The sequence below is a fragment of the Granulicella sp. L56 genome (genome assembly GCF_009765835.1).
In the GTDB taxonomy this organism is placed as follows: Bacteria; Acidobacteriota; Terriglobia; order Terriglobales; family Acidobacteriaceae; genus Edaphobacter.
This window is the reverse complement of sequence record NZ_LMUS01000001.1, coordinates 1-57,671: the sequence shown is the minus strand read 5'-3', so window position 1 is coordinate 57,671 and position 57,671 is coordinate 1. Positions and strand designations below refer to the sequence as shown.

General features: G+C 56.8%; 50 protein-coding genes and 1 tRNA gene (1 of these 51 running past the window's edge). 17 read left to right on the top strand and 34 right to left on the bottom strand.

Annotated features, from left to right (window positions below; genetic code table 11):
• A protein-coding gene (locus tag GSQ81_RS00255; RefSeq protein ID WP_158908757.1) for a M56 family metallopeptidase crosses the window boundary here: on the top strand, positions 1–253 show its 3' portion. Its footprint begins 1,820 nt before the window's first position; only the last 253 of its 2,073 coding nucleotides appear in the window; its start codon lies off the left edge, out of view; its stop codon occupies positions 251–253.
• 33 nt (positions 254–286) lie between these two features.
• Here the strand turns inward: GSQ81_RS00255 and GSQ81_RS00250 are convergent, their stop codons facing one another.
• Positions 287–1,063, bottom strand: a complete 777-nt coding sequence (locus GSQ81_RS00250; protein ID WP_158908756.1) for a c-type cytochrome — start codon at positions 1,061–1,063, stop codon at positions 287–289.
• Positions 1,064–1,191: 128 nt separating this feature from the next.
• Positions 1,192–2,418: a PQQ-dependent sugar dehydrogenase gene (locus GSQ81_RS00245; protein ID WP_158908755.1), complete on the bottom strand. Its 1,227-nt coding sequence runs from the start codon at positions 2,416–2,418 to the stop codon at positions 1,192–1,194.
• A gap of 528 nt (positions 2,419–2,946) precedes the next feature.
• On the opposite strand from GSQ81_RS00245, the gene GSQ81_RS00240 reads away from it, so the two are divergent.
• Positions 2,947–4,029: an acyltransferase gene (locus GSQ81_RS00240; RefSeq protein WP_254059901.1), complete on the top strand. Its 1,083-nt coding sequence runs from the start codon at positions 2,947–2,949 to the stop codon at positions 4,027–4,029.
• Between the two features lie 73 nt (positions 4,030–4,102).
• On the opposite strand, the gene GSQ81_RS00235 is transcribed toward GSQ81_RS00240, so the two are convergent.
• On the bottom strand, positions 4,103–6,496 hold the full coding sequence (locus GSQ81_RS00235; RefSeq protein ID WP_158908754.1) for a family 78 glycoside hydrolase catalytic domain: 2,394 nt from the start codon (positions 6,494–6,496) through the stop codon (positions 4,103–4,105).
• Positions 6,497–6,862: 366 nt separating this feature from the next.
• On the opposite strand from GSQ81_RS00235, the gene GSQ81_RS00230 reads away from it, so the two are divergent.
• Positions 6,863–7,417, top strand: coding sequence for a hypothetical protein (locus GSQ81_RS00230; RefSeq protein ID WP_158908753.1), 555 nt, complete (start codon positions 6,863–6,865; stop codon positions 7,415–7,417).
• On the opposite strand, the gene GSQ81_RS00225 is transcribed toward GSQ81_RS00230, so the two are convergent.
• From GSQ81_RS00225 to GSQ81_RS00185, 9 genes are all read right to left on the bottom strand, one after another.
• On the bottom strand, positions 7,408–8,031 hold the full coding sequence (locus GSQ81_RS00225; RefSeq protein WP_158908752.1) for a TetR/AcrR family transcriptional regulator: 624 nt from the start codon (positions 8,029–8,031) through the stop codon (positions 7,408–7,410). The two genes, GSQ81_RS00230 and GSQ81_RS00225, sit on opposite strands and share 10 nt — an antisense overlap.
• Before the next feature lie 2 nt (positions 8,032–8,033).
• Complete coding sequence (locus GSQ81_RS00220) at positions 8,034–8,780, bottom strand: ABC transporter permease (protein WP_158908751.1); 747 nt, start codon at positions 8,778–8,780, stop codon at positions 8,034–8,036.
• The gene (locus GSQ81_RS00215) at positions 8,781–9,566 is read right to left on the bottom strand and encodes an ABC transporter ATP-binding protein (RefSeq protein WP_158908750.1); all 786 of its coding nucleotides are present in this window, start codon (positions 9,564–9,566) and stop codon (positions 8,781–8,783) included. It abuts the gene before it with no gap.
• A gap of 343 nt (positions 9,567–9,909) precedes the next feature.
• Complete coding sequence (locus GSQ81_RS00210; protein WP_158908749.1) at positions 9,910–12,753, bottom strand: TonB-dependent receptor; 2,844 nt, start codon at positions 12,751–12,753, stop codon at positions 9,910–9,912.
• 664 nt (positions 12,754–13,417) lie between these two features.
• Complete coding sequence (locus GSQ81_RS00205) at positions 13,418–14,155, bottom strand: class II aldolase/adducin family protein (protein ID WP_158908748.1); 738 nt, start codon at positions 14,153–14,155, stop codon at positions 13,418–13,420.
• 4 nt (positions 14,156–14,159) lie between these two features.
• Positions 14,160–15,164: a radical SAM protein gene (locus GSQ81_RS00200; RefSeq protein WP_158908747.1), complete on the bottom strand. Its 1,005-nt coding sequence runs from the start codon at positions 15,162–15,164 to the stop codon at positions 14,160–14,162.
• A 400-nt stretch (positions 15,165–15,564) separates the two neighbouring features.
• A complete protein-coding gene (gene yiaK, locus GSQ81_RS00195; protein ID WP_158908746.1) occupies positions 15,565–16,572 on the bottom strand; it encodes a 3-dehydro-L-gulonate 2-dehydrogenase in 1,008 nt (335 codons plus the stop codon).
• 25 nt (positions 16,573–16,597) lie between these two features.
• Complete coding sequence (locus GSQ81_RS00190) at positions 16,598–17,374, bottom strand: SDR family NAD(P)-dependent oxidoreductase (RefSeq protein WP_158908745.1); 777 nt, start codon at positions 17,372–17,374, stop codon at positions 16,598–16,600.
• A gap of 12 nt (positions 17,375–17,386) precedes the next feature.
• Entirely contained in the window at positions 17,387–18,145 is a 759-nt protein-coding gene (locus GSQ81_RS00185; RefSeq protein WP_158908744.1) for a hypothetical protein, read from the bottom strand.
• Positions 18,146–18,260: 115 nt separating this feature from the next.
• Between GSQ81_RS00185 and GSQ81_RS00180 the strand changes: the two genes are divergently transcribed.
• Positions 18,261–19,346: a Gfo/Idh/MocA family protein gene (locus GSQ81_RS00180; RefSeq protein WP_254059900.1), complete on the top strand. Its 1,086-nt coding sequence runs from the start codon at positions 18,261–18,263 to the stop codon at positions 19,344–19,346.
• A gap of 49 nt (positions 19,347–19,395) precedes the next feature.
• On the opposite strand, the gene GSQ81_RS00175 is transcribed toward GSQ81_RS00180, so the two are convergent.
• The 8 genes from GSQ81_RS00175 to GSQ81_RS00140 all read right to left on the bottom strand — a co-directional run bounded on the left by GSQ81_RS00175 (position 19,396) and on the right by GSQ81_RS00140 (position 25,901).
• Positions 19,396–19,602, bottom strand: coding sequence for a hypothetical protein (locus tag GSQ81_RS00175; protein WP_254059899.1), 207 nt, complete (start codon positions 19,600–19,602; stop codon positions 19,396–19,398).
• 54 nt (positions 19,603–19,656) lie between these two features.
• A complete protein-coding gene (locus tag GSQ81_RS00170) occupies positions 19,657–20,436 on the bottom strand; it encodes a glucose 1-dehydrogenase (RefSeq protein WP_158908743.1) in 780 nt (259 codons plus the stop codon).
• 89 nt (positions 20,437–20,525) lie between these two features.
• Positions 20,526–21,521 carry a tetratricopeptide repeat protein gene (locus tag GSQ81_RS00165; RefSeq protein WP_158908742.1) on the bottom strand — a complete coding sequence of 332 codons (996 nt, stop codon included), beginning with the start codon at positions 21,519–21,521 and terminating at the stop codon, positions 20,526–20,528.
• Between the two features lie 88 nt (positions 21,522–21,609).
• Positions 21,610–22,377 (bottom strand): OmpA family protein, encoded by a 768-nt coding sequence (locus GSQ81_RS00160; RefSeq protein ID WP_158908741.1) that lies wholly within the window; start codon positions 22,375–22,377, stop codon positions 21,610–21,612.
• An 81-nt stretch (positions 22,378–22,458) separates the two neighbouring features.
• Positions 22,459–23,832, bottom strand: coding sequence for a Tol-Pal system beta propeller repeat protein TolB (tolB, locus tag GSQ81_RS00155; protein WP_158908740.1), 1,374 nt, complete (start codon positions 23,830–23,832; stop codon positions 22,459–22,461).
• A gap of 58 nt (positions 23,833–23,890) precedes the next feature.
• On the bottom strand, positions 23,891–24,712 hold the full coding sequence (locus tag GSQ81_RS00150) for a TonB family protein (RefSeq protein WP_158908739.1): 822 nt from the start codon (positions 24,710–24,712) through the stop codon (positions 23,891–23,893).
• Positions 24,709–25,125 carry a biopolymer transporter ExbD gene (locus tag GSQ81_RS00145; protein ID WP_158908738.1) on the bottom strand — a complete coding sequence of 139 codons (417 nt, stop codon included), beginning with the start codon at positions 25,123–25,125 and terminating at the stop codon, positions 24,709–24,711. Before GSQ81_RS00145 ends, GSQ81_RS00150 begins: the two co-directional genes overlap by 4 nt.
• A gap of 2 nt (positions 25,126–25,127) precedes the next feature.
• Entirely contained in the window at positions 25,128–25,901 is a 774-nt protein-coding gene (locus tag GSQ81_RS00140; RefSeq protein WP_158908737.1) for a MotA/TolQ/ExbB proton channel family protein, read from the bottom strand.
• A 145-nt stretch (positions 25,902–26,046) separates the two neighbouring features.
• On the opposite strand from GSQ81_RS00140, the gene recN reads away from it, so the two are divergent.
• The 8 genes from recN (at position 26,047) to GSQ81_RS00100 (ending at position 35,754) form a co-directional block, all read left to right on the top strand.
• Positions 26,047–27,735 (top strand): DNA repair protein RecN, encoded by a 1,689-nt coding sequence (gene recN, locus GSQ81_RS00135; RefSeq protein ID WP_158908736.1) that lies wholly within the window; start codon positions 26,047–26,049, stop codon positions 27,733–27,735.
• A gap of 377 nt (positions 27,736–28,112) precedes the next feature.
• Positions 28,113–29,123, top strand: coding sequence for a 4-hydroxy-3-methylbut-2-enyl diphosphate reductase (locus tag GSQ81_RS00130; RefSeq protein ID WP_158908735.1), 1,011 nt, complete (start codon positions 28,113–28,115; stop codon positions 29,121–29,123).
• Between the two features lie 32 nt (positions 29,124–29,155).
• Positions 29,156–31,180 carry a squalene--hopene cyclase gene (shc, locus tag GSQ81_RS00125; RefSeq protein ID WP_158908734.1) on the top strand — a complete coding sequence of 675 codons (2,025 nt, stop codon included), beginning with the start codon at positions 29,156–29,158 and terminating at the stop codon, positions 31,178–31,180.
• 34 nt (positions 31,181–31,214) lie between these two features.
• A complete protein-coding gene (hpnH, locus tag GSQ81_RS00120; protein ID WP_158908733.1) occupies positions 31,215–32,345 on the top strand; it encodes an adenosyl-hopene transferase HpnH in 1,131 nt (376 codons plus the stop codon).
• 125 nt (positions 32,346–32,470) lie between these two features.
• On the top strand, positions 32,471–32,917 hold the full coding sequence (locus GSQ81_RS00115) for a hypothetical protein (RefSeq protein WP_158908732.1): 447 nt from the start codon (positions 32,471–32,473) through the stop codon (positions 32,915–32,917).
• A gap of 48 nt (positions 32,918–32,965) precedes the next feature.
• Positions 32,966–33,973 carry a hopanoid-associated sugar epimerase gene (gene hpnA / locus GSQ81_RS00110; RefSeq protein WP_158908731.1) on the top strand — a complete coding sequence of 336 codons (1,008 nt, stop codon included), beginning with the start codon at positions 32,966–32,968 and terminating at the stop codon, positions 33,971–33,973.
• A complete protein-coding gene (locus GSQ81_RS00105; protein ID WP_158908730.1) occupies positions 33,970–34,650 on the top strand; it encodes a phosphorylase in 681 nt (226 codons plus the stop codon). Before hpnA ends, GSQ81_RS00105 begins: the two co-directional genes overlap by 4 nt.
• Positions 34,651–34,701: 51 nt before the next feature.
• Positions 34,702–35,754 (top strand): zinc-dependent dehydrogenase, encoded by a 1,053-nt coding sequence (locus tag GSQ81_RS00100; RefSeq protein ID WP_158909817.1) that lies wholly within the window; start codon positions 34,702–34,704, stop codon positions 35,752–35,754.
• Positions 35,755–35,782: 28 nt separating this feature from the next.
• Here the strand turns inward: GSQ81_RS00100 and GSQ81_RS00095 are convergent, their stop codons facing one another.
• Entirely contained in the window at positions 35,783–37,141 is a 1,359-nt protein-coding gene (locus GSQ81_RS00095; RefSeq protein WP_158908729.1) for an alpha-L-fucosidase, read from the bottom strand.
• 125 nt (positions 37,142–37,266) lie between these two features.
• Positions 37,267–37,590, bottom strand: coding sequence for an L-rhamnose mutarotase (locus GSQ81_RS00090; RefSeq protein ID WP_158908728.1), 324 nt, complete (start codon positions 37,588–37,590; stop codon positions 37,267–37,269).
• Positions 37,591–37,678: 88 nt separating this feature from the next.
• Here GSQ81_RS00090 and GSQ81_RS00085 point away from each other — a divergent pair, with 88 nt between their 5' ends.
• The 3 genes from GSQ81_RS00085 (at position 37,679) to GSQ81_RS00075 (ending at position 40,763) form a co-directional block, all read left to right on the top strand.
• Positions 37,679–38,410: a GntR family transcriptional regulator gene (locus GSQ81_RS00085; RefSeq protein ID WP_158908727.1), complete on the top strand. Its 732-nt coding sequence runs from the start codon at positions 37,679–37,681 to the stop codon at positions 38,408–38,410.
• Positions 38,411–38,490: 80 nt separating this feature from the next.
• The gene (locus GSQ81_RS00080) at positions 38,491–39,750 is read left to right on the top strand and encodes an enolase C-terminal domain-like protein (RefSeq protein WP_158908726.1); all 1,260 of its coding nucleotides are present in this window, start codon (positions 38,491–38,493) and stop codon (positions 39,748–39,750) included.
• Positions 39,747–40,763, top strand: coding sequence for an L-rhamnose/proton symporter RhaT (locus tag GSQ81_RS00075; protein WP_158908725.1), 1,017 nt, complete (start codon positions 39,747–39,749; stop codon positions 40,761–40,763). The genes GSQ81_RS00080 and GSQ81_RS00075 overlap by 4 nt, the downstream gene beginning before the upstream one ends.
• 64 nt (positions 40,764–40,827) lie before the next feature.
• Here the strand turns inward: GSQ81_RS00075 and GSQ81_RS00070 are convergent, their stop codons facing one another.
• Both GSQ81_RS00070 and GSQ81_RS00065 read right to left on the bottom strand, forming a co-directional pair.
• Positions 40,828–41,940 carry a Gfo/Idh/MocA family protein gene (locus GSQ81_RS00070; protein WP_158908724.1) on the bottom strand — a complete coding sequence of 371 codons (1,113 nt, stop codon included), beginning with the start codon at positions 41,938–41,940 and terminating at the stop codon, positions 40,828–40,830.
• Between the two features lie 233 nt (positions 41,941–42,173).
• Positions 42,174–43,481 carry a BON domain-containing protein gene (locus tag GSQ81_RS00065; protein ID WP_158908723.1) on the bottom strand — a complete coding sequence of 436 codons (1,308 nt, stop codon included), beginning with the start codon at positions 43,479–43,481 and terminating at the stop codon, positions 42,174–42,176.
• A 176-nt stretch (positions 43,482–43,657) separates the two neighbouring features.
• On the opposite strand from GSQ81_RS00065, the gene GSQ81_RS00060 reads away from it, so the two are divergent.
• Positions 43,658–43,734, top strand: a tRNA-Met gene (locus GSQ81_RS00060).
• A gap of 443 nt (positions 43,735–44,177) precedes the next feature.
• Here the strand turns inward: GSQ81_RS00060 and ribB are convergent.
• The 9 genes from ribB to GSQ81_RS00015 all read right to left on the bottom strand — a co-directional run bounded on the left by ribB (position 44,178) and on the right by GSQ81_RS00015 (position 53,948).
• Positions 44,178–45,413 (bottom strand): 3,4-dihydroxy-2-butanone-4-phosphate synthase, encoded by a 1,236-nt coding sequence (gene ribB / locus GSQ81_RS00055; RefSeq protein WP_158908722.1) that lies wholly within the window; start codon positions 45,411–45,413, stop codon positions 44,178–44,180.
• Between the two features lie 298 nt (positions 45,414–45,711).
• The gene (locus GSQ81_RS00050) at positions 45,712–46,434 is read right to left on the bottom strand and encodes a hypothetical protein (RefSeq protein ID WP_158908721.1); all 723 of its coding nucleotides are present in this window, start codon (positions 46,432–46,434) and stop codon (positions 45,712–45,714) included.
• Positions 46,431–47,945 (bottom strand): hypothetical protein, encoded by a 1,515-nt coding sequence (locus GSQ81_RS00045; protein WP_254059898.1) that lies wholly within the window; start codon positions 47,943–47,945, stop codon positions 46,431–46,433. The genes GSQ81_RS00050 and GSQ81_RS00045 overlap by 4 nt, the downstream gene beginning before the upstream one ends.
• Positions 47,946–48,024: 79 nt before the next feature.
• Positions 48,025–49,902, bottom strand: coding sequence for a sensor histidine kinase (locus tag GSQ81_RS00040; protein WP_158908720.1), 1,878 nt, complete (start codon positions 49,900–49,902; stop codon positions 48,025–48,027).
• Positions 49,892–50,629 (bottom strand): response regulator transcription factor, encoded by a 738-nt coding sequence (locus GSQ81_RS00035; RefSeq protein WP_254059897.1) that lies wholly within the window; start codon positions 50,627–50,629, stop codon positions 49,892–49,894. The genes GSQ81_RS00040 and GSQ81_RS00035 overlap by 11 nt, the downstream gene beginning before the upstream one ends.
• Before the next feature lie 140 nt (positions 50,630–50,769).
• On the bottom strand, positions 50,770–51,687 hold the full coding sequence (locus tag GSQ81_RS00030; protein ID WP_254060039.1) for a hypothetical protein: 918 nt from the start codon (positions 51,685–51,687) through the stop codon (positions 50,770–50,772).
• 143 nt (positions 51,688–51,830) lie between these two features.
• Positions 51,831–53,054, bottom strand: a complete 1,224-nt coding sequence (locus GSQ81_RS00025) for an O-antigen ligase (protein ID WP_158908719.1) — start codon at positions 53,052–53,054, stop codon at positions 51,831–51,833.
• Between the two features lie 55 nt (positions 53,055–53,109).
• Complete coding sequence (locus tag GSQ81_RS00020) at positions 53,110–53,580, bottom strand: c-type cytochrome (RefSeq protein WP_158908718.1); 471 nt, start codon at positions 53,578–53,580, stop codon at positions 53,110–53,112.
• Between the two features lie 2 nt (positions 53,581–53,582).
• Positions 53,583–53,948 carry a cupredoxin domain-containing protein gene (locus GSQ81_RS00015; protein WP_158908717.1) on the bottom strand — a complete coding sequence of 122 codons (366 nt, stop codon included), beginning with the start codon at positions 53,946–53,948 and terminating at the stop codon, positions 53,583–53,585.
• Between the two features lie 960 nt (positions 53,949–54,908).
• On the opposite strand from GSQ81_RS00015, the gene GSQ81_RS00010 reads away from it, so the two are divergent.
• Complete coding sequence (locus tag GSQ81_RS00010; RefSeq protein ID WP_158908716.1) at positions 54,909–56,645, top strand: ABC transporter ATP-binding protein; 1,737 nt, start codon at positions 54,909–54,911, stop codon at positions 56,643–56,645.
• A gap of 129 nt (positions 56,646–56,774) precedes the next feature.
• Here GSQ81_RS00010 and GSQ81_RS00005 read toward each other — a convergent pair.
• The coding region (locus tag GSQ81_RS00005; RefSeq protein WP_158908715.1) for a hypothetical protein at positions 56,775–57,671 on the bottom strand (897 nt) is incomplete at its 5' end.

The window sequence follows — 57,671 nt, the reverse complement described above, 5'->3', positions numbered from 1 at the left end:
GGCGGATATTGCCGACGCGCTGGGGCAGGGCGTTCTGAACCGACCGGTTGTGGATCAGACAGGACTTACTGGAAGGTATGATCTCCGGCTGGCGTGGACACCGGATGGGCTGGCGACAGCGACGGAAAATAGTAACGACCTACCGGATTTCTTCACTGCGACTCAGGAGCAGTTGGGATTGAAGCTGGTATCGACCAAAGCTCCTGTCGATGTTCTTCTGATCGACCACGTCGAAAGGTCTTCTCCAAATTAGCCGAGAGGCCTTTCGCGAACTAAAGACGCCGCGTTACTTTTGGGCGCCCTCGTTCGTGGATGGAAGGGAACTGAGGTAGCGTACGAGGGTGTCCAGATCGTCTCCGGCGATTCTTCCACCGTAGGGGGGCATGGGGTTGGTGTCGATGATCGTGAACAGGGTGAGGTCCGACTTGGAGTAGGTGGCGGTTTTTCCTGACGTGTCCATGACCTGCACGGTGTGGTCGTCCTGGCTCAGGATGCGGCCTGTCACTGTTTTGCCATCGGCTGTGCTCAGGCGAACGAGGTCGTTGGCGGGGTCGAGGGTTGGCTTTGGAGTGACGATGGCCGCTCGGATCTGGTCGGGCGTGCGGCGCGCTCCTACGCCGTTCAATGATGGTCCGGTGTAGCCACCTTGTCCTTGTATCTGATGGCATGCGAGACATTCGCTCTGGGTAATCAGGCTCTTGGCTTGCTCGATCTCCGAGGAGCTGAGCGGTGTGGCTGCACCCGAGGTAGACGGTGCAGCAGTAGCTTGGGCGGATTTATCGGTTGCAAAATAGGTGGCGAGGTAGAGGTAGGCGTTGTCTATATCCTGCGGGGTGCCGTCCGTACCGCGAGCGGCCATGTCGTCGACACTTTTTCTCCACTCTACCTTGGTCTTTTTAGCAACGGTGACCATGTCGGCGCGATGACAGGCGGTGCAGTTGTGGATGAACTCTGCTTTGCCTTTGCCGTCGGGAAGGTTCTGGCCTAAGGCTGGATTGGAGAGGCAAAGCCCGCACAATAAGGCACACATCGCCCCGAACACTAATTTGTTTTTCTGGTTCATCTTGTCGTCGCTCTTTGAGGTTTACAGAGGGGAGTGGAACGGGTTCTTTGCTGCTGTGACCCTTGACTCTTCTGGAATGAATGTTCCCGGTCCATCGTCTGCCTGAAACGATGGACCGGAGTATTGCTTTATTTCGACTTCGGCGTCAGGTGGAAGAGGCCGCCCGGCTTGGCGTCCTCGATCATCCAGAGTGAGCCATCAGGAGCTTCCTCGATGTCGCGGACTCTGCGGTCCATGTCCCACCGTTCGACTGCGGTTGCTCCGCCTTTGCCGTCGAAGGTGATGCGGGTGAGGGACTTCGATCCCAGACCGCTGGCGAGGGCCGAGCCGTTCCATCCGGGGAAGGTCGAGCCTTTGTAGAACATGAGGTTGCCGGGAGCGATGACGGGCACCCAGTAGATGACGGGCTTGGCCAGCTCAGGATGCGTGTCGGGGCTGGGGACGGGCACGCCGTTGTAGTTGTGTCCGTAGGAGACGAGCGGCCAGCCATAGTTTTTGCCGGGCTCGATGAGGTTCAGCTCATCGCCGCCGCGTGGGCCATGTTCAAGCTCCCACAGGCGGCCGTCGGGTGCGAAGGCCAGTCCATAGGGGGTACGGATTCCGCTGGCCCAGGTCTCGGATGGAGTGAGGTTAGGACCGGGGAAGGTGTAGGTTCTTATGACCGGGGCGGTCTTGGCGGCTTCGGTATCTGATGGCGGATCGATGACGGGCACACTGGCTGCGCCTGTCTTGCCTGCCATGGGATTGCCGGGGGCGGGTTTGCCGTCGAGCGTCAGGCGCAGGATCTTGCCGATGGGCTGGTTGGGGTCCTGGGCTGGCGTCATGCGCTGGCGATCTCCGGAGGAGAGGAAGAGGTATTTGCCGTCGGAAGAGAAGGCGACCGCTCCGCCAAACTGTCCGCCCTCGCCTCGTTCGCCGTCGTGCCAGATAACCTTTAGGTCGTCGAGGCTTGCCGCGCCGTTGTCGATCTTCAGTTTGGCGCGCGCGAGTGCGAGGCTCGAACCACCGTCGCCCGGCTCTGAATAGGTGAGGTAGACGTTGTGGTCTTTCTTGTAGTGAGGGGAGACATAGACGCCCAGCATTCCGCCCTGACCTCTCCAGGTAACGGCGGGCGTGCCGGTAACGGGGGTCTTTGCTCCCTGCTGGGTGACGAGCTGCAAGCCGCCGGTCTTCTCGGTAATCAGCAATCGCCCGTCGGGCAGGAAGGCGATTCGCCAGGGCAGGCTCAACGTCGTTACCTGAACTATGTTGAATGGCTGGGTAGCCTCGGGCTTCTGTTCGCCTGAATTAACCTGTGCGGATGCGCCGCTCGTGGCCATGGCTAAGACAAGCCCCGCGATTGCTAAATGCTTCATCTCGTTCTCCCTTTATCGATAGAGTGATCCGACATCTAAAACCTTTTTACGCCAATGTTGGTCGCCGCAATATTTCGCTCTCTTTTATTAGAGTACCGCGGTTAGCAGATATAAGGATCGACGGCGGCCATGGCCGAATAGTTTCGGAATGGTCTTCGCTGTCGGAGATATGGTTGCAGGGTCGGCGATTTGAGTGCCAGGGAAGAGTTGTGAATCCTCTACTCTCTTTGTTTCGTGTTTCTGCCTAACAGTTGCTCAGGAGCCACGGAATTGTCGCCTTGAACGTGGGGTCCTATCCAAGCGCGCTGACTGGATGCTAAGGTCGTCACGGAGGCCTCCGATCACTGACGATAAACCAGCTTTACGGTAGTAATTAGTCCGCAATAAGCGCATTGGCGATTTACCATCAACTGGCTTCGTCCTGGAGCACGAGTCAGGGTGTGCAACTTGTCTCGTAGCTTCCCGTGACACCGTTTTTCGCGACCGAGACTTTCGCTATGATCTCCACATGACCGAGGACCGCACATCTTGAATATCTCAGCTTCTCCCACCTATAAGCGGCATCAAGGCTTCGACCTCCTTCGAGTCATCGCGATTTACATGGTGATGCAGGTCCATACTGGCGAGTTCGAGTACATAGCGCCCAACGGGACCGTATTGCACACGCCGGGAGCCTGGGCCGTGGGATGGACAAACTCGCTCATGCGGGTCTGCGTGCCGCTTTTCGTCATGATTAGCGGATTTTTTCTCTTCCCCGTCGGGGATGAGCGCAAATTTTTTCGGAAACGCTTTACCCGCGTGTTGATTCCCTTCGTCGTCTGGTGTGTGGTCTACGCCTTCTATTACTACGCGCAAGGAACGGCCTCCCTTCATACCACTTTGCTCAACATCGCGAAGATTCCCGTAAATTACGGCACGGAAGTTGGCCATCTGTGGTTTGTTTACATGCTGATGGCGATCTACCTCATCGCACCTGTGTTCTCGCCGTGGATCGTTTCGGCCAGTCGGAAGAGCATGGAACTCTTCCTGGCGCTGTGGGGCATGACACTGTTGCTGCCCTTCATTCACCTCTTCTTCTCATCGGTATGGGGCGAGTGCTATTGGAATGCAACGCCTACTCTCTACTACTTCTCAGGCTTCATCGGCTATGCCGTACTCGCTGCTTATATCAAGCGATTCTGGATGGCGCCTTCGTTGCGTGTCGATTGGCTCGCCATCGGCATGGTGGTTGCGGGTTATGCCTTCACCGCAGCGGGATTTCTCCACAGACTCGGTTACGAGCACCAAGTACAGAGCCTCGAGTTGACGTGGAACTTCACCACGTTGAACGTTGCGATCATGACAGCGGGACTATTCCTGCTCTTCCGAAACCTTCGTGCAGACCACGAGAGCAGTCTCGTATGGCGGCTTATCGACGATCTTTCGCGTTTGAGCTATGGCATGTATCTGGCGCACATCATCGTACTCAACGCCGTTCACTCCCTCATGGCGCCGTTCCTTGAGAATGCGTTTCTGCGCATACCCGCGATCGCACTTACAACCTTCGTGATTACCTATCTCGGGGTCAAGTTGCTATCGCTGTTGCCGGGAAGCAAATATATCGTCGGATAAAGCCTCCAAGCACCGGATGCGCTCAGCACGACGGGCGTTTAGGGTATGTGTCCACGACAGCAATGGGGATGCTCTATGGCGTTTTGTCTTTGCTGCCGGAGATGATGACGTCGAGAGTTCCTTCGGTGATGGGATAGGAGCGGTCTTGCCAGCGGAAGGTGCCGTCAAGTTCGTGCGGCAGGTGGACGACAGCGTGGAGGCTTCCGTTGATAAGGGTGTATTGCACCTGGATGGGGCCTTTGGGGTGGGGGTAGCTGGCGGTGAGGGTGTGGAGTGGGCCGAGGTGGGGTTCGATGAGGACAGTCTTGAAGCCGAGGCTGGCGGGCTGAATTCCGGCGACGATGTTGAGCAGGTCGAAGTTGGGGTGGGCGCTCCAGGCGTGGGAGTCGGAGCGGGTGGGCTCGGGCTGCTCGGCCCAGGTAGTGAGGCCGAGGGCGATCATGTTGCGCCACGGTTGTAGCAGCTTGATATATTGGTCGCCCATGCCTGCGTGCTGGAGAGCGCGGTTGAGGTAGAAGCGGTAGTAGTACGACGCGGGTGAGATGGTTGAGGCGTTGGCGGGGTCAAGGATGTGGGTCATGATGCCGCGCTGGGCGGCGGCGGGTGCAACGTCGAGCCAGACGGCCATGGCGTTGGTGTGCTGGCTGTAGTGGTTGCCGTGTGGGGTGTCGGTGTAGAGATGGGTTTGTGGGTTCCAGCAGAGGGTTTCGATGGCGCTGACGGATTTGGCTGCGGTCTGGCGGTAGCGCTGGGCGAGGACAGGGTCGCCATAGGCGGATTCAAGCTCGGCGGCTTCGCGGAGGGCTTCGACGAAGTGGAGAGTAATGATGGCGGAATCGCCGTTGGCGTCCTGCGGTGGCTCGCCGCCTTTGAAGTCTTCGGTCCAGTCGATGAAGGACCACCAGGGAAGTTTGCCGATGAGACCGTTGGGGTTCTGGTGCTGGAGGAACCAGGCGAGGACGGTGCGTGTGCCTTCGAGCTGCTGGCGGACGAAGGCGGGGTCGTCGCGGTAGAGGGCGTAGTCATGGACCATGCCGACCCACAGGAGCGAGAAAGGCGGGATGGACTGGAAGAGGGAGGTGGGGTAGCGGCTAAGGGTGATGCCGTCGGGCATGCGCGAGTCGTTGATGGCGGTGATGGCCTGGCGGGCGAGGCGGTCGTCGCCTGCGTTGGAGTAGGAGATGAGGGCCTGCAGGCGAGTGTCGCCGACGTACTGGAGCCGCTCCCAGTAGGGCGTGTCCATGTAGGTGTCGTGGGCGTCGAGGCGGGCGGTGCGCCAGCCGATGTTCCAGATTTTGGTGAGATCGGGATCATCGCTGGTGAATTGGGCGCGATGGACGAAGGGGAAGGCCGAGAAGATAGAGCTGAAGTGGTGAAGTTTGAGCGGCTGGTCGCCGGTGTGGACGTCGATCTGCAGATAGCGCCAGGTGCGCCAGACGAAGGGGGCGAAGGTGCGGTGGGGGGAGCCGTCGGCGGTGTAGTCGTCGTAGATGCCCTGGATGGTTTTGCCGGTGATGTCGTTGCGGTTGCCCTTTTCGCCGTGGGCGTCGTAGAGGGCTTCGGCGTAGGTGAGGCGGATGGTGGCGGCGCTGCCTCCGCTGAGCGACAGCTCGGGATAGCCGGTGGTGAGGACGCCGTTGTCGATGAGGATGCTGGCGGTGGTGTTGGCGGGGATGGTGACGGCGTTGTCGGGGAAGTCTGGCGCGGACGCGATGCCGGTGGTGCGGAGGACTTTGCCGCCGAACTGTAGGGTGTACTCCATCTGCGGGAGGAGGTCGGGGACGAGCTGCCAGTTGCTGTCGGCATCGCGCGCGCCGCGTGAGGCCGCGCCGTCGAGTGGGACGGCGGGTGCCCAGTGGGAAGGATCGGTGATGGGCGCGTCCCATGCGGCGTCGAAGTCTTTCGCGTTGATCACTTCGATGGGTTCAGCGGCATAGTAGTTGCCAGCGATTGGCCTGGTGAGCGGCTCGATGGTCATGCCGTGATCGATCTCGGTCTGCCAGCTTTGGTTGGTGTTGGCTGACTCGGTTTCGGGAGTGGTGCCTTCGAGCAGGAAGGCGGTGCGGTTGGTGAACTGTGCGGCGGATTTGTATTCGCCGTAGTTCCAGACGGTGGCGGCGAGGATATTGCTGCCGGAGTGCAGGAAGGGCGCGAGGTCGATGGTCTCGAAGCGCCAGTGGGCGAGGTCGCCTTTGGCGGGGCCGCGGCCTGCGGTCTCGCCGTTGACGTGGAGGAGGAAGGCGTTGTCGGCGCTGACGCGGACGATGAAGTGCTCGGGCTTGGCGGGGAGGGCGATGGTTCGCTGGAGATGCATGATGCCGGGGGCGAAGGGTGGAAGGCCGGGAGCGGTGATCCAGTGGGCGTGCCAGCTCATCTCGGGAGCGCTGGAGCTTTGGGCCGGGCTGGCGGCGCAGGATGCGATGACGATGAGGATGGTCCCGGCGAGGCGCTGCGCAAGATGAGGCATCTTCTCTCCCTGATTTCAATACCGGTATATTGTGTGAAAAGTCGGCATGGAAGTTATAGCAGGATTTTGAGTGGGGGTTACTGCGGGGTGAGTATTATGGCTTTGTGATTGGAAGAGTTATGTCGCTAGCTCGGGAAGACGCGAACACTTATGATACGTTCTTCGGAAAGCTGCGAAAGAACATGTGACTATGCACTACGGATATCTTCAATCCGAACATGATCGCTCCAGTTGATCTATGCGATTATTTTTCCGTTTCATGTCCTTGAACCAGGGATCGATACATATCGAGCTAAGGCCAGATACATTTCTATGCCCCGAATCAATAGATTCTCGAAAACAGTAGTCTTTTGGATTTATATAGGAATGGCTATCGGAAGTTCTCTGGGGCAGGTTTCCAGCGCTATCCAGATATCTAACGCGTTGCACTTCGATGCAACATGGTGGAATCAGGTGTACAGCGAGGAGCAGCAGGGCTTTATCTACGGTTATTTAGACTGTCGTCCTTCGCCGAAGACAGCTAAAGCATCAATCGTTGATTACCAGAACGCGGTGACTGAAGAGTTGAGAACTGGGAAGAGCGGCGACCGGGATGCAGTCGCCAAAGCGATCCAGCATGCAGCTGCAACACTCAAATCCGGAGATATCCAAGGAGGAGAGAACTACACCGAACCTCACGGCTTTTTAGATGGTGAATGGTGGGGCGACTTCAGCGGCTCACGACCTTTGGATATCGCATTAAACAACAAGGGATATGTGGAGGGATATCTGGTGTGCAGTTCTATTCCTGTCACAGTCTATACGGTTCGCCGATATCAAAGTGCAATCGATCGGCATTACTCGGGTGGACGTCACTCCCATGACAAAATTGCTAACGTCTTGCAGCCCCTTATGAAGCCCCCAACCAACTCTCAAAAATGAGGTTTAGTAGATGGCTTCTGAGCTTTGCGCGATTGCTTTGCGAAGGCGGTGAGGAAGGCGTCGGCTACGTGGACTTCGAGGTCTTTGGGGGCGTTCTGGCCTAGACGTTGCGCGAAGATGTGGCGGTACATCATGGGGCCGAGGAGGAGGGCGATGCCGACTTCGGGATCGATGCCGGTTCTTAGCGCGCCTAGCTTTTCGCCGCGCTTGATGGTGGCGGCGAGGCCGATGCGTGCCGGTTCGAGCACCTTCGCTCGCCACGCTGCGCCGAAGGCTCGGTTGCGTGCGCTGTAGGCCATGAGGTGCGGCCAGATCTTGTCCTTCATGGCTTTGCGGTTGGCTGCGGGCTGGTAGCGTAGCTGGTCGATGAGGTCGGTGCGAAAGTCGCCTGAGTCGAAGATGGGGGGCTTCTCGTCGAGGCCGTGGACGTAGCCGAGGACTTCGAGGCAGAGTGCGTCCTTGTCGGTCCAGTGCTTGTAGATGGTGGCTTTGCTTACGCCGGAGGATTCGGCGATGGCATCCATGCTGGTGGCATCGATGCCATGCTCGGCAAATAATTCAGCGGCTGCTTCTACAACTTTGCGGTGTGCCTGAACGCTTCTGGGTCGTGCCATGACTAGGCTTCGATTTTGGAGAACAGGTAAGCACCGCCGCCGAGGAAGACACAGGCTATCGCTGCTAGGACGGTGATATCGAGCATGGCGCTGAACTGCCATACGTTGACGAGTGCGCCGCGCAAGCCGTCGACGCCGTAGGTCAGCGGATCGATGCGGACGATGATTGCCATTGCGGTCGGCAGGTTGGAGAGAGGATAGAGTGCTCCCGAGAGAAAGAAGATGGGGAGCACAAGGAAGTTCATGACTAGCTGGAAGCCCTGCATGTCTTGCAGGACGGAGCCGATGCCTGTGCCCAGCGCGGCGAAGACGATTGCGATGAGGATGACGAAGAGGAAGGCGAAGGGAATCGCCGTCCATGACTCGGGACGGAAGCCTGCGATGAGGCAGATGACGAGGATCAGCGTGCCCTGAATGATGGCGACGGTCGCGCCGCCGAGGGTGCGGCCGACCATGATCTGGAGGCGCGAGACCGGAGCGACCAGCGTCTCTTTGAGGAAGCCGAACTGGCGGTCCCAGAGCATGGCGATGCCGGAGAAGACGGAGCTGAAGAGTACCGTCATGCCGACGACGCCGGGGGCCATGAACTGCAGATAACTGCCGTGGCCGGCCTGTTTGAAGACCGGGCCGAAGCCGAAGCCGAGTGCCAGCAGGTAAAGGCAGGGCTGGCCCAGCGACACGACGATCTGCACGCGCGAACGCACGTAACGTTTTAATTCACGCAGCCAGAGAATATATATTGCGCCCATCTATCGCCTCCACATCTTCGCCATTTGGCGCAGGCCATCGGCCGAGTTGGCGCCTTCGTCGCGCAGGGATGAGCCGGTGAGCGCGAGGAAGGCCTCTTCGAGAGTTTCGGTGCTGGTCTGCTGTTTTAACTCAGCCGAGGTGCCTACGGCGATGATGCTGCCGTGGTCCATGATGGCGATGCGATGAGCGACGCGGTCGGCCTCGTCCATGTAATGCGTGGTGAGGAAGACGGTGGTCTTCTCGCTCTCGTTGAGGGCCTTGACGTGTGTCCAGAGCTGATTGCGGCTCTGAGGGTCGAGGCCGAGCGTGGGCTCGTCGAGGAAGAGGATGGCCGGCGTGTGCAGGAAGCCGCGGGCGATCTCGAGACGACGCTTCATGCCGCCGGAGAAGGTCTTGACGTAGCTGTCCTTGCGCTCCCACAGTTCGAAGGTCCTGAGCAGACGCTCGATGCGTTCGCCGCGCAGCTTGCGCGGGACGTGGTAGAGGACGCCGTGGAGGTCCATGTTCTCGTAGGCGGTCTGCTCGGCGTCGAGGCTGGGGTCCTGAAAGACGATGCCGAAGCGCTGGCGTGCCTCTTTGGTCTTGACGGTCGGGTCGAGGCCGTCGAGCTCGATGGTGCCGCTGGTGGGGCGCAGCAGCGTGGTCAGCATCTTGATGGTGGTGGTTTTGCCCGCGCCGTTGGGGCCGAGGAAGGCGAAGATCTCGCCCTGGCCTACGTCGAAGGAGATGTTTTTGACGGCGGTGAAGTCGCCGAAGGTCTTTACCAGGTTCTGAACGCGAATCATAGATAACCTCGGTCAGGTACTTAAACAATACTGAACAGTATAGTTCAGTATTGTCAAGAGGGAATTGCTTTCAACTAAAGAAAATGCTGTTGTGGGCGATGGTGGGGAGTGAGTTAGAGGATGCTGTCGTTCTGGAGAGGGTAGGAAGAACAAACAACGGCAAAGGCAAAATACAGGGTCTCTCCACTCCGCTTCGCTCCGGTCGAGATGACGGGGGTTGGGGTGGGTTGTTTTGTGCGAGACGGTGAGAGCATGGGCGCTTCGGGCAAAAGGCAGGGGTTCTTCGCTGCGCTCAGAATGACAGATATTTTTTTGATGATTCGATAACATCCGCTAAATAGCTTTAGAAGTTGAACATGGCCTGGAGGAAGACACTGCGGTTTCCTCCAGTGTTGGAGCCGAAGCCGTCTCCCGCTAGTGATTGGGTTTTTCCGAAGAGCGTGGAGTTCAGGACGCCGTTTGGTGTGCCTCGGTTGACGATGTTGAGAACGTTGAAGGACGTGGCGACGATGGTGAGACTGTATTTTCGGGGAACGCTGGCGTCGAGCTTAGGACCTGCCTGAGCGCCGCCGAGGCCACGTCCGCTGACGCTTCCGCCGCCTCCGCCCCCACCGAAGCCGCTGCCCGTGGTGCCTTTGATCTTCGGGCCGACTCCGAAGGCTTTGCTGATGCGCATGTGAAGCACGAAGTTGGCGGGACCGGTGCCGACGCCATAGGGAACGATGGGCTCGCCTTTACCAATCGGATTGGTGTCGAGGCATCCGTAGGGGGTGGAGACGACGTCGGCTGCTCCGCAGGTTCCGTAGGTGGGACGAGCGTTGAACTGGTTGTTCTCGGTGAGGTCGTTGCCAATGGTGAGGTTGTAGGGCGTTCCCGATTGCGCGAAGAGCAGAGGCGCGAGGATGATACCGTGCGGGGCGGCATAGGTGCCGAGAATGACGAGGCGGTGGTGGATGCCGAAGCTGGCACGGCCATAGTCGAGGCTGGGATTGCTGGCGACCGAGGGAGTGTAGGTGACGCCCTGCGTGTCGCTCTGGGCATCGTTGAAGGTGTAGGAGGTGTGAACTGAGATGTGTTTGTATTTGGTGTTGCCGGTGACGATGATCTGGTTTTGTTTGTAGATGCCGCCGGATTGGAACTGGTAGTTGTACTCAGACGGTGTGGGGCTGGTGACGGTGTAGGTGGCGGGATCGAAGGTGGGCGCGGAGATGTTGTTGGTCAGGAATTGATGGATGCCGCGAGTGAAGAGATAGGTTACGTTGACCGTGCCCAGCTTGCCGACGGCGCGGTCCATCCCGATGCCGCCCTGCATGTCGAGTGCGGCGCGGAAGTGGGGATCGATGCTGTAGACGGTGGGCAAGGAGGTGTTGGAGCCGTTGAGTGTGGCGGGCGTGGTGGGGTCGTAGAAGTCGGGGTTGTTGACGACGTAGCTCTGCTGGTTGATCCCGTTTTGATGGAGGGCCTGCATGATGTACGGCGTTCCTGTGGCCGAGCTGAAGGAGTTGGGGACGGTGAAGCGGTTGTAGAACCAGCCATAGCCTGCGCGGAAAACGGTCTTCGGCGGTGTGCTGCCCATGTGTCCGGGAGCCCAGGCGAGGGCAACGCGCGGCGCGAAGTCGGCGTGGTCGTGGATGCGGTTCTGGCCTTCGTAGCGGAGACCGTAGCTGAGGGTTAAGTTGGGCTTCCAGCGCCAGTCGTCCTGATAGAAGAGAGCGGCGTCGAAGAGGAGTACGCGCGCTAATGGGTTCTTGATGACTGTGGCTTGGTATTGATCGGGCTTTCCGGCGAGGTAGTGGTCGAGCGATTGAAAGATGTAGGTTCCGTTGGAGCCGGAGGTGGAGTAGTTGGCGTCGCGATAGGCCTGCAGGCGCGCGCCGAAACGAATGGTGTGCAGGCCCGCGGTTGCGGTGGAGTAGTTCTGCAGCTCGAAGACGTCCTGATGGTCCTGCACGGTGCCGGAGCTGTTGCCGCCGGTGGTGAAGGCTCCTTGCACGGTGACGGTTGGAGTGAGGGTGTTCGCGGTCTGGCTGTTGCGAATCTTTCGCCACTGGAAGTGCGTCTCGTTGAGGAGCTTTGAATTGACGACGACGGTATCGCTGATCTGAATGTCGTTTTCGAGCTGGGTCTGGTTGTAGGAGTTATCGGCAAGGACGAGGGTGCCGACACCGGCGTTGCTCTGCTGGTAGCGGGAGAAGGAGTCGCGGATGGAGAGCGTGTTGCTCTTGCCTAGCTGGAAGTCAAAGCGAGGGTTGAACTGCCAAAAGGATGAGGGGCGAGAGACGGTCTGCGTGATGTTCGTCGTGGTGTCGGCTGGATTGACGGCGACGACGAACTCCTGGTTCTGAAGCTGGTTGTGGAAGAAGTTCAGAAAGTAGGACGAATGCTTGGTAAGAGGACCGGCGACGTAGGCGGGAAGGGAGTAGCCGTGGTAGCTGGGCTGCTCCTGAACGAGCGGGTTGGCGGTGTTGAGCGCTGAGGAGGTGATGAACGTCATGACGTAGCCGGAGAGCTTGTCAGTGCCGGGCTTGGTGAGGATCTCGATTCGGCCGTAGCCGAGGCGGTCGAACTCGGCCGAGAAAGGATTTTGGTTGATACGAATCTCGCGGATGGAAGATTTGGGCGGGAGCTGGCCGCCGGCGAAGCCGTCGATGTAGATCTGGCCGCCATTGGGACCGGCTGAGGGTCCGGCGAGCGCCTGTAACTCGCTCTGGAGCTGGTCGGGATCGTCGGAGAGGGCGTCGAGGTCGTGGCCGCTGAGGACGATGGCACCTGAATTTTCATCGGGGTTGAGGCTGACACCGTTGGTTTTCGATGTGACCTGAACGTTCTGTTGCTGGACGGCGATGGCGAGGGTGAGATTCATCTGGCGGACGTGGCTGGAGATTGACACGTCGGTTTTGGGGAAGGTGAATCCCTGTGCGTCGATGGTGAGGGAGTAAGCGCCTGCGGGAACGTCGCGGAAGCTATAGTTGCCGTCGTTGCCGGAGGGTGCGGTGAGGACGGTGGCGTCTTTGGTGAGCGTGACGGTAGCTCCGGGGACTACGGCTCCGCTGGGGTCGAGTACCTGGCCACGGAGGCCGCCAGTGGTTTGAGCAGTGGCAGCGAGTGAAAAGGCGAAGAGGAGCGTGCCTAGCAGGATGGCTTTGGTTAGCAGGGACGGCTTCAGTGGGATCTGCGACTCAAGCATCAGAGATTTCCTCCATACCTATGTAGCAAACTACTGTATAGCTCGTCAAGTTGCGATAGGATTGCTTTTCCAGCGTGGCCATGAGAAGGCTGACCGACAGATTTTTGGGGCGGATCCTTTTTGAGACGGATGGATGCGGCTAAAAGTAAGCCGTGAGTGAACGATGGCTTTATGTTGGGGGAACGCGTGTCAGTTGTGTATTTGGATGGAGAGAACGGGCAACAGCGATAGATTTGTCGTTTCGGCTTCGCCTTCACTCCGGCCTTCGGCAGAGCGGAGGCCGCTTCGCGGCGGCTTTTTAGACGTGAGGCTGAAGCCTCGCTGTACCTAGCTGCAACTGCAGCGACAAAAGCAACTGCAAAGGCAAATGCAACGACAAAGGCAAATGCGGGGGTTCTTCGCTTCGCTCAGAATGACGACGTAAAACGAAATGACGGCGTAAAACGAACAACGGCAACTGCAAAAGCAGTGGCAACCTCGTACGGGGCGCAGCAGATAGAGCAATGGCAGGAGCAAAAACGAAATACAAGGGTCTCTCCACTGCGCCGCGCGATGGGGCTACGCGGCTTTGGTCGAGATGACGTGGTTTTTGGTGGTGCTGATTTGGTTGGGTGGCGGTTACCGCGGGTTGAGTTGAGTCTGGGACTTGGTTCGAGGCTGCGTCTCAGGCGCTGCAGGGTTCGTCGGAGGCGTTTCGCTTGTAGCGCGACTTTGCGCGGCGCAACTTTTCAAGGTCGAAGTCTTCGAGCGGGACCGCGCCGCCGAGTTGATGCGCGGCGAGGCAGACCTGGGCGAAGTGCTCGACGGTCTCGGTCTTCATGAAGGCGTCCATCAGGGTATCGCCGTAGGTCAGCAGGCCGTGGTTGGCGAGCAGGATGGCATCGTGGGTGAGGACGAAGGGCTGGAGGCTTTCGCTGACCTCTTCGGTGCCAGTGGTGGCGTACTCTGCCAGCGGGACGAGGCCGGTGGTCATCATGATCTCGGAACAGATGGGCTGGTCGAGTGGTTTGCGACAGGCTGCGAACGCGGTTGCGACGGGCGGATGCGCGTGGACGATGGCCTGCACGTCGGGACGCGCGCGGTAGACGGCGAGATGCATACCGATCTCGCTGGTGACCTTACGCAAACCGGAGAGCTTGTGGCCGTCGAGGTCCACTATGACCATGTCGGATGGTTGCAGGAGCGACTTGCTGCAGCCTGTTGGCGTCGCCAGGATGCGCTGACTGTCGAGGCGCACGGAGAGATTGCCGGCGGTCGCGGGGGTGTAGCCGACGCGATGCATGGCCTTGCCGATGCGGGCGAGCTGCTTGCGGAGATCCGCTTCGTGGGGACTCACCACAGCTACTGGGCCTGTGCTGGTGACGTGTAAGTGGATAGGCTCTTCGGCAAGGTATTGGGTCATCGCGCTATGAGGCTCTCCTTGTCTTCTCTAAAGTCGGGTCTAGCAGTTTCCTCACGCCCGTGCCAATACGGTCGGAGACCATAAATATACGACCTGCGGTAAGGTTTCCGGCAACTTTATGATGACCGACGGCGGCGAGGCCCATGGAGGCGATGCAACCGCACTGCGAACAATCGGGGTTGCCGCCGAACTGGCATGGCGTAATCGCGGTCTTAAGGTCGGCGGAGACGGTGTGGGTAGTGCGGGCGAAGATGCACTCTTCGGGTGATTTTGGCGGGTGGCGGAACTCTTCAATGCAGGATTCGTGCATGTCGAGGATGGGATAGAGAGGACGCAGGCGTAAAAGTTCAGCGATGACGGCGGCGCGGACTTCGGGGGTGAGGATCTCGGGACCTTCTGCGCCAATCTGCGGCGTGAAGATGCTCATCCAGACCTTTTTGGCCTCGGGGCGGGCCGACCAGAAGCGCAGAAAATCTTCCAAGTAGTGTGGCTTGTCGGCGATCTGGCCGGTGATGGTGCAGTGAATGGTGGCGCTTGCGCCCTCGAGGTTCTTGAGGATGCGCTCGTAGGTCGCGGGCTTGCGGCGGGCGTCGTGTTCGGGCTGGAGGCCGTCGATGGAGACGACGAGATTGAGCCGGGGAAGGTCTGCCCAGTGTTTTGGGATGGCGCGGAAGGCGCTGGTGACGATCTGAACGTGGATGCCGCGCTGGTCCAGTTCGGGTAGCAGAAGCTCTAGCTCGCGGTAGCGAACGAGCGGGTCTCCGCCGACGAGCGAAAGATGGAGGGGGCGATAGCGGTCGACGACTTCGAGGATGCCCTGGACCAGAGCGTCTCCTTTGAAATCGGATAGCTGGCGGAGGGTGGTTTCGCTGTCGCCGAGGTGGGCGTCGTCGAAGGCATAGCAACCAGGACAGCGAAGCGGGCACTCCTTTGTGATTTCAATGGATAAGGAGGGACGTCTCCCTTCCAGAATTCCAGCCCACGCGTGTAGCACTTCTGAAGTCTTCACCTGGTCTCTCCTGCGGCCAATTTGGCTTTGGGGTATCGATTCACCGGTTGTTTACGAGGCGATCGAGAGAGGGCAGCAATCTCCTAGCATCGTAGAACAGAAGAGAACTTCAGGGGCGCGCCAATTCTCCACTCCTGTTCTCGGCGATGGAATCCAGAGGATGCGATCCAGAGGGGTGCGAGGGGCTTGAACGCGGAGAGAGCCACGCTGAAAGCGGCTGCGATCAATCCCCAGAGCAAAATCACGGCGGTCTGATACGACCGGAGGCTGGTGGCGGGGAGATCGACAAGAGGGGCGATACAAATCGCGAGAATGCAAAGCAGGCAAACTGCTACAACCGCGAATTTAATCGCTTTCCCCATTCTGGATTAGACGAACGACAGAGCTGATTCGTTGCATCTTATTGCGTGGCATTAAGTTGCTGCCAGAGCTCGGGTTCTACGAGGACGCCAAGACGTAGATTCTCTTCGCGAAGATGGAGGGTTTGCTCGCCGGGGTAGCGCAGGGGGCGAGCGGGATCGAGTGGCGTGATGCCGTGGAGATTGGCGATGACGCCTTCTGCAATCTGGTTCAGCTCTTCGGCTACGCCGAGGTGGGAGGGATCGACGGCTAGGAAGAGTTGGGACTGGCCGGCTTCGCGCATAGGGTCGAGAGGGAATTGATGGGTGGCGAGGCCGCCGGAGAGCATGGCCGCCATCATGTCGAGAACGAGCGAGAGGCTGGAGCCCTTCCAGTAGCCGATGGGGAGTGCGCGCTGCGAGGCTTCGATGGCTGCGGCGTCGGTGGAGAGATTGCCTGCTGTGTCGTAGCCGCCGGGGACGGGAAGAGGAGCGTTGCGTTTGCTGTAGGCGGCGAGGGTTCCGTAGGAGAACTGCGACATGGCCATGTCGAGAACGACGTGTCCTTGTGGTCTCGGGACGGCGATGACGAGTGGATTATTGCCGACGGTGGGGATGGCGGTGCCCCAGGCGGGGAGATTGGCGAGGGTGTTGCTCCAGCAGAGGGAGAAGAGGCCGTGCTCGGCAGCGAGCCAGCCGTAGCTTCCGCCACGCATCCAGTGGTTGGTGTTGCCGAGAGCGACGGCTCCGATGCCGTTTTGTTTGGCGAGTGCGATGGTGCGCTCGATGGCGGCGTAGGCGTTGAGGTTGCCGGGGCCGCGGTGGCCGTCCCAGCGCTCGATGCTGCCGAAGGCGGCGGTGCGCTCGGGTTCGGCGTTGACGTCGATGCTGCCGTTGCGGACCATGGCGGCGAAGCGGGGAAAGCGGTTGAGTCCGTGAGTGTAGACGCCGTCGCGTGTGGTTTCGGCGAAGAGGCGCGCGCAGAGGGCGGCGCGTTCGCCCTGGAGGCCTAGTTGCTGTATGGCGTTAAGGAGGGCAGCGTAGAGGTCGGCGTAGGGGACTCGGAGCATGGAGATAGTTTATCGAGTGTGGCGGCTACATCCAGCCGGCGTCGATGATGTAGTTCTGGCTGGTGATGGCGGAGCTGTCGTCTGCGGCGAGGAAGAGCAGCAGGCGCGAGACTTCGTCGGGGAGGATGTGGCGCTTCAGGAATTGCACTTTGAAGAGCTCCTGTTCGTACTCGGGAGACATGTAGAGGCGCTGTTGTTTTTCGGTGAGGATGGCTCCGGGGAGGACAGCGTTAACGCGGATGTTGGCGGGGCCGAGGTCTTTGGCCATGGAACGGGTCATGCCCACGATTGCGGCTTTGGCGGTGACGTAGACGGAGAGGTGTTGCGTGGGAATCATCCACGAGATGGAACTCATGTTGATGATGGAGCCGCCGCCTGCGGCCTTCATGTTTGGAGCGACGGCCTGTGCGGCAAAGAATTGGTGGCGAAGGTTGGCAGCCATTCCGGTGTCCCATGAGGCAGCGGTGACGTCTTCGAAGCGATGGCGGTCATCGTTGGCCGCGTTGTTGATGAGGACGCGTGGTGTGCCTAGCTGCTCGGTGATGGTGGCTATCGCGGCTTGGAGGCTTTCGATGTTGGTCAGGTCGCAGTGATGGTAGAGGGGAGCGCGCTTGCAGCGTGGGGTGAGGTCTTCGATCAATGCGAGAGCTGGTTTGTCGGCTACGTCGAGAAAGGCTACGCGGGCGCCCTGGAGAGCGAACTGCTCGACGGTGGCGGCTCCGATGCCTGAGGCTCCGCCGGTGATGAGGACGACCTGATCGACAAGGCTGGGGTAGGTGGCGTAGATCGGCGCTGTGCTCATAAGAAATTCTCGTTAGTGGAGGAGTGGGGGAAGCTTGTCGGAGATGCCGAAGAGGAAGATGGCTCCGATGATGAAGCTGTAGGCCGCGGTGAGCGAGGTGACGACGGTCTGGATGCGCGGGCGGTTGGTTGCACCGGCGAAGATGCCTGAGGCGGATGCGGTCATCAGGGTGTTCATCATGAGCAGGCCGACGATGAAGGAGAGCAGGCCGATGAAGCCGCGGCTGGTGCCTCCGAGGTTTGCGGCGAGGAGAAAGAGCAGGAGCTGCGATGGGGTTTCGGCGCCGAGGCCGTGGATGATGCCGACGACGAAGACGGAGCTTTGGTTGTACTGGAAGGCGAAGGGTTCGGGTTGCGGGATATCGGGATTGAAGCGGCGACGGATCTGCCAGCCGGTGTAGCGTGCTCCGGAGATGAGGAGAGCGATGCGGCTGCGGGGGATGTGGTGGTGATGCTCGCTGTCGGGCTTGCGGCGGAGGAAGGTGACCAGCACATAGATGGCGAGGACGATGAGCGTGGCACCGACGAGGCGCTCGCTGACGGCATCGAGATGCGCGGGGAGCGAGAGGTGCAGGAAGATGACGGCGGAGCCGAGGAGGGCGACGGTAAGGGCGTGGCCGAGAGCGTAGAGCAGGCCGAGCTTCATGCCTTCGCGCCAGTTGCGCTGGACGCTGGTGATGTCAGAGATGGCTGCGAGGTGGTCGTAGTCGAAGCCATGGCGAAGGCCGAGGAGAAGACAGGAGAAAAGTGCGAGCTCGAGCGTGGACGACATGCAGGTTCCAAGGTACGGTGCGCGACGACGGGTTGCAAGCGGGTGCGAGGGCAATGTTGAGCGCGTTGTGCTCGTTAACAATAGAATGGCTTTTGCATTAGTGAATGGAGGACGGATGGATTTCGAGAAGGCGATGCGGGAGACTGTGGCTCCAAGGCCAAAGATGGCGCGGCCGATTGTGCTGATAGGCGCGGGTGGGATTGCGCATGATGCTCACCTTCCGGCTTATAAGAAGGCTGGGTTTTCTGTGGTCGCGGTGGTGGATAGGGACCGTGAAAAGGCGGGGGCGCTGGCGAAGAAATTTGAGATTCCGTTTGTGGCTGGGACGATTGCAGAGGCAGTGGCGTATGCGCCAAAGGATGCGGTATTCGATTGTGCAGTTCCGGCTCCATCGCAGACGGCAGTGCTGCCGCAGTTGCCGGATGGCGCGGCGGTGCTGCTGCAGAAGCCGATGGGAGAGACGCTGGCCGAGGCTACGGAAATTTTGAAGATCTGCCGGAGCAAGGGGCTGACGGCGGCGGTGAACTTTCAGTTGCGGTGGGCTCCGAATATGCTGGCGGCGCGTGCGCTATACGATGCTGGTGCGTTGGGTGCGGTGCACGATATGGAAGTTTCAGTGAGCTGCCATATGCCGTGGGAGCTTTGGAGCTTTTTGAAGACAGCGCCACGGCTGGAGATTCTTTACCACTCGATCCACTATGTCGACCTGGTGCGGAGCTGGTTTGGAAATCCGCTGGGCGTGTATGCGAAGACGGTGAGGAGTCCGCGGACGGCCGAGCTTGCGGCGACGAAGAGCGTGATTACGTTCGACTATGGCGATGACAAGCGCGTGTTCATCGCGGCGAACCATAGCCACGACTTCGACCCGAAGATGCAGCGGAGCTTTGTGCAGTGGGAGGGCATGGAGGGTGCGATGCGGGCTCGGATGGGAGTGAATCTGAACTATCCGGTGGGGCTGCCGGATAATCTCGAGTACATCGTTCGCGGCGATGCCGGATGGAGCGAGGGCCCGGTGAGCGGGAACTGGTTTCCCGATGCGTTCATGGGATCGATGGGATCGTTGCAGGCTTATGTTCAGGGAGAAGCGACGACGCTTCCTACGAGCGTGGAGGATGCGATCGACACGATGCGGACTGTGGAGGCGGCGTATATTTCGAGCGCGCGTGGCGGGGTGGAGTTGCCGAGGCTTGCGCTGGAGTAGGAATGAAAGGTGAACTCTGACGCGATGAGCTGCGTCGGAGTTCACATTTTTATTTTTCGGATTTGAACTCAGCTATGAGTTTTTGCGAAGCCTCAAAGGCCTTTGCGGAGTGCTCGTGCGCCTGGCGCGAGAGTTCGTGGGCGCTGAGATGATCTTCTTTGTTGTGGGATACCGCTGCCGCGTTGTGTGCGTGTGCCGCCTGAAGGTGGAACTCTGCGGCTCGCTGATGCATTTGGTAGGTATTTGTATCGCCCATGGCAGGAATCTCCTGTGAGGTTGGATGCCATGGGCGAGGTAGAGTTTTCCGGTGTTAGCGGCCCATCCAACCGCCGTCTACTGTGATGATGGTTCCGGTGACGTAGTCGCTGGCGCTGGAGCTGAGGAAGAGAGCGGCTCCGGCGAGGTCTTGCGGCTGTCCCCAGCGGGCTGCGGGAATGCGTTCGAGGATCTGGCGGTTGCGGGTCTCGTCGGCTTGCAGGGCTTCGGTGTTGGTGGTGGCGAAGTAGCCGGGAGCGATGGCGTTGACCTGGATTCCTTTAGGTGCCCATTCGTTGGCGAGGGCCTTGGTGAGCTGTGCCACTCCACCTTTGCTGGCTGCGTAGGCGGGGACACGAATGCCGCCTTGAAAGCTGAGCAGGGAGGCGATGTTAACGATCTTGCCGGGCGCGTTGCGGGAGATCATGTCGCGCGCGGCGAGCTGCGAGAGCTGGAAGACGCTGGTGAGGTTAACCTGTACGACCTGCTGCCAGTCTTCGAGCAGGGTATCTTCGGCGGCGTTGCGGTGGATGGTTCCGGCGTTGTTGATGAGGATGTCGACGCGGCTCAGTTTCTGCTTGACCTGATGGAAGAGCGTCTCTGCTCCTGTGGTGCTGGAGAGGTCGGCCTGAAAGGCTTCGGCACGGCCACCGGCGGCGTTGATGGCGGCGGCGGTATCGTCGGCTGGGCGGCGGTTGCCGTGGACAGCTACGGTGGCTCCGGCCTGCGAGAGAGCGGTCGCGATGGCTGCGCCAAGACCGCTGGCGGCCCCGGTGATGAGGGCTACTTTGTTGTCGAGGCGGAAGAGGTCGAGTGCGTTTGAAATATTTGACATCGTTAAGCCAATGTACCGCCCTGACGAGAGCAGGGCAACCCAGTGAGAATTGCCTGAGTTGCCCTGCTTTTCATTTGCTTGATGGGGGATTAGTGGTGCGGTTTTACAGGAACTCCCATGCCGCTCAGCTTGCTGCGTGCCTGCATCGCCTCGGGAGAGTTGGGGAAGCGCTGGATGAGGTCACGAAGCTCGCGGACGCCGTCTGCCGTCTGCTTGGAGGCAATCAGTGCGTTGCCCTTGTGCAGACGCGATACCGGAACCTTGTTGCTGGCGGGGTACTGGCTGATCACCTTGTCGTAGCTCTTGATGGCTTCGACATAGTGTCCGGCGCGATAGTCGATCTCGCCAAGGTAGTAGAAGGCGTTTCCGGAGAGAGGGTTGTCGGGATAGTTCTTGGTGACGTCTCCGAACTCTGAGGAAGCCAGTGAATACTTGGCAGACATATAGTCGCCGAGAGCGGTCTTGTAGAGCTCGTCGGCGGGAGGAGATGCTGGAGCGCCGTTGTCGGCTGGTAGCGGTGTGCCTGCAAGAGGCTTGCCATCAGCTCCAGTATTCGGGGCAGGCAATGCAGCAGCATCGGATGGTGCGTTGGCAGGAGCGGCGGTGTTATCCGGGATACCGCCACCGGCAGCAGGCTGCGCGTTCTGCATGTTGGCATTGATCGATTGCTGCTGGTTCTGGATGTTCTGAAGTAGCTTTTCGAGATTGCCGATGCGCGCCTTGACCTCGTCAAGGGAGTCGTTCATGGACTGGATCTGGCCGGAGACCTGGTCGATCTTGGTGCCTTGCGCATTCTGCTGTTCCAGCATTTGCTTCTTCAGATCATCCATGTTGGACGACATCTTGTTGACGGCGTCGGCGCTCTGCTGAACGAGGTCCTTCATGACGCCCATGCGCTCGTCGTTGGTCTGCTGGAGACGGGCGACGGCATCCTGCAACTGCTGGACCTGGGTCTGAAGCTGGATCATGTCGCGGTTCGCAGCGAAGGCGGGCGTGGTGAAGACCATCACGGTGCCGAGAATCGCGACCGAGGCGAGGCGGATCGATTTGTTGGCGGAGGAGAGCTTGTTCTTTTGGTTGGCCATGGGCGACGCTCGGCTTTCTGGATGCTGTCAGCCCCCGTGCAGTGAAATGCACGGGGGCTGAGGTGAGTGAGTGAAAAACTGCTCTAGACTAGCGGTCGAGGGAGAACTGCCCACGGCGGTTTTGCTGCCAGCAGCTCTCGTTCTCGTCGGTGCAGAACTGCTTCTCCTTGCCGTAGCTGATGACGCGGAGACGGCTTGCGGCGACTCCGGCATTGACCAGCGCGGTGCGGGCAGAGTTGGTGCGGTTCTCGCCAAGCGCGAGGTTGTACTCGGCCGATCCACGGTCATCGCAGTAACCACCGATGACGACCTTGATGGCGGGGTGCGCTGCTAGATAGCTGGCAGCCTGTGAGATGGAGGACTGAGCATCGGGACGGAGATCGTAGCTGTCGTAGTCGAAGAAGACGTCCTTGACGTTCTGGTGGAAGACCTCGTCGCTGCCCATGTCGCCGTTCTCGTTGGCTGGAACGGTGGGAGCTTCAGGCACACGAACCGTAACGCGAACATTGGCCTCCGTGGTGCCGCCATCACCCTTTGCAGTGAGATGGAAGTTGGTCGAGGTGGAAGGAGATACAGTCTGGGTGCCGTTGGCATTCACCGGGCCGATGCCGTCGATGGTGACGCTGCTGGCATTTTCGGTGCGCCAGTTGAGGACGACAGACTGGCCGAGGTCGATGGCCGTGGGGTCGGCAGTGATGGTGGCCGTCGGTGCTGCTCCGGTCTCCGCAGGCCCAGGCCCGAGGCTGTTCGGGTTGACGCCGCTATTTTTTTTGTGGCAACCGGTGACGGCTCCCAATGCGATTACGGTAGCGGCCAGCACAATGGCCCGGTTGATTTTGGTTCGCGTTACGTTCATCGTATCTCCCTTGCTCAAGCAGCAGTATCTCAAACAATCAAAGTTGACTGCGAAACAACTTTCGCAGAGGTACAAAAGTATTTATTTCCAGCTCCAGTTTGGCATGTCTCCACCGGCGCCGGTGAGCTCATGCTTCTGGGTGCCGTCGGCGAGCATGGTCCAGATCTTGTTCTGAGCCGTTCTGCCGTTGGCGGCGCTGGCGTAGACGATGTGCCTGCCGTCGGGCGACCAGGAGGGGAAGTCACATGGGCCTTGATCGTGGGTGAGCTGAATCCAGCGCTTGGTGGCGACTTCCATCACGTAGATGTCCTGTCCGCCGGGTGCGCCAGGGCCATATTTACGGTTCCAGGCGAAGGCGAGGAACTGGCCGTTGGGTGACCATGAGGGCGAAGAGGCGTAGCCGCCGTCGGTCATGCGCTGAATGGCAGAGCCATCCGTGTCCATGATGTAGATCTGCGGCAGGCCGGTACGGCCGCTGACCCAGGCGATCTGGGCACTGGTCTTCGGGTTGTAGACGGGCGAGACATCCGGACCGCGGAAGCTGGTGATGCGCCGCGCGAGGCTGCCGTTGGCGTCCGAGATCCATATCTCAGGGTCTCCAGTACGGGAAGAGGAGTAGGCAACGTCTTTGCCATCAGGAGACCATGCTGGTGAGATGTTGGTGCCGCCTGACTCGGGGAAGTTGACCATCCGGTTGAGCAGGAGCGAGTACATGCGAATCTGGAAGCCGTGCTTGCCCAGCGAAGAGAAGGCAAGGCGGGAGTTGTCGGGCGAGATGCGCGGCGAGATGGAGACGGTGCCGAGATGGGTGACGGGGTGCTGGTTGGCTCCGTCGTAGTCCATTGCCCAGATCTCTTTGTTGCCGCCGCCAATCTTGACGTAGTAGATCTTGGTTTCGGCGATGCCGGGGGTGCCTCCGCCGAGGCGGAAGATGATCTCGTCGGCGAAGCGGTGGGCTACCTGACGGGCGGAGTCTTCAGAGGCTGCTTCGTTGTACTGCTTGGCGAGCACCTGGGGATACTGCGTGTTCTTGGCGTCGAAGAGATAGCCGTTGCAGATGATTCTGCCGTTCTGAACGCTGAAGCCTCCGAAGGCGACCATGGCCGCTGAAGAGGGAGCAGCGGACCACTGCGCGAGGCTGATCTCGGCTGGTGCGCCGGGCGTGGACTGCGGCTGAAGACTCTTGGAGACGACGTCGAAGATGCCCGCGTTGGCAAGATCGTTGTAGAGGGTCGTATCGAAGGTGTGCTTGAACGGAGAGGTCTGCGGGTCGGTTGAGAGCGGCTTGAAATCGGCGACAGCGATGCGGATGCTGGAGGCGCCGCTGGAGGTCTCGGTCTTGAACCAGTCCTGTGCATGGAGCGCGGAGACGCTGAGCAGAAGGACGGACATGGCTGCCAGCCAGATGGGCAGGCGCACGGAGCGACGGTTGGATGTGCGGTCTGGGGTAAGCATTCTCTCCTATGGTAGATGCAAATAATAGACGCGGTGCGTTTGAAAACGTTAAAACACGTTACTGCCTGCGGTAATTGAATGTGTACTCAACAGTTATATGGTCGCCCTGAGGCAGGGGGCCGAAGCCTTCGACTCGCTGCAGGGCGCGAAGGGCGGAGGTGTCGAGCGAGGGAGAACCGCTGCGGGTCTCGACACGGGCGTTGGAGGGAACTCCCTCGTGATTGATGTCGAAGACGATGGTGACGCTTTTGCCGTTGGAGGCGACGGGGTCAGCCTCTTGGGTGAACCAGTTCTGTGCGACGGTGCGATTGACGATGTTGACGTAGTAGGCGAAGCGCGCTCCGAAGTTACGATCCTGCACGCTCATGCTGGCGGAGCCATTTTTGAGTTGCATGGTCGCTTCAGGAATGCGGATACCGCCGGTGTCGCCTGTGGTGGCCTTTTTAGGCTGAGGCTGCACAGGTTGAACATGTTTGGGTGGCTGTGGGGTTTCTTTGGGCGCGACTTTTGGCGGCTTCACAACCTTGGTGGGGATGGGAATAGCTTTCAAGTCTGGGGGGGGCGCGGTCTTTTCCTTCGCGATGACGGGAGCAGGGCTTGGCGTCTCAGAGGTGAGTACACCTGTGTCGAGATCGCGCTGCTTGGGTGGAAGGGGAATGGACGCGACCATGGTGGCCTGAATGGCTCCGGCATTGGCTGTGTTTTCACCCCATGGCGGCGTGTGCGCACGAAAGATATACGCCCAGCCGAGGATGACTGCGACGACGAGCGCGTGCAGGACGAGCGAGCCGACGAGGTTGCCGCCGAGCTTGTCATCGGTGCTGGTGTCGCGGCTGTATTGGAGCTGAGTAGCTATGACCCGGTCCTCACTTGGCTTCACTTCGATTGGATCGGCTGGGTGACGATGCTGATGTCGGTGATGCCGGCCTGCTTGACCGCATCCATCACAGAGGCGAAGGCGCCGAAGGGTACGCGCTCGTCGGCGCGCAGGTAGATAATGCGCTTCGCAGTGGGAGCAGAGCCAACGGTTCGCAGCAGATTAGGCAGGTCGTTGACGTTGACCGGCTTGTCCTGCAGAAAGACGTTCTGGTCTTTGTCGATGGTCACGACCATGCGCTCTTCGGTGAGTTGATTGACTGCACGCGTCTTGGGAATGGCCACGATGACGCCGGACTGAAGTACGGGCGCAGTCAGCATGAAGATGAGGAGCAGAACGAGCACGACGTCGACCAACGGCGTGATGTTGATCTCGGCGAGCGCCGTCTGCGTGCGACCTTTGGCGGAGAAGGCCATTGCTAGAAGGCCCTCCGGCGTGGCTCTTCGGGTTGCTGAGGTTGTGCGGGCGGTGTGGCCAGAGCAGAGTTCTCGATGGCGTTGAGAAGCTCGCGGCCGAAGTCGTCCATACGTGAGGCGAACTCGCGCAGGCGAGCGGTGAGCTGGTTGTAGCCGACGACGGCGGGGATGGCGACGATAAGGCCCGCTGCGGTGGTGATGAGTGCTTCGGAGATGCCGGGTGCGACCGCGCGCAGGGTGGCTGCGCCTGCGGTGCCGAGGCCGTGGAAGGCGTCGATGATGCCCATGACGGTGCCGAAGAGGCCGATGAAGGGAGCGATGGCGGCGATGGTGGCGAGCCAGGTCATGCGACTCTCCATCGCGGTGAGGGCTTCGCTGGAGGCGGTCTGCGCGGCGCGTTCGAGGGCGACCGGATTACGTGGCATGCCGCGTCCGCCGTTCTGGCGCTGATACTCGTCGTGAATCTCGACGAAGACCGGGACGAGCGGGCTGGGCTTGAACTGCTCGGCGACAGAGGCGATCTCGCTGAGGCGACTGGATTTGCGGAAGGCACGGACGAAGCGCTGGCCCTGCATCTGGGCGCGGCGGAAGCTTGACCACTTGGAGAGCATGATTGCCCAGGAGAAGACGCTGGCAATGAGCAGGATGACCAGCACCGTGAAGGCGACCGGGCCGCTGTTGTGAACCATCTCTACCAGCGCGCTGCCGTTGGAGGCTATGGGAGCCGGGTTAGAGACGTCTTCCTGGAGGAGAGCAAGGGCGAAGGTCCAGAGCATAGTTATTGATCACCAGTCGTTAGTGTAAATCGTGGTTCGGGCGAAGTGCAGGTGGGGGCATCTGCTGTGATGCCTAAGGGGGAGCGATAGATGCTTCGGCACGAGGTTTGCTATTCTCGCGATACGTCATCCGACTGAGGCTTACATGCTGCTGGAATTGCGCGCGGAAAACTATGCTGTGATCGACCGTGCGGTCGCTAACTTCGGGCTGGGATTGAACCTGCTGACCGGAGAGACCGGAGCGGGTAAATCGATTTTGATCGATGCGCTGGCGCTGCTGTTGGGCGGCAAAGCGTCTTCCGATGTAGTGCGGCACGGGGCCGACAAGGCTGTCGTGGGATGTGTCTTCGAGATGACTCCCGGCGCGATGGTAATTCTTGAAGCGAACGGGATCGATGCCGAGGCTGACCATATATTGCTGCGACGCGAGATTGCGGCGAATGGTAAGGGGCGGGTGTTCGTCAATAATCAGCCCGCGACGGTAGGGGTGTTGCGGCAGCTTGCGCCGGAGCTGGCGCTGGTGCACTCGCAGGGAGAGACGCTGGGATCGTTCGACCAGACGCAGCAGAGGATTTTGCTCGACAGGTTTGGCGCTATCTCGACGGATGCTGTGGCTGAGGCGTTTGCGGTGTGGCGAGCCACGACGGACAAGCTGGATGAGCTGCAATCGGCGGAGCAGGATCGTCTGCGGATGGCTGACCTGTGGAGATTTCAGAGCAAGGAGATTGATCAGGCAGGGCTGTCGGCAGAGGACGAGGACGTTCAGTTAGAGGCGGAGAAACGGGTGCTGGGGAACGCCGAAAAACTTTATGCAGCGGCCATGGGTGCTCATGAACTGCTGTATGAGTCGGAGAATTCGGCTGAGGCGGCGCTGGGCTCGGCGTTGAAGCATCTTGAGGAGCTGGCGCGGTACGACGCGCGGTTTCAGGAGCCTGCGCAGCAGTTGGCAGCGGCGAAGGCTGCCGTTGAAGATGTGGACGCAGGAGTGCGCGATTTTGCTGACAACATTCATGCCGCGCCGGGACGGCTGGAGGAGATTGAAGATCGGCTTGCAGCTCTCGATCGGTTGAAGCGCAAGTACGGGCGGACGCTGGCGGAGGTCATCGCCTTTGGCGCAGAGGCGGCACGACAATTAAGCGAGGTGGAGAACAGAGACGCTCTGCTGTTGGAGCTGAAGGCGAAGGAGTTGCAGGATGCTGCGGCTTATCAGGCAGCGGCGAAGCAGCTTTCTGGGAGCAGGGCAGAGGCGGCGAAAAAGTTGGAGAAGCTGGCTGAGGCTCAGATCAACGACTTGGCGATGAGCACGAAGTTCAAGATTCAGGTGACAATGGACCAGGCTTCGAGCGCTTGGACGGCGCATGGATGGGACCAGGTGGAGTGCCTGATTGCCACCAATGCGGGCGAGCCGTTAAAGCCGCTGCATGAGATTGCCTCGGGCGGCGAGATGTCGCGTGTCATGCTGGCGTTGAAGGTGACAGTGGAAGAGGGAACTGCTGGTGCGCGGAAGAAAAAAGCGCCGCTGCCACGCACGCTGGTCTTTGACGAGATTGATATTGGTATCGGCGGACGGGCTGCCGAGGCGGTGGGGAAGAAGTTGAAGACTCTATCGAAGGGCCAGCAGGTCTTATGCATTACGCATCTTCCGCAGATTGCGGCATTTGGCGACCAACATTTTCTGATTGAGAAGACAGAGAAGCGGGGGCGGATGCAGACGGATGTTCGGCGTATGGAAGATGCGGAACGTACGCAGGAGATTGCCCGGATGCTAAGCGGGGCGAAGTTGACCGAGACCAGTTTGAAGCACGCTGAACATCTTCTGCAAAGTAGCCGCTAGCAATGCACATCTTCACTGTCGGCGATGGCATCCCACGGAACAGGCAAGTCCTGGAGGAATACCAATGGCTACAGAATCGAAGAAATGCGCAATGGAAGGATGTACCTGTATCCCGGCTGAGGGCAAAAAATACTGTTCAACCTACTGTGAAGATGCCAAAGGTGTGACGACGTTGAAGTGCGAGTGCGGGCATCCCGGGTGCAAGGGTGAGAAGCTGTAGTTGGACTGCCCCCTAAACCTTTGATGGGAAATATTTTAGAGAACCTTTCTGATAGTTGACGGGAGGTGTTCCTTTGATTTCGCCGCTGTGGCTCCCGTGCACCAAAGATGGTTCAAATTCGCCCCAAACCACCCCTGAACGCGGTATACTGGTAGGCGTGACTACAACCACTCTTGACCACGCTGCGATCGATCAAGGCAGCTCTCCCAAAACCAAGCGAGTTCTCCTCCTCAAGCCTCGCGGCTTCTGCGCCGGTGTTGTGCGCGCGATCGACGTCGTTCAGATTGCGCTGGAGACCTTTGGCGCGCCGATCTATGTCCGTAAAGAGATTGTGCACAATAGCTATGTCGTGACCGACCTGGCAAAAAAAGGCGCCATCTTCGTCAATGAGCTGGACGAGGTGCCCGAGGGCGCTCGTGTCATCTATTCCGCCCATGGCGTTTCGCCTGCGGTTCGGGAGCGCGCCAAGGAGCGCGGCCTGAAGGTTGTCGATGCGACGTGCCCGCTGGTGACCAAGGTGCATGTCGAGGCGATCAAATTTGCCAAGCAGGGCTACTCGCTTGTGCTGGTGGGGCATCGCGACCACGAAGAGGTTGAAGGAACGCAGGGCGAAGCGCCGAGCGTGACCCAGGTGGTTTCGACGGTCGAAGAGGTTGCCGCGCTGGTGGTTCCAGACCCGAACAAGGTGGCCTACCTGACGCAGACGACGCTCTCGCTGGACGAGGCGCGCTACATGATCGAGGCGCTGAAGAAGAAGTTCCCCAACATCGTTGGGCCGCACGCGCAGGATATTTGCTATGCCACTGAGAACCGCCAGACTGCGGTGAAGAATGTTGCACATGGAGCGGATGTAGTGCTTGTAGTTGGCTCGCGCAACAGTTCGAACTCGAACCGTCTTGTGGAAGTCTCACAGAATCTGGGAACGAACTCTTATCTGATCGACAAGGCTGAAGATATCAAGCTGGAATGGCTTGATGGCGTCGATACGGTAGCCGTGACTGCCGGTGCTTCCGCTCCTGAGGTTCTGGTGAAGGATGTCGTTGAGTATCTGCAGACGAAGGGCTATGGTTCCGTCGATGAGGTGGAGGTGATGCCGGAGAATGTTCGCTTCGGTTTGCCTCCTGAGATCGTCCAGGCGATTGCGTCCGCTCCTCAGGTCTCACGCTGAGCGGGAAGTTCCAACCAGAGAGTTCGGTATCCATGAGTACATCTTCAAGTAATCCGAAGACCGCAACCCAGCCGGCGCAGCCGCGCTTTGGCCGGATGGACCTTGGATTGGAGCATGTGGCGAATGGAATCGCCCGTGCCAAGGATTGGCTGCTGGGCCAGCAGGACCCTGAGGGATATTGGTGCGGCGAGCTCGAAGCGGACAGTATGCTCGAGTCCGACTATATCTTCATGCATACGCTGCTGGGGACGGGCGACCCGGGCAAGATGGAACGGGCGCTCAATGAGATTCTTCGCCACCAGAACGATGATGGTGGATGGAGCCTCTATCCTGGCGGACCTTCGAATATCAGCTATGGCGTAAAGGCCTATCTCGCGTTGAAGCTGATGGGTTGGTCGAAGGATCATCCGGTTCTGGTGAAGGCCCGGGAGTGGGTGCTTGCCAATGGCGGTGTGGTGGAGTGCAATACCTTCACCAAGATCTACCTATGCGCGCTGGGGCAGTACGACTACGACGCGGTACCCGCGATTCCGCCGGAGATTGTTCTTTTTCCCAACTGGTTTTACTTCAATCTGTATGAGATCTCGTCGTGGTCGCGTGGCATTCTCGTGCCACTGTCGATCATCTATTCGAAGAAACCGTTCAAGAAGATTTCGCCGGAGCAGGGAATTGATGAGCTGTTTGTGGGTGGCCGCCAAAACTCGAACCTGCATCTGCGCTGGGATACGAAGCGTCCAATAAGCTGGCGCAACTTCTTTCTCTTTACGGACCGCATGATTCACTGGTTCGAGCGGGTTCACATTCGGCCACTGCGGAAGATTGCGATCAAGAAGGCCGAGAAGTGGATGCTGGAACGGTTTGAGAAGTCGGACGGGTTGGGCGCGATCTATCCGGCGATGCTGAACTCGATTGTTGCGCTGCGCTGCCTGGACTACTCTGTCGATGACCCACAGATGATTCGGGCGATGGACGAGTTTGAGAAGCTGGGCATCGACTGCCCCGACGGAACGCCCGATTATGCGCCTCCGACATTTCGCATGCAGCCGTGCTTCCCCCCGGTGTGGGATACGGCTCAGGCGATGTATGCGCTGGGCGAGGCTGGGATTGCTAAGGACGATCCGCGGATGTTGAAGGCCGCGGACTGGATTCTGTCGAAGGAAGTTCGCCAGAAGGGCGATTGGGCGGTGAAGGTCAAAAATGTCGAGCCAGGCGGATGGTACTTCGAGTTCAACAATGAGTTCTATCCGGACATCGATGACACGGGGCAGGTTCTGCTCGCATTGAACTTCGTCGACAATCCTCGTGAGCGTTATCAGCACGAGGTCTGCCAGCGCGCGTTGAACTGGATCTGGGCGATGCAGTGCAAGAATGGCGGCTGGGCTGCGTTCGACAAGGACAACACCAAGAGCATCTTTCAGTACGTTCCATTTGCCGACCACAATGCGATGCTCGACCCGCCGACGGTTGACATCACGGGCCGGATGCTGGAGATGCTGGCGCAGTATGGCTTCACGCGGAAAGATCCGCGGGTCGAGAAGGCTGTGCAGTTCATCCTGAAGGAGCAGGAGTCGGATGGAAGCTGGTTTGGGCGCTGGGGCGTCAACTATCTCTACGGCACATTTTTGGTGCTGCGCGGTCTGGAGGCGATGGGCTTCTGGAACCACGAACCTGCCATTCAGCAGGCTGCCGAATGGATTCGCATGGTGCAAAATGCCGATGGCGGCTGGGGCGAGACCTGCGGCACCTACGACGATCCTAACCAGCGCGGCATCGGTCCGAGCACACCGTCGCAGACCGCATGGGCTTTGCTTGGACTACTGGCTGCCGGGGATACGCGTTCGGATTCGGTGGCAAAGGGAATTCGCTGGCTGGTTGAGCAGCAACATGAGGACGGCAGTTGGAGTGAACTGATGCCAGGCCGCAATGGCGAGAGCTATTACACGGGTACCGGTTTTCCGCGAGTCTTCTATCTTGGATATCACTTGTATAAGCAGTACTTCCCGCTGTTGGCACTGACGACCTATCATCGTGCCTTGGGAAGTGAAGCGGCAAAGTAGCCGGACGCAAAAGATTCATCGGAGGATAAACCTGATGGCAGTACCAGTTTCGCAGGCTTGGACAGTTGCAACCTATGTTTTGAAGCAGAAGTTGACGGGCAGGAAGAAGTATCCGCTCGTGCTGATGCTGGAGCCCTTGTTCCGCTGCAACCTCGCGTGCGCGGGCTGCGGAAAGATCCAGTATCCTGCCCACATTTTGAAGCAGGACCTTTCGCCCGAAGATTGCTTCAATGCAGTCGAAGAGTGTGGGACCCCAATGGTCGCCATCCCCGGTGGAGAGCCTTTGCTTCACCCGCAGATGCCGGAGATTGTCGCCGGTCTGGTGGCGCGGAAGAAGTACGTCTACATGTGCACCAATGCGCTTCTGCTCAAGGAGAAGCTGCATCTCTTCAAACCGAGCAAGTATCTCTCCTTCTCCGTTCATGTGGACGGACAACGTGAGCACCACGACTTCTCTGTCTGCCGCGAAGGCGGCTACGACATCGCGATGGAGGGCGTACGTGCTGCGGTGGAAGCGGGTTTCCGCGTCACGACCAACACCACATTGTTCGACGGCGCCGATCCGAACAGCGTTCGCGCTCACTTCGACGAATTGATGACGGCGGGCGTGGAGAGCATGATGGTCTCGCCTGGTTATACCTATGACAAGGCCCCCGACCAGAAGCACTTTCTCGGGCGTGCACGCTCGAAGAAGCTCTTCCGCTCCATTCTGTCGAATCGCAAGAAGACCTGGCGCTTCAATGCGTCGCCTATCTTTATGGAATTTTTGATGGGCAAGAAAGATTTGAAATGCACGCCATGGGGAATGCCCACGTTCAGCATCTTCGGTTGGCAGAAGCCCTGCTATCTGCTTCAGGATGGGTATGCTGACTCCTTCAAGGAGTTGATGGAGACTACGGAGTGGTCGAACTACGGAACCGAAAGCGGCAATCCGCAGTGCGCCAATTGCATGGTTCACTCGGGCTATGAGGCCAGCGGTGTGAACTACACCTTCGGTTCGCTCAAAGGGCTGATGCAGACAGCGAAGGCGATCTTCTTCAGTAAGTATGAAGATGATGGCGCGATGAAGCTGCTGAATGAGTGGAAGCCTGCGCATAGCGCTCCCCTCGTCCAGATTGCGTCGCCAACCGCCGCTGAAAAGAGCAGCGAACTTCAGGGCGTCTAGATTTGTTTTTCTGTTGCCACGCCCTGGAAACATCATCGAAGTGCCGTTTTTCTTGAGAGAAAACGGCGTTAGGATATTCACTTTTCCTGTACCTCTACAGGAAAAAAGATCGAGGGAGACGAACGATGGCAACGGAGACACAGGAATCAGCGAAGCTCGCGCAATTGGCGCATGAAAATCCCGACGAGATCGAAGTTGCCGCGGGACGCGAGCGCGAAGTGCTTGAGGGCTGGGTTCCCGATCTGGCGAGTGAAGCCGAGGTACGTGAGGCGCTCGAAAAGGCCTTCGATTATCGAGGCGATGTCACGATCACACGTAAAGACGGTTCTAAAGTAGAGGGTTATCTCTTTGACCGGCGCTCGGGTGCTTCGTTGAATGACTCTTTTGTTCGCGTCATCCCTTCGGCCACTCGTGAGAAGGTGAATGTCGCCTATGCCGACATCGCCGCACTCGCCTTCACGGGACGCGATACGGCTGCCGGAAAAACCTTCGAGGCATGGGTTAATAAGTACTGGGAGAAGAAGGCCGCTGGCGAAAAGAACATTCAGATTGAGCCGGAGAAGCTAGACTAATCTGCTTTCATGCATCGTTCCTGAGAAAGAATAGGAAGAGAGCGAAACGTGCGCGTATTCATTACTGGGGCGACAGGCTTTGTCGGCGGCCATGTGGCGCGGGCGTATGCGTCCGAGGGTGCGAGCCTTCGTCTATTGACGCGGCAAACGAGCCGTCTTGATTCGCTCGCCGGGATTGACGCAGAGACGGTTGTGGGCGACCTACGCGAACCGGAAAAATTGCGCTCGGCGCTTGTGGGCTGCGACGCTCTGGTGCATGTTGCCGCGGACTATCGCCTTTGGGTCCGTGATCCGGCGCAGATGTATGCGGCCAATGTTGATGGCACACGCGAGTTGCTCAGGATCGCGCGAGAGGTTGGCGTTCAGCGCGTTGTCTACACCTCCAGCGTGGCTACAATGGGCTTCAAGAGCGATGGCTCCATCGTGAATGAAGAGACGCCCGTATCCCTTGCGGACATGATCGGTGCCTATAAGGGGTCGAAGTTTCTCGGTGAACAAGAGGCCATTCGTGCTGCGCAGGCTGGGCAGCATGTCATGATTTTGAATCCCACTACACCGATAGGCACGGGCGACGCCAAGCCTACGCCTACTGGAAGAATCATTGTGGATTTCCTCAATAAAAAGTTTCCGGCTTATGTCGACACCGGTCTGAATCTGGTTGACGTCAACGAAGTAGCTCGAATGCACGTTGTAGCGCTGGAGATGGGAACGCCCGGGGAGCGTTACATTCTCGGCGGCGAAAATCTAACGCTCAAGCAGATTCTTGACCGCATGTCTTCGATCACCGGTCTGCCTTCTCCGACGATGAAGGTGCCCCATGCCGTAGCCATGGCCTTTGCCTTCTTCGACGAAAACTTTACGGGTCGTCTTCGCGGCAAAGAGCCACGCGCCACAGTGGAAGCGGTGCGCATGGGCAAGAAGACGATGTTTGCCTCCTCCGCCAGGGCAGAGCGTGAACTGGGCTTCAAGGTTCTTCCCGTCTATCACGCACTGCGCTCTGCGATTGCCTGGTTCATCGCGAATGGCTATGCGCCCGCGCTCGACAAGCAGCTATGAAAGAGTGCCCAGCTATCATCGCCGCGTTGCCGCACGAGGTAAAGGCACTCGTTCGTGGATGGCAGGAGCATCGCCTTCCTGACAAGATCACGGCCTATACCAATGACTTTGCCGTTGTTGCCTGTGCAGGTATGGGAGCGGATCGTGCCACGCTCGCCGTGCAGGCGGCACTTTCACTGAAACCAGTTACCTCTATTCTTTCGGCTGGCCTCGCAGGTGCATGCGATCCTGCCCTTCGCGTGGGAGATATCGTTCGCGCCGGAGTTGTTATCGACGTTCGCACTGGAGAGCGTTTCACCAATCCCCTCTTCAGTCAGACATTGATTACCGCTTCTGTTATTGCAGGCAGCAAGGAGAAGCAGCGTCTTTACGCTTCTTATAAAGCTAGCGCTGTCGATATGGAAGCCGCAACAGTGGCCCGTCTTGCGCAGGCGCATAATCTCTCTTTCAGTGCCATCAAATCTATCTCGGACGAGGCCACGTTTGAGATGGTGGAACTCGCGCAGTTTGCTGCGGCGGACGGACAGTTTCGTGAAGCAGCCTTTGCCGCGCATTCAGTCCTGCGACCGCGTCTTTGGCCAAAGCTCTTTGCACTTGCGAGCAACAGTAAGCGCGCCGTGCAGTCTCTAACCAGCGAACTCGAATTGCAATTAAACTGGTATCACCAGCAAACATAAGGAAATACGTTGACATTACAGCAAGGCCAAACAGTGACCGTTCCCGTAACCATGCGCGCCGCCGTCTATCGCGGCATCAACGATGTTCGCGTCGAGACTATTTCCGTTCCCGACATTGGCCCTGGCGAAGTGCTGGTAAAGATTCACACATGCGGCATCTGTGGCACCGACCTCAAGAAGATCCATAGCGGATCTCACGATGCGCCGCGCGTCTTTGGGCATGAGATGTCGGGCACGATCGTTCGTGCTGGCGAAGGTGTTACCGGCTTTGCGGTAGGCGACCGCGTGATGGCCTACCATCACATTCCCTGCGGGGAGTGCTATTACTGCCGCAAGCAGACCTTTGCGCAGTGTGAGGTCTACAAGAAGGTTGGCTGCACCGCTGGCTTCGCTCCTTCTGGTGGTGGCTTCGCCGAGTACATTCGCGTCATGGACTGGATTGTGCGCCGTGGACTGATCAAAGTCCCAGACGACATTCCGTTCGAACAAGCGGCTTTCATAGAGCCAGTCAACACTTGCTACAAGGCCATTCGCCTGCTTAACCTGCAACCTGATGAGACTGTACTGGTGATTGGCCAAGGCTCCATCGGTATTTTGCTTGCGGCGCTTGCCCGGCAAACCGGAGCTACTGTTCTTACCAGCGATCTCTATCCTGAACGTCACGCCGTAGCCGCAAAATTCGGACTGCATCATTCGCTCGATGCTCACGGAGACGTGGTTGCTGCGGCAAAGGCAGCCACTGAAGGACGTGGGGCCGATGTCGCGTTGTTGGCTGTGGGGGGCAACGGTCTCATCAAAGTGGCGATGGATGCTATTCGTCCGGGCGGCCGCGTACAGCTCTTTGCGCAGACGCAGCATGGCGAAGCTCCCTTTGATCCGGCCGCAGTCTGCATGGACGAAAAGACATTGATGGGATCCTATAGCGCGTCAGTCGCTATTCAGGATGACGTTACGCGCATGGTCTTCGATGGCTATCGCAATGGCTTCGACCTGACTCAGTTGATATCGCATCGCTTCTCTCTTGAGGATGCAGTCGCTGCCATTGATCTGGCTTCGCATCCACAGGCTGATTCGTTGAAGATCGTAATTCAGCCCGGGGAGTAAGCCCTTTACGAGACCGATGTGGAAGCGGTCAAAGCGTTCTTAGAGCGACAACACTGACATTCTTATCGGGAGCTTGCTGTGGCAGGGTAATCTGCACGCCGTTCTCGGTTTGTTGGAAGGTTAGCGGCTGATTGTTAGCCAACAGGCGCGCTGATAAGACCTTGGGCTTGACTCCACTTAGTTGTAATCCGTTGGTGGGCCAATCCAAAACGTGTACATAGAGATTATTCTCTTTCGCCGTGGTGCGGTATGCCCGTTCTCCCTGGATGGGACCGTAGGTTGTGCCGTAGATGGCGTCGCCATTGAGGGTGATCCAATCGCCGATGGATCGCAGACGTTCTTGAAACTCAGGCTGAATCATTCCATCAGGTTGAGGGCCGACGTTGAGAAGGAAGTTGCCTCCGCGGCTTGTAACCTCAACCAGGCCGCGAATGAGATCGCGTGAAGATTTGTAGTCATGGTCATTGGCGTTGTAAGCCCATGTGTTGTTGATGGTCATACAGGTCTCCCAAAGCTGGAAGTCTGCTGCGGAAGGTATCCCGGTATGCAGTTTTTTCTGCACGCTGGTGTCTGTTGCCTGAATGCGAACGTCTTTGGTGGGGATGGCACTTGGGATGAATTGTTCAGGAGTAACGTAGTCGCCGGGGACGCCGATGCGATCGTTGACCAGCGCTGGCGGTTGCAGCTTGTGGATGAGTTCAAGGAAGCGCTGGCCATCGTATTTTTCCTGATTGTTCAGGCCGTCGAACCAGATGTCTTTAACGACACCATAGCGCGTGAGCAGCTCGCTGAGTTGTAGCTGCATGTAGTTGAGATAAGACGACCATTCGGGACGCTCAGGCTGTCCATGCCAATTGTCACGGACAAGCTTCGATGTATCGCGGAAACCAGGGTGATGCATATCTGGCGGTGAGTAGTAGAAGCCGAGCTGCATGTCGCGCCGCGCGCAGGCATCGGCGAGTTGTTTGACGATGTCTTTACCGTATGGAGTGTTCGTGATCTTGTAGTCGGTGTAGGAAGAATCGAACATGCAGAAGCCGTCATGGTGTTTGGTGGTGAAGACCATGTACTTCTGGCCGGCAGCACGAGCGAGATCGATGAAGTGGTCGGGATCGTATTTGGTGGGATTGAATCGCTTGTGCAGCGCAACGTACTCCGCTTCGGTGATGTTCCACTTACCGGGCTCCATGATCGGCCAGGAGGCTTCAACGCTGGCAAGCGAATAGGGGCCCCAGTGAATGAACATACCGAATTTTGCTTCGCGGTACCACGCGGTACGCTCGTCTTCGAGGTTTTCGCCAAAGGCGAATCGACGGAGGAGGGGAAGGGAAACGGTGGCAATGCCTGCATGTAGAAGCTGACGGCGAGAAAGGCTATAAGCGCTCATTTGGAGAGAACAATAAAGATGTATAAGATAAATTGTCAAGCAAATATGGAAAATCTATCGCTTGCATAGTATGCTTTTTACATGTATAAGCACTTAAAGCAATCAATTGTATGCACTCTTCAAGCTTAATCGAGATGGAAGACTTCTTTCATCGAGGCCCACCACTCACCCTCTGCTCGGTCTTCGAGAGGCTTTTGCATGGGGCTCATGATCGCCCACCATTCCTGGGTTTTGGTATCGGCGGCCATTTTTGCCATGTCGGCAGCGAAGTCGTCGCCAATATATTCGAAGTAGCCGAAGAGAATTCTGTCGCGGAGAAAGATGGAGTAATTACGGATATTGCACTCGGTAATCTTGCTGAGAACTTCTGGCCAGACTGACTGATGATGTTTTTTATAGGCAACTTCAGCTTCAGGCTGGAGATGGATGATCTGGGCATAGCGTTGCATAAACGCTCCTGTAATGGTTGGCTCAAGTGCTCACTAGCACATTTGAAATCTGAGGATCATACGCTCGCACACGTTAGTATAGGCACCTATGTCAAACAATACCGTAATAAAAGGAATAGCAAAACCGGTGGCCCAGCGCAATGAGCCGCTGGTGAAGCACGCATTGGCAGAGCGGCTGCGCAAAGAGATTGTTAGCGGTGCACTCAAACCGGGCTCTCGAATTGTGGAAGGGACCTGGGGACGGACGCTTGGCGTCGCACAGGGCTCGATTCGGGAGGCAATCAATATTTTGGCGCAAGAAGGCTTTGTTGCCAAGGCTGCTGGGCGAAGCGCGCGCGTGGTGAGTCTGAGCGAGGATGACGTTCTGCGGCTGTACGAGTTGCGCGGCGCACTGGAAGGCCTTGCAGGAAGGCTGGCTGCGGAGCGCAAGGTAGATACAAAAGACTTGCAGGAAGCTGTTGACAGAATGCGCCGCGCGACGAAACGTGGTCATGCATCTGAATTGCTGGATGCTGATCTGGCTTTTCATTTGGAGCTTTGCCGGCTTTCGCAAAACCCTTTCCTGCTGGAACATGCTCGGAGGATCCTGTTGCCGTTTTTTGCGTTTGTGCGGATACGTGTTGTGGCAAGCGGGCAGGGAACCGGTCCATGGACCCACGACCTTGAAGTTCATCAGCGAATACACGATCTGATACTGGAAGGCGAGGGGCGCGTGGTGGAACAGTATATTCAGCAGGTGATGACAAGGTTCGCAGCCACCGCTTATGACCAGTGGGAGAAGAAGGTTCCGTCGGGCAAGCGTAGTAAACGCCAACAGTAAATCCAGTGAGCACTCGAATCTGCATGACAAGGTAGAGCGGACCGAATAAAAGATTTTCAAGTTTAGAACAGGAGAAGAGAATGGCGGCGTGTTCAATCGATCGCATTTCAACATTTGATGCGAGGTATCCATTGCCGCCTGGCGCGGGAAGCGATGCAGTTCATACGTCACCGGAGTATTGCCTGGCGGTGACGCGGCTCGGCTCGATTGAGACGGGTATATGCGGCACGGGATTTGCACTCACCCTTGGCGAAGGTAACCGCCTGGTGTGCGAGGCGATTGAACTACTGGCACAGCCTTTGCGGGGGCGATCGATCGAAGACCTGATGGCTGAGTTTGGAAGCGTGTCGCGGCAGATGGCGGACAATCCCATGTTGCGATGGCTGGGACCACACAAAGGGGTGGTGCATTTGGCGCTCGCCTCCATTACAAATGCATGTTTCGATCTTTGGACGAAGAGCAGAGGAGTGCCTCTGTGGAAGTTACTGCTGGATCTTCAGCCGGAAGAAGTAGTGCGGTTGCTGGATCTGAGCTATCTGGATGAGGTATTGGATGAGCAGCAGGCTGTAGCGATACTGCACGAGCAGATGAAGACGCGCGAAGAGCGAGCGGGTATTTTGCATACGGGATACCCCGGCTATGACACCTCGGTTGGCTGGATGGCGTATGACGATGCGAAGGTGCGCGAACTGACGGCAGTTGCAATGAGTCAGGGGTTTAGTGCTTTCAAGCTGAAAGTGGGATCGCGCGACCATGCGCGCGATCTGCGCCGTGCTGCAATGTTGCGCGAGTGTGCCGGCGATTCCGGAACGATCATGTTTGATGCGAATCAACAATGGACACTACCAATCGCGCGAGGTATGTGTGCAGAATTGGTTAAGTTAAGGCCTCTCTGGATTGAGGAGCCGACGCATCCGGATGATGTGATGGCTCACGTAGCACTGGCGCGAGAGATTGCTCCGGTGAAGATTGCGACGGGGGAGCATATTCCGAACCGCGTAGTGTTCAAGAACTTTATCGAAACCGGAGCAGTGCATTTCGTGCAAGCAGATTGCACGAGGCTGGCGGGAGTAAGTGAGTTTTTGACAGTGAGTCTGCTGGCTAAAAAGTTCAACCTGCCGGTAGTGCCACATGTGGGTGATATGGGACAGGTGCATCAGCACCTCGTCCTCTTCAATCATGTGGCGATGGGGCACGAGGTCCAGTTTTTGGAATACATTCCTCATCTGAGAAGTCACATGATTTATCCGGCGGAGGTGGAGGGAGGGTTCTACCGTACGCCACAGGAGCCGGGAGCATCGAGCGACTTGAAAGAGCTATCAGAGCGGAAGTGCGGATGAGTGGGCCCGTGCTGCAAGGAATTGGACTGACGATGATTGCCGGCGTGATGTCTGGCAATTGCATGTTGCCCATGAAGTTTGCTCGGCGTTGGCGATGGGAGAATGTATGGCTGGTGTTTAGTCTGGTGTCGCTGCTGGTACTGCCGTGGGCACTAGCATTGATGCAGGTGGACAGTCTGTTTGAGATCTACCGTACAATTCCCTTGAGCACGATGTATGCCCCGTTGCTCTTTGGCGCAGGATGGGGTGTCGCTCAGATTCTGTTTGGCATCTCAGTAGTGCGGTTAGGAATGGGTGTTGGCTATGCAGTGATTGTAGGACTTGGCGCGGTATTGGGAACATTGGTGCCATTGTTTATGGGGCAGCGAAGATTCATTACCAATGCTGCACTGGTAGAGATATTGGTGGGTGTGATTGTGATGGTGCTGGGAATTGTCCTGACGGCCTGGGGAGGACAACTGCGCGAACATGACAATCGCAGCGCAAACGGTGAGCTATCGCGTCAGCAAGGATACGTCGGGGCTGTGATGCTGGCGGTGCTTTGTGGATTGCTGGCGCCGATGTTGAATTATGCGTTTGCCTTTGGACAGGGACTGGCAGAGGCTGCAGTGAGAGCGGGGAACACTCCTGTAGCCGCTGCCTATGCTGTGTGGCCTATCGCATTGCTTGGCGGGTTGGTTCCAAATATTTTGTATAGCCTTTATCTGTTGCGCAAGAATAGAAGTTGGGGAGTGTTCACGAGGCATTCGCCAGACGTGTTGTGGGCAGCCTTGATGGCGATATTGTGGATGGGCGCATTTGCACTATATGGAGTGAGTTCGGTATATCTTGGAGCGCTTGGAACATCCATCGGATGGGGGTTATTTCAGATATTCATGATTATGACGGCGACAACCTCCGGGCTATTGACGGCGGAGTGGAGACGCGCTTCGCGTAGGGCGATGATGTTTTTAGGATCGGGTATGGCAGCGTTGATTGGCGCGACTGTTCTGCTTTCGATGGGTGGCCGCTAAGAGGGATGCGAGAAGATGGTGCGTTGATGCGAGTTGTGACTCACGGCGCTTCTTGAAGGTCGGATCAGTCTATGTAGGATATAGGTTCGCCACTTCGTTCGCTGGATCGATAGAGAGCTTCGACAAGCACCATGGTCTGGAAGGCATCTTCGAAGTGAGAAGGCAATGTTGCGGCGGAGCCCTCCGCAAAGGCTTGCAGCCCTCCCATGGTTCCCATGAATGCATCGGGAAAATTATTACCACTGACTGGCAACGATTGCCATGTGGGCGCGGTGTTTCCCAGTGCGGCATACTCGAGCGTATCGGGCCTGCCTGTGGGGTAATCGAGATTGACTCCCATTGAGATGCGGGCCGCTCCCGCAAGTCCTTCCCATTGCACAAAGCTGTGTTGATGTGCCGGGCCAAAGTTGTGGCCGTGATTGGCAGTGACGAGGACGCGTTTGGAATCGCCATAGTCGAGAATGGCAGTCGTGCGAGTGGCCGCAAGATTTGCAGAGAGGGGATGCTTTACCGTACGCGCATAGACGCTGTGAGGATTACCCAGCCAGGAGCGGATGAGATCGAAATAATGGATGCTGTGGTAAAGAATCTCGAGGCGTGGAGCGGTGGAAAGAAATGTCCAGAGGTGCCACGGAGTATAGGTGCGCGTCTGCACCTCGATATCGTGGATCTCGCCGAGCAGCCCATTGCTGGCGAGCGCTTGAACAGCAAGATTGTTGGGCGAGTAGCGCAAGGAAAAGTTAACTGCGGCGATGAGGTCTTTGCTTCGGCAAAGGTTGCGGATTGCCCGTGCTTCTTCGATCGTCTCACCCATCGGCTTTTGCATCAGGACGACCGATCCTTGCGGCAACACTGGAAGGATGGAGAGAAGTTGCGATGCGGGTACGGCTATATCGAAGACAGCATCCTGTGGCGCGAAACGGAGCGCTTCAGCGACGGATCCGAACGCGTGCGGGATGCCTTGTTCGAACGCCAACTCTGTTGCTTTTTCTGAGGATGCGTCCATGATGCCAATGACAGGGAAGCCAGCTTTTTTATACGCGGGCAAATGCGCTGAGCGAACGATGCCTCCGGCCCCGATCATCATGATGGGGCGAACGTGCTTCGGCCGTGGTTGCTGCACCTGGGCAATTGCCGCGAGCAGGGAAGAGCTGGGGTGCTCAGAAGGGGTGGACATTATTATTTACTAGCTCCGGGTACAGGGAAGGGCACGGAATAACTCAGAGAAACGTGATGTCCAGAGTACAACTCTAAGCGCTTGTTTGGCTTCTCGGTCTTGCGACAAAAAAATAGCGTTTTCCCCAGATCGAAATAAGTTAATCGTAGTTCACAAACATTGACGGAGTACCCCAAGCGGGTACTCCGTCAATGTTAGAAAGGCATGGTTGTGAACATTCAATGGATCCCAATCTAATAGGGATAATAAGCTGGCCCATAGTAGTAATAAGGGGGCGGAGGGGGATTACGGCGACGCAACTGCTGTGCCGGCTGAACGCCGGACGCGAGCCGATTCATCTCCTCTTGCGATACCGTTGTCAGAGGCACTTGCTGAGTCAAGCGGAAGTTTAGTATTGCTTCGGCTGGCACGACTGCTTCGCCACGACCCGATGCCGCTGAAGCGCCCACACCGGCGGCACCGCCGACTCCGGCGCCAATCAAGGCTCCTGGGCCGCCACCAGCCACTGCTCCAATCAATGCCCCAAACGCTCCCAGACCAACTGCATTGCCAACCGTTTGACCGGTTTTGTCTGCGCCTTGATGGCTCCACGCGTCGGAGACGATGGGATACGTCTGGCCGCCGAGCGTTATCTGGGTCAGTTGCAGCGCCAACTCGCCCTTGCCCTTCAATGATCCGGCGTTGTGCACTTCTACAACCTTGCCTTGCACCGACGTGCCTCGGGGAATTGCCACCGCATTGCCCGCGACGACATCGTTGATGACAATGCCATCAAATACTGTTCCAGGTGCAGTGTTTTTGCTGTCCATTCCTTCGTTCACGCGAACACGGAGGAGAGTACCGCCGGGAACCACCACCGCTTCGCCACCACGCTGCGCAGGATAGGGACGAGCATACTGTGGCGGAGGTGCCTGACCGTAAGAAGGATTGTAGGGGCGTCGATAGGGTCCTTCAGGCTGATTCTGGCCTTCCTGTGGAGGCGGTCCGGCGGGGCCATACTGAGGGTCATATTGAGGCTGAGGGCCTGCATTGGGAGGCGGGCCAGCAGGGCCATATTGAGGCCCTCCATTGGGAGGCCCACCTGCGTTCGGTGGCTCACCGGCGTCCCCCATGTTTCCTTGCTGCTGGTCCTCTGACTGCTGTTCATTGGGAGGATACGCTCCGGGTTGAGGGCCAGAGTTAGGGCCTTCAACAGCAGAATTTTGATCTTGTCCGGGACCATTTTCGTTCGCAGTCGTTCCGATCGCTAATTGGTCGATCACCTTTTTGACGCCAGGGGCATTCGATGTCACGGTTTCTGCCATATCCCGAGAAGCTTCATCGCGCACGGTACCCGTCAAGGTGACCTGACCATAAACAGTCGTTGTGCTGATGGATTGATCTGCCAATTGAGATGTTCCCGCTAAAGCCTTCAAGACATTGGCTTCAATCTGCGCATCGGGAACTATCGGCGTCTTTTCCTGGGCGACTCCGGCTCCGCCAGCGACAAGCAGAAAGCCCATCAAAAGTCCGGATACTTGAAGATATTTCCACTGCTGCATATTTCCCTCACTGCGATCGTACTAACTTAGAGGTTTTTCCTCTCAGTTCGCTTGTTGTATAAAACGCGATCTACAGGAAAAAGTTACTACAACAGCAAAAACTCTATTTCAGTTACGCTAATTTCCCTCAAATCGCGAGCAATTGACCTTCCTTCTCAAGAGCGGTATATTCAAAGAGCGGGGTGGAGCAGCCCGGTAGCTCGTTGGGCTCATAACCCAAAGGTCGTAGGTTCAAATCCTACCCCCGCAACCACTTAGCGGGAACGCCAACCCAAGATAACCCACCGTAGTAGGAATCCTATTTCCTCCGGTGGGTTTTGGTGCGTTTGGGGGGGGCTCATAAGTCATGCACTCCTCAATGCTTTCCTAACGACTTTCCCGTTGGTTTCGCGCTTCGCTTCCATCAGCGCGTTGCCGTACACGTTCATCGTGGTCGAGATTTCGGGAGCGCCACATAAGCTTCTGCTGCACTCCCACAACATAGCCTTCTCATACAAATGGTGCATGATGGCCTTGACGTTGCCTTTTGTCTTGGGTGCGGAGTCCATTTACTTCAATCACTCTTGGACGTGAAGGGGCTTGATCCGAGTGATGCGAAGCGAACCTCACCTGATCAGAACTTGCTAGATAACGCTCAGGTAGGAGGAGGCAGCCGCGCACTTCGTCGGACTGTTGGGGACCATGCGGATTCTGCATCTACCGAAGGATCGACGCGCCACACGCCTGGGACAGATAGTTTGCATCGACCAGAACGTCCTCCTCCCGCGCATCGAAGACGTGGGTTTCGATGGCTGAGATGGGGCTATGCTCAACAATCTCGATACCGTAGCCTTCGAGCGCGGCAACCCGACGGGGATAATTGGTTAGCAGACGGATACGGCGAAGATTGAGGTCGAGCAAGATCTGAGCTCCGACTCCAACTTCACGTTGTATGTGCCGGAGGCGCTCAGGGCTGGCGAGGTCCTCTTCTGCACGGTGGAATTGCACCTTATCTGCGCCATCGACGTTTTCAAACGAAAACCCCAGCGAGTTCTGATGCAGATAGATCAGAGCTCCGCGTCCCTCGTCGGCAATTCGTTGTAAGGAGAAGCGAATATAAGAGGCGCATTCGCACGACGAAGCATGAAATACATCTCCGGCAAAACAATGAGTGTGCATTCGCACCAGCGTCGGCTCGTCTGAGCGGCTTAGATCGCCATATACCAGAGCCACATGCGACTCTCCATCGAGATCGGAACCGTAAGCAATCATCGAGAACTCGCCAAACTCGGTCGGCAAGACAGCCTCGCCTTTGCGATAGACATAGCGCTCATGGGCCATCCGGTGGCGAATCAATTCCGCTACCGTGATCATCTTCAGTTCATGCTCCTTGCAGAAATCAATAAGATCCGGCACTCGTGCCATCGTCCCGTCATCGTTCATGATTTCGCAGATCACGCCTGCAGGCGTCAATCCGGCCAGCCGGGTTAAGTCCACTGACGCTTCCGTCTGCCCGGCCCGCACCAGCACTCCGCCATTTTGTGCTCGTAGAGGAAATATATGGCCGGGACGGCCCAAGTCGGAAGGACATGCCTGAGGATCGATTGCACACCGGATTGTCTCTGCACGGTCGTAGGCGGAGATGCCTGTAGTAACACCTCGCCCCAGAGCATCGATCGATTCCGTGAAGGCGGTACCAAAACGTGCCGTGTTTTGTGCGCTCATCGGCTGCAGGCGAAGGGAATCCAGACGCTCAGGTGTCATAGCAAGACAAATCAGCCCGCGGCCGTACTTGGCCATGAAGTTGATCGCTTCCGGAGTGATCATTTCTGCCGCCATGGTGAGATCGCCCTCATTCTCGCGGTCTTCATCGTCGACAACCACAACCATTCGTCCGTCGCGGATCTCCTCGATAGCCGTTTGGACGTCAGTAAACGGAGAGTTCGTATGCATGAGATGACCTCGTTGTAAGCAAAAGCTGACAAAGCATAAGAGAACTGTCTGGCTCCTGCATCCTGTGCCCCTGCCAGTCCATTGCTATGTGCCGACATATCTAGCCATCAGCTAACAAGCAATGTAGTGCGCAGAGGAGCAGGAGTTGTCAACGCGCTGTCATTCGATTGTCATGAAGTAGAGGCACGGGAGTCGAATCATTCAACGCTGATTTTGCGCGGGTGTAGATATAGCAAATATGGCTCAGGCGTCTAAAAGGCAGATGGCGCTAAATTCTGGATCAACAAGGGTACCGACATCAATAGGCCGATCGGTCATCCGAGGCGTAGGCCTTACCGTACATGTTGGCGTGAGGTATGGTTTTGGCACCAGCTATTGGAGCGTTAAGCACTCCGAGGTCAACCATATGGGTAGAAAAATGCACTGGACGGCTTAGGCCTTCGAGGAAAGACTGGGGCACGCTCTCAATCCAGACATGTAATTTGTAATCTCCGGGTGCGATACCGCGAAGCAGGACTGAATCTTTTGTGTCAGCCTCCGCGTAAAGCGGCGTGTCGAGAGCTATGACGACAGCACTCATTTCCGGATGGATATTGCAGAAGATATAGGAAACCCCCACCTTCGAGAAGGTTACCGACTTACTTGAGCCGGCCTCGTAGAGGCCTAAATCGAATCGTTTGCCTTCGAAGAGCGAGAAGACGTTGTGAAAGAAAGGATCTTTATTTGGAAACTCGACGATGCTGCCAGCAGGAATCACCTGAAGGTGAGGGAAGAACGTGCGGTTCTTTTGGAGCAAGGTGTAATGACCGTGAGGCGAGAAAGCAAGGGTGGGCGTACCTGCCAGCGGCTCCAGCCAGATGACGGCCGGCACAGCGAGGTGCTTTCCGGGCAGTGAAGAGAGAATGCGAAGGTGCAACTCCGCAGAGGGGCCTGTTTCAGGGTGATTCTGGGCGTACACACTTCCGAACGCCAACGTCACAGCGCAGAAGATCCATCCTCTGAATCTCTTTTTCTTCTTCAAAATTTATATCCCGCTCCCAGACCGATAATATTGCTGCCCGCGGGGGGGGCGATGACTGGAGCGCTATCGAGATGCCGATACTCCAGCGAGAACTGTAAGTAGGCGCTTGGACTATAAATTACATTGCCGGTATAAGTGCGGCTTCTGGCAAGACTCCGATACATGCTATCGCCGGCGACGGCGTAATGCCGCAACTCACCGGCGAAAGCGTTGTCGACTCCGAAAGCAGCATTGAATTCCAGCCGTTCGGAGATCCTTTCCTTCAACTGCGCCCAGCCCCCCACGTCGTCCAGTGGTCGAAAGTAGTAGCCGCCTGTGTCGGTATCGAGGCGGTAGGCGAAATCTTTGTAAGCCCCTCCGCCAAGCCCACCCAGAGCCTGTCCACGATAGAAGCTTCCGGAAAACTCCAGACGAGCGGGCAGAAAGAGAAGGGCATCGAGAGTGCCTGCCCAGGAATCAAAGCCGTGACCCAGCACATTGGAATAGTGAGGTGCGAAATATCCGCCTATGCCGAAATGACTACGGTCTTCGTGACTATTCGTTGCCGGTCCTTGAAGCGCAACACGCGCTTCGACACCGGGCCATCGGCTTTCCTCCGCATTGTTCGGAGGAGTCACGGTCGATGTGCCGGAAATAGGGATAGGCGGTGATAGCGGCGCATCGCCGACGTCGATCAATGCAGCCTGCAGTCGAATACCTCGGGAATCGGACGGCCCGAAATCCTGGGTTATACCGACTTGCGGGTTCCACGTCCAAAGATTGCCAGACCAGGCGAGCGCTGGGATGGCTACGGCCGTCAGCGAAGTTGGCGTATCTGGGCTAACGATCGGATGATCCAGGGCGAAATAGGCTTCCGTATGCCGCCATCGCAGGCCCGCGTGAGCGGTACGAAGGCGAAGCAGAGTGCTGTTGGCATTGTAGTAACCAGAATATGTCGTGGACGAACTGCCGGATACCGGACTGCCGTTGAAGTCCACGCGCAGATCAGCATAGCTGCGAGCGCCAAACAAATTTGGGCCACGGGCGTCAAGCCCGAGAACCGTTTGGCGCACAGAAGCGCCGGTACTGCCGGATCCTGGAAGCGCTACTGTTGGCGTCGCCGCCATATCGACTGCGCCCGTATTCACAAAAGCATTCAGCAACAACAGGCCAGTGACCTTTATCGGATACTTGGATTCACTCTCCACTTTTGATTGTTCCTGGGTTGCAATCTGAGACTCCTGCATTGCCTGGCGCTCGCGAATGTCCTCAATCTCCGCGGAGGTGGTTTCGGGCTTGGCTTGTGAAGAGGTAGAAGAAGCCGAAACTGGACCAGAAGGCGATTGCGAACCAGCATTCGCTCCGCTCTGTGCCATCTGATGTTGCAATTCATTCAATTGCTTGCGCATTTCGTCCAACTGCCGTTGTGACTGTTCCAGTTGAGCCTGCGCGCGAGCCATGGCGGTAGTTAATGTCTGGATCTCCTGTGAGAGGTTTTCCGGAGTGGTGGCTTGTGCACAGGCAAATTTCATCGGAATTCCGAACACTATTACGAGCAAGGGCAAGGCTTTCCATAGGCCTCGAAGATCCAGGCCGGAGCGCCGAGTCTGGTTATGTCCGCACATTCTCATCTGGAGTTACCTGACCGTGACGGTCGTTCTCTGACATATCCGACGGATGCTGCATTGGAAGTTCGCGCGCCACTTTCATCTGGAAGATCGTCTCATCGGGACGGCTGCTAAGCAAAACTACGTTTCCTCCGTGCTCCACGGCGATGCACTGCGCGAGCGTAAGCCCAAGTCCGGTACCTTTGTGCTTTCCTTCGCTCACGAAAGGCTCGAAGAGGCTCTTACGAATCTTCTCCGAAACGCCCGGGCCGTTGTCTATTACATTGACTATAACTTGATGTTCCTGTGTCTCCAGCGCGACCACAACCTTGGCTGAGGCTCCCATGGTGCGGACAGACTGGCAGGCGTTGAGCAGCAGATTCGATATGGCTCTCTCGATCTGCTTTCCATCTACGACGACAGCAGTTTCCGTAGGTTCGCCATAGTTCGTCGTCAGTGTCACCCCGTCTGCGTCAGGATGGGCCCGAACCAACGCTGTCGCCCGTTCGAGCAGCGTTGCCATTAGCTCTGGCTGCCTCCGAACGCTTGCACCAGTCCGGCTGAAGATCAATAGCGATTCGATCATGTCTGTTGTGCCGTTCACGGCTGCCCGGATGTCCCCAAAGATCTCGGCACGCTCCTTTACCGAAAAGCGATCAGAGGCGAGAAACTCCGAATTGGCGAAGATCGCGGCGAGATAATGTCGGAGATCATGAGAAACGGAACTCGCCATTCGACCTATTGTCGCAAGCCGCTCGGATTCGAGCACCTTCTGATTCGCTTTCTGAATTTCATTCCGCATGCTGGCAAAGGCAGTGCTCAACTGTTGCACTTCCTGCGTGCCATGGCGAGGCACATGGTGTTCGACGTCGCCTAGACCAAAAGCCCGGACACTCCGAGAGAGCTCTTCGAGCGGACGTGTCACCAACCGTGAAATGACAATCATCAGCATCGTACCTGAGAGAAGCGCCAGAAGACCCGCGACAAGGACCATACGATCAATGCGGCTGATCGAGCGCTCTGCGGGGTCGAAGGATTTCAGAACGACCAGTTGCAATGGAGATGTGGCAGTCGCGGAGAGATCCTCGGTGGCCGAGAGAAATTGAGCATTTCCCAGCTTCACCACAGCAGGTCCACGGGATATGCCGGAAAGCGCGCCCGATTGCTTCGCCAAACTTGCCTGCACATCTGGCGCAAGCGTACTGGCTACGATCTGGCCACCGCTCAGAAAAGTCGCTTCGACCCCGGTGGGCTGACTGATTTGTCGTACCGTGCGCTCAATGGAAACACCACTCAAGACATATCCCAACAGCGTTCCATCTTGATCGCTGCCGAAATAGAGCGGGCGCAGAGCACAGGCGTACAGCGATCTACCGTCGATCAAATAGCGCTTCGTCGAAGAAGCCAGCAAAATCTTCATTCCCTGGCGAAGAGTGTTGTCGTCCGGGGCATTTCTTGCATAGGCTGCCACAACCCGTCCGCTCGGATCGGCAAGCATAAAAAGGTCAGTACCGCTGAGTTGCCAGAACTCGGCGGCTCCATCCTGAATCGTGAGATCGTCTCCACTGGTCATGAGCGCCTTCAGAGTAGGCAGTTTTGCAAGGAGAGCATTCTCGCGCCCCAGGGCTCCCAGTCTCTCGGCCTGAAGGTTCTGGAAGGCAACGACCGAGTGATCTAGATCCTGGGAAAAATCGGCTGTCACCTGCTCTCTCAACTGGTGGCGAATCAACAAGAGACTAGTGCCAGTCACAAGAGCGATCACTAACGCCATGGTGACGATAAGAAGCACATACGTTCGAAGGCCCTTGTTCTCTCGTATGCGCGCTATTTGCGTGAGGCCTTCGGCTTCTAGATGTTGGACGGGATGAGCATCATGGGACAAATTTGTATCCTGCACCATAAATTGTCAACAGATGCTTCGGATTTGCAGAATCCGGCTCCAGCTTTTGACGCAACTTCAGTATCTGATTATCCACAGTACGGGTAGTCGGATAGAAATTATATCCCCAGACCTCGTTCAGCAAGACATCGCGGGTCAGGACGCGCTCGGCATTTTCGGTGAAAAACTTCAGGAGTTTGAACTCATGAGCGGTTAGAACGACAGGCCTCCCGCCGCGTCGGACTGTCATTTTCCTAAAGTCGACTTCGCAGTCAGCGAAGCGATAGATCGTTGGCGGCGCCGGCTTGCGTTGTCTGCGGATGGCTGCCTGAACCCTGGCCATGAGTTCCCTTGGGCTAAAGGGCTTGGTGACATAATCGTCGGCCCCCAGTTCAAGAAGCAACACTTTATCCGCGACTTCCGTGATCGCGCTGAGTATTACGATCGGCGTTTCAGCGGAAAGGCCCTTGAAGGTTTGACAGAGTTCTCGTCCGGAAATATTCGGAAGGATCAAATCGAGGACCACCGCGAGCGGGTGCTCGCTGCGAAACAGATCCAGCCCGGTTTGACCGTCACCCGCGACAACAACGGCATAGCGCTCTTCAGTAAAGATCCTGCGTAGCACCTTTTGCATGCGAGGATCATCTTCAATGATGAGGATGGTGCCGAGGCTCACCGTCGGCAGGATTTCGTTTTGGATTTCTGTCGCCAATTCCATCTCATGGATCATGATCTAGATCCTCACCATTCTATTCTGATCGCAATAAGCTCATTTCTACTCGCAAAGGGCGATTAAATTACAATCGGATGACAATTTGAGCGTATTGGACTCTTAGCCATCACGTTGGGATGAAAGAGTGCCCCTACATGTCAGGAACCCTTGTTCTCTCCTGTCATAGCAGATAGCCATTCCTTGCTATAGATCGATTCCAGATCGCCAAGCCGAACCGTTTCACCAGTCACAACATTCACTACGGGCAATGTTGCGATCTCTTTTAGTCTTTCCACCCCACCGATATAGTTGCGTCGGCCAAATCTATCTCGAGACTCTCGAAAAAAAGACGGGAGTGCCCCTACGCTTTGCAGCGACTTGTCCACGAATTGTCGTGCGTAATCTTCTCGCACAAAGAATGCATCATTGCCAGCGGACGTTGTACCGACGAACCTGTATCCCTTCTTGGTCGCCAGAGACTGAAGAGCGAGAATCGAAGCACCGAAATACAGATAACTATGATGAGCTATCGCACGGTCGAACTGCGCTTCGTACGGTATACAAACAGGAAACATATCGCCAAAGACCGCGTTGTATTCGCAAATGCAGATGATGGGACGAATGACATGTATTGCTTCCCATACCCAGTAGTCATTCCCGTCAAGATCGATGCTCAGAAGGCCAATGTCGCCTCCAAAGCCGGCATTCGCAATCAACTCGTTGATGTTTTCTCGCGTAATGAATGAAGCCTGGACGGTCAGGTCGTGTGAGGCCATTAGAGCATCTTCTCGAACGGCCCTGGTCACAGCTTTGTTGCCATCCATGATGAGGCCACGCCAGTTACGATTTTGCAATAGAAATCTGGTATTCGATTCTCGATAATCTTCCACTCCAAATTCAATGAACGATTGTGAAACGCATGAAATTTCTGATTGCTCGATGAGCCAGTCGATAATTCCGTCTTCGCCCCACTGGGAGCTCATCTGGAATTCAACATCCTGGAGAGAAGAAATCATCTTTCTGGATCGGACCTGCCAACTCGCCATACGTCCCAAGAGTTGATGATTTTTCATCATCACCCTCTGGGCGCCTCCTGTGACAAGCCATAGCTTTAGCCTTCTAAGTGCGTTCTTAATAACCTGCCTCGTAGACATCATGCCCCTCTTTAGCTGATCTTCAGCGACAAACTCCTATCTTCCCGTATACCGGATGCATTTATTCAGAAGAAGATAGCTTCGTTACCTTTCGCTCTCGCACCTTCACAATTTATGAGCGCGCTCATCAGCACGATGGCCCATAAGGGGAGCAAAAGATCGAATGGTTCAGCCACTGCAATGCCGCGCACAACAATGTAGAGCAGAATGCTAAAGAACATTACTTTTACAGAGCTTCGCGGGAGTAACCGAATCTGCCGCCAAAGACTACCGTACACTCCGATTAGCATGCAGACGCCTATGACGCCGTAAGCATAAAACTGCTGCAAAAGCTCGTTTTCCGCGTGTCTTGCTTCAAACTGATCCCCGAAGGGTGGTACAACCTTCCACCAGGAATCAAACCCGTGTCCAATCCATAGATTCCAAGGATGGTCGAAAACTGCATTCAGAACATAGAGCCAGATCGCAGTGCGGCCCGTGAGGGTTTCGGCTTGGGTGCCAGCAGTGGTGTAAATGTCATAATAGGCTTCAAATAAGCCCCAGAAAGCAAGAATGAGCAATCCTGCGGATGCCATCAAAAGAATCTTCGTCTTCCTGCTTATAGCCTTGTCCGCAATTATCAGATAGCTTTCGCTCATGAGGAAGGCAACTATCGTCGTCTTGCTCAGACTGCGAAAGAGAGTAATGACTAAGAACAATATCACCACTCTCCATTTGCCATCTTTTCGGCTCATGAGATATTGAGCCAGAAAGACCGCAAAGGCACAGAGATTTCCAATCTGATTTGTATTGAAAAACTGTTCATCTCCAAGGCGAAGATCCGATTGAATGGGCATGATCCACGCAACAATCGCAAGACAACAGGTGCTCCAGATGAATCCCTTCATTAGCGAATGAGACACACTCGTTGTTGAGTCGCTGCGAAGGAGCAAGACCACGATTGCAACGTCCGCAACGAGTCCGAACCAGTAAGCAGTGGAATCCGTCACAGACGCAGTTTCGCTCCACACGAGACTGCTACAGGATAATGTCAGAAACACAAGCACCCACCGAATGCTTGATAACCGCAACATGGATCGAAATGTGCTGTGGGTGGCGCCCAACGCACCAAAGCAGACGAGACCGAGTAAAAGCAGGTCCAAACCAAGGCTTAGCGCTGCCCCTGTGCTTGGCTCAACCCCTAAAAGACGTACTGAGAGGAGCACCACGCTGAGACGGAAAGAGAAGAAAAAGCCGACCGTAAATGCTATACCGTTGACTTCCACGTATGTGACATTCTCTGCGTTCATGATTATGTCGTTGCCGCAACAACTCCTCACACCGATGTCTTAAGCACGGAGCATCTCAGTGCGTATACATATCCGGCGTTCCCTGACTGCCCGCAGGTGGCAGATGGCGCAGGAATACCACGATCGACCACAGTTCATCATCACTTAGAGTTCCTTTAGAGCCCGGCATTCCCGAAGGTCGGATGCCATAGTCGAGGATCCACTTTAGCTGCCCATCCGTGTAACTCTGCACCTCGGGGGAGGCGAGCGACGGAATGGGAGGCGATATGTGGTCGACGAATGGAACGCCGGTGTTTTGAGCATCCATTCCGTGACAGGCGGCGCAGTAATGCGAAAAAGCTTCCTTGCCGTCGGCCAAAGTCTCTGGCGCATCGGGCAACGGGTTTTTCTGATTTCTATTACCGATAAAATAGCGATGCTTGGCATAGGTTATGGTCTTCGTCTCCAGTTTTCCCGGAGGACTCGCTTTGCACCCTGTCAATCCAGCGATACAAGCGGCGGTGATAGCAACAGAGAGAACGCGCATTATTACTCCACGACGTGTAACTTCAAGCTCATGGAGCCGTGACCTGAACCGCAAAATACGGAGCAATGGCCGATGAAATCTCCGGTCTTGTCCGGCGTAAACCGTACCTCTTCCGTACCGCCCGCCTTGACCTTGAAGGTGACATTGAAGTCGCGAAAGCGCAATCCATGCGCGACATCTTCACTCTTCAACACAAGCGCTACCGGTTGACCCTTTTTGAGAGTGATCTCTCCGGGATTGTAGGAAAACCTCTTGGCGATAATCACGATCCGCTGGGGTGCGGTCTGCGCCTGAGCCTGTGGCGCAGAAAACGAAGATCCCATGAGTGCTCCTATGAGCAGCGTTAGAAGCAAAGACTTCTTTTTCATAATTTCTCCCTGAATATGTCTTGTTGCCGTATGTTGCGAGACGATTGGTATCAACGAATTTTATTTACTGACGGCGTCTAACGGTCCTTAGTCGTCTCACCGTAGCGGCTTCTGATAGAGCACTTGTCATGCGGTCGTTACTCAATTGTCAGAATGCTGTCACCTATACCGCAGCGTGGTTCGTACGAGCAAGCTAAGGACTAAGGAAACGTAAGAGTGCCGTGTAGTCTGCCTCACTAAGGTTGGCGCGTACGCGCATGTGCCTGGCGATCGTACCGGAAATGCCCGGTGAGAATCCTTCTGGCGCATTGTGGCATCGGGAGCAGTTCTGGTTGAATACCTCCTGTCCCCGATCCGGATTGATGGCGTGCACTACCTTTGTAGAGGTGGGGGGGCGATGCTGTTGAGGCGGACTTTTCATCTGACCTATGGCGGCAGTTACTGCAAGTGCAAGACATCCCAGCATCACTCGTTGCACGCGCTTCATTGTTTCTCCTCTTTGGGAATCAAGATGTGGTTCAGTCGATCAGGATCCCGCGGCAGCACAGAATAGACAGGAGCTCGTTGCATCTCTTGAACTATCGGTCAACGCTGCATGTATAGAAACTAAGAACCTTATGGGCGCAGCATGTCACGGAAGCGTCTGAAGTTTGTCACTAGATTGTCGTACCTGCGAGACACAAACCGTCGCTGGATAGTTGTCACCCCGATGTCTTCCTTGCGACGTTCATTAGCCACGTTGACGAGGTCTGCTGTGAAATGGCAAAGGAGGAACGATAGAGACTGCTCTTAAACTTTGAGCCAAGTTGCGCCGCTAGGAATCATCGGCGACAAGGCGTCCTGTGATTTCAGAATGCCATGCGCATTTCGATGACATTTTGCTGACATTTCAACGACCCAACCCTGACAACTACGAGACGCACGCGTTGATAGCTTTGAGTTGTGAGAAATCAAGTGCCTATGCATCCCGTCAATAATGCTGCCAAGGTCGATGGCTCTTCTGCCCTCGGCAGAAATATTGGTGTAGCGATGAGGCTTTTGGGAAGCCGGCAACGGATCGAACTTCTGCTGATAACCCTGGAGAGAATCGCCGTCGGCTTCTGCGACCTTGCCGTTGCAGCCGCAATGTATCTGCTGTTCCTCCTCCTACAGGGGCGCGGACCAACACATCAGTTCTGGTGGATACCAAAGACGGCCATTTCCGCAGCCTTGATCACGTCGATTCTTGTTATTCTTCGTGCCTTGATGGATCTTTTGTCGGCACGCTCCGTCATTCATCAGATACAGAAACTTTACACAGATCTGCTTCTTCGGTTGGCACAGGGCTATAACGAGATGCATTGGGGCCGGTTCGTTGAGTCCAACCGTAGTGAACTCTCGAATCACGCTCTCTACACTGCGCGTGAAGCTGCCGAGTTCTATCATCGCTGCATTGAGTTGACAGCGGCTGTGGTAATCGTAGTCGCCATGACTGCAGCACTTGTATACCAGAGTCCAATCGCAGCATGTGGGTTTGCTTTTGCGCTTAGTGCATTTTATGGATTACATCAATTGTTCATCCGCAGCAGGCTTCAACTGGCGGCGGAAAAGCGTGAGGCGTCTCTGCGTATGCTTCAGAGGAACCTCGCAGATATATTCTCGTCGGGAAAGGAGATTCGCACCTACAGGAATCTTGGGTTCTTTCATGAACGGATTCGAAGGCAGGCCGAACATGTAGCGGCCAGCAATGTCCGTATCAAGTTTCTTCCACAGATTGCGAGTAGCGTGGCCGATCAAGGCGCGGTGCTGCTGTTCCTTTGCATTATTGTTGCTGTTCAACTACGTCATGGAGACGCGCGTCAGATGTTGTCGCTTCTGGCATTTTATTTCGTACTTTCTCGACGCATGGTTCCCCTCATTAGCCAAATCTCGGTCATCGCCGGTCATATGGAAAGCTCTTACGAGAATGTAAAGATAGTGGCCGCCGAGTTGAAGGAATGCCGTAGATATCGCGTAGGCGCATTACCCGTACTACTGCCGGATTCTGGTTTTGCCATTCAGTTGAAAGAGGTGAGTTTTTCTTTTCGCGAAGGTACGCCAATCCTGCGAAACGCGAGCCTTCTTCTGCGTGAGGGTGAGACGGTCGTGCTTCACGGGCCTTCCGGAAGTGGTAAGAGCTCTCTGCTGAATCTGATTGCTGGCGTGTCGCAACCTACAGAGGGGGTGATACAAGTTGACCGCACTAGTATCGCGTATGTACCGCAGGAGATCGTCCTTTTGGACGATTCGATACGAAATAATCTGCTGTTCGGACTACCCGATAAGAGCGACGAGGAGTTGATGAGAGCGCTCTCAACTGCCCAATTGGCCGAATTTGTGGCAGCACAATCGTTCGGACTAGAAACTAGCGTTGGCGACAACGGAGCGTTGTTTTCGGGTGGACAGCGGCAACGGTTAGGCGTTGCTCGTGCCATATTGCGCGGAGCGAGATTACTACTTCTAGATGAAGCAACTTCCGCACTGGACGAGGAGAACGAACGGCAGATACTCGAAAATCTAAGTGCCTCCCGAAAGACAGTCCTGCTTGTAACGCACCGCGTTCTCACGCAGGTATTTGGCCACCGTGTATTCCAGCTTCAGGGAGGTTGCCTGGTCGAAGAATTTCCCCGGATGATATTAGGCGATGAGCAGGGAATAACATCTGGCATCGAATGCTAGACCCACTAAGTGATATCGCCTGTGGCAGCGGAATGCGCGCAACCTAAAAAGACTCTATCTTGGTAATACCCCTGCGGTGAACCATCCATCACCGCAGGGAAGAGCGAACGATAGAACTAACTTTCTGGCTCATTGCGATTTATCCTTCCAGACTGGAAAGAGAAAACGGTAGACGATCCCGGTTTCCCATATATTTTCATTCCCCGAGGAAGAGAACTGCCGTGAATAGCTCGTAAGGATTCGCGTATTGTGCGGCAAATTATAGTCCAACCCGAAGTCAGTACGTTTGGTATTCACAAGAGGGACATTATCGCTGACGATAGTGTCGCGGCGAAATGTCTGCTGCATCCGGAATAAAGGCTCGAAGCGGCCTATCCAGCTATCTAGGCCACCGAATGCTTGTATACGGTAGTCGGCTTCAGCCCAGTAACCCTGAGCATGATGACCACGCGCGAATTCGGAACGCAGGCGAAAGGCGGTATTCGCAGGTTCCCACCAAAGATGAGCGCCGTAGAAATTTTCTCGTGTTCCCTGCAATTGACGGTCATAGGAAAGACCTACCTCCAGACGCTTTTCGGGGAGATAGAGGCTGGTGCGTCCGCCGGCGGCGCGCTCGGAGTTGAACTGCATGTTTCCGCTCCGGGTGGAGAACCAGGCGTTATAGCTGATGGAGTACTTATTACGGTCGATGGCAGATCCGCTCAGCATACCGCCAACCCCTGTACCCGTCATTACACCAATACCAGTAATAATCGGACCATCCTGAAAGTTGCCAATCCAGATTGGTGATAGGCGATCGTTGTAGGTATTAAAGGGAATCAGAAAACTGCCAGCAACGGCAGTGACATGCCGAGATAGGAAGTAGTCACCCTGAAGATAAGTAAGCGCAATAAAATGGCTATGACTGTAGCCGTTGCCATTCGGGGAGAGGGTGTCGCCTAGCGCGGCGCGCGATTCGATCAGAAAACGACTGCCAATCGGCACATCGATCAGCGGCTCAATGATTGGCGTATAGCTCGTATTCCC

Coding starts and splice junctions, on each gene's coding strand:
- GSQ81_RS00015 (WP_158908717.1), bottom strand. CDS start 53,948: ATGAAAAAGAAGTCTTTGCTTCTAACGCTGCTCATAGGAGCACTCATG.
- GSQ81_RS00175 (WP_254059899.1), bottom strand. CDS start 19,602: ATGGGCGATACAAATACCTACCAAATGCATCAGCGAGCCGCAGAGTTC.
- GSQ81_RS00225 (WP_158908752.1), bottom strand. CDS start 8,031: ATGGCACGACCCAGAAGCGTTCAGGCACACCGCAAAGTTGTAGAAGCA.
- GSQ81_RS00230 (WP_158908753.1), top strand. CDS start 6,863: ATGGCTATCGGAAGTTCTCTGGGGCAGGTTTCCAGCGCTATCCAGATA.
- GSQ81_RS00070 (WP_158908724.1), bottom strand. CDS start 41,940: ATGTCCACCCCTTCTGAGCACCCCAGCTCTTCCCTGCTCGCGGCAATT.
- GSQ81_RS00185 (WP_158908744.1), bottom strand. CDS start 18,145: ATGTCGTCCACGCTCGAGCTCGCACTTTTCTCCTGTCTTCTCCTCGGC.
- GSQ81_RS00165 (WP_158908742.1), bottom strand. CDS start 21,521: ATGGCCAACCAAAAGAACAAGCTCTCCTCCGCCAACAAATCGATCCGC.
- GSQ81_RS00090 (WP_158908728.1), bottom strand. CDS start 37,590: ATGCAACGCTATGCCCAGATCATCCATCTCCAGCCTGAAGCTGAAGTT.
- GSQ81_RS00030 (WP_254060039.1), bottom strand. CDS start 51,687: ATGATGAAAAATCATCAACTCTTGGGACGTATGGCGAGTTGGCAGGTC.
- GSQ81_RS00205 (WP_158908748.1), bottom strand. CDS start 14,155: ATGACCCAATACCTTGCCGAAGAGCCTATCCACTTACACGTCACCAGC.
- GSQ81_RS00190 (WP_158908745.1), bottom strand. CDS start 17,374: ATGAGCACAGCGCCGATCTACGCCACCTACCCCAGCCTTGTCGATCAG.
- GSQ81_RS00115 (WP_158908732.1), top strand. CDS start 32,471: ATGGCAACGGAGACACAGGAATCAGCGAAGCTCGCGCAATTGGCGCAT.
- GSQ81_RS00210 (WP_158908749.1), bottom strand. CDS start 12,753: ATGCTTGAGTCGCAGATCCCACTGAAGCCGTCCCTGCTAACCAAAGCC.
- GSQ81_RS00105 (WP_158908730.1), top strand. CDS start 33,970: ATGAAAGAGTGCCCAGCTATCATCGCCGCGTTGCCGCACGAGGTAAAG.
- GSQ81_RS00220 (WP_158908751.1), bottom strand. CDS start 8,780: ATGGGCGCAATATATATTCTCTGGCTGCGTGAATTAAAACGTTACGTG.
- GSQ81_RS00245 (WP_158908755.1), bottom strand. CDS start 2,418: ATGAAGCATTTAGCAATCGCGGGGCTTGTCTTAGCCATGGCCACGAGC.
- recN (WP_158908736.1), top strand. CDS start 26,047: ATGCTGCTGGAATTGCGCGCGGAAAACTATGCTGTGATCGACCGTGCG.
- GSQ81_RS00140 (WP_158908737.1), bottom strand. CDS start 25,901: ATGCTCTGGACCTTCGCCCTTGCTCTCCTCCAGGAAGACGTCTCTAAC.
- GSQ81_RS00250 (WP_158908756.1), bottom strand. CDS start 1,063: ATGAACCAGAAAAACAAATTAGTGTTCGGGGCGATGTGTGCCTTATTG.
- GSQ81_RS00180 (WP_254059900.1), top strand. CDS start 18,261: ATGGATTTCGAGAAGGCGATGCGGGAGACTGTGGCTCCAAGGCCAAAG.
- GSQ81_RS00025 (WP_158908719.1), bottom strand. CDS start 53,054: ATGAACGCAGAGAATGTCACATACGTGGAAGTCAACGGTATAGCATTT.
- GSQ81_RS00170 (WP_158908743.1), bottom strand. CDS start 20,436: ATGTCAAATATTTCAAACGCACTCGACCTCTTCCGCCTCGACAACAAA.
- GSQ81_RS00160 (WP_158908741.1), bottom strand. CDS start 22,377: ATGAACGTAACGCGAACCAAAATCAACCGGGCCATTGTGCTGGCCGCT.
- yiaK (WP_158908746.1), bottom strand. CDS start 16,572: ATGCTCCGAGTCCCCTACGCCGACCTCTACGCTGCCCTCCTTAACGCC.
- GSQ81_RS00045 (WP_254059898.1), bottom strand. CDS start 47,945: ATGAAATTTGCCTGTGCACAAGCCACCACTCCGGAAAACCTCTCACAG.
- GSQ81_RS00020 (WP_158908718.1), bottom strand. CDS start 53,580: ATGCGCGTTCTCTCTGTTGCTATCACCGCCGCTTGTATCGCTGGATTG.
- GSQ81_RS00010 (WP_158908716.1), top strand. CDS start 54,909: ATGCATCCCGTCAATAATGCTGCCAAGGTCGATGGCTCTTCTGCCCTC.
- GSQ81_RS00085 (WP_158908727.1), top strand. CDS start 37,679: ATGTCAAACAATACCGTAATAAAAGGAATAGCAAAACCGGTGGCCCAG.
- GSQ81_RS00080 (WP_158908726.1), top strand. CDS start 38,491: ATGGCGGCGTGTTCAATCGATCGCATTTCAACATTTGATGCGAGGTAT.
- GSQ81_RS00065 (WP_158908723.1), bottom strand. CDS start 43,481: ATGCAGCAGTGGAAATATCTTCAAGTATCCGGACTTTTGATGGGCTTT.
- tolB (WP_158908740.1), bottom strand. CDS start 23,832: ATGCTTACCCCAGACCGCACATCCAACCGTCGCTCCGTGCGCCTGCCC.
- GSQ81_RS00235 (WP_158908754.1), bottom strand. CDS start 6,496: ATGCCTCATCTTGCGCAGCGCCTCGCCGGGACCATCCTCATCGTCATC.
- shc (WP_158908734.1), top strand. CDS start 29,156: ATGAGTACATCTTCAAGTAATCCGAAGACCGCAACCCAGCCGGCGCAG.
- hpnH (WP_158908733.1), top strand. CDS start 31,215: ATGGCAGTACCAGTTTCGCAGGCTTGGACAGTTGCAACCTATGTTTTG.
- GSQ81_RS00035 (WP_254059897.1), bottom strand. CDS start 50,629: ATGATCCATGAGATGGAATTGGCGACAGAAATCCAAAACGAAATCCTG.
- GSQ81_RS00215 (WP_158908750.1), bottom strand. CDS start 9,566: ATGATTCGCGTTCAGAACCTGGTAAAGACCTTCGGCGACTTCACCGCC.
- ribB (WP_158908722.1), bottom strand. CDS start 45,413: ATGCATACGAACTCTCCGTTTACTGACGTCCAAACGGCTATCGAGGAG.
- GSQ81_RS00100 (WP_158909817.1), top strand. CDS start 34,702: ATGCGCGCCGCCGTCTATCGCGGCATCAACGATGTTCGCGTCGAGACT.
- GSQ81_RS00075 (WP_158908725.1), top strand. CDS start 39,747: ATGAGTGGGCCCGTGCTGCAAGGAATTGGACTGACGATGATTGCCGGC.
- GSQ81_RS00095 (WP_158908729.1), bottom strand. CDS start 37,141: ATGAGCGCTTATAGCCTTTCTCGCCGTCAGCTTCTACATGCAGGCATT.
- GSQ81_RS00145 (WP_158908738.1), bottom strand. CDS start 25,125: ATGGCCTTCTCCGCCAAAGGTCGCACGCAGACGGCGCTCGCCGAGATC.